The sequence below is a fragment of the Saccharopolyspora ipomoeae genome, assembly GCF_029952525.1.
Taxonomy (GTDB): domain Bacteria; phylum Actinomycetota; class Actinomycetes; order Mycobacteriales; family Pseudonocardiaceae; genus Saccharopolyspora; species Saccharopolyspora ipomoeae.
The window spans coordinates 1-56,307 of record NZ_JASAOF010000005.1 but is presented as its reverse complement, the minus strand read 5'-3'; the positions used below and the strand labels follow the sequence as shown (position 1 = coordinate 56,307).

At 71.3% G+C, this 56,307-nt stretch carries 52 protein-coding genes and 1 riboswitch; of the genes, 24 read left to right on the top strand and 28 right to left on the bottom strand.

Annotation, left to right across the window (positions count from 1 at the left end):
* Positions 1-48: 48 nt before the first annotated feature.
* Complete coding sequence (locus QFW96_RS11285; RefSeq protein WP_281455527.1) at positions 49-2,232, top strand: beta-glucosidase; 2,184 nt, start codon at positions 49-51, stop codon at positions 2,230-2,232.
* Position 2,233: 1 nt separating this feature from the next.
* On the opposite strand, the gene QFW96_RS11280 is transcribed toward QFW96_RS11285, so the two are convergent.
* From QFW96_RS11280 to QFW96_RS11270, 3 genes are all read right to left on the bottom strand, one after another.
* On the bottom strand, positions 2,234-3,115 hold the full coding sequence (locus QFW96_RS11280; protein WP_343231372.1) for an NAD(P)-dependent oxidoreductase: 882 nt from the start codon (positions 3,113-3,115) through the stop codon (positions 2,234-2,236).
* A gap of 155 nt (positions 3,116-3,270) precedes the next feature.
* Positions 3,271-3,537 carry a DUF3040 domain-containing protein gene (locus tag QFW96_RS11275; protein WP_281455526.1) on the bottom strand — a complete coding sequence of 89 codons (267 nt, stop codon included), beginning with the start codon at positions 3,535-3,537 and terminating at the stop codon, positions 3,271-3,273.
* 202 nt (positions 3,538-3,739) lie between these two features.
* On the bottom strand, positions 3,740-6,226 hold the full coding sequence (locus tag QFW96_RS11270) for an ATP-dependent Clp protease ATP-binding subunit (RefSeq protein ID WP_281455747.1): 2,487 nt from the start codon (positions 6,224-6,226) through the stop codon (positions 3,740-3,742).
* Positions 6,227-6,445: 219 nt separating this feature from the next.
* Between QFW96_RS11270 and QFW96_RS11265 the strand changes: the two genes are divergently transcribed.
* From QFW96_RS11265 to QFW96_RS11240, 6 genes are all read left to right on the top strand, one after another.
* Positions 6,446-7,060, top strand: coding sequence for a class I SAM-dependent methyltransferase (locus QFW96_RS11265; RefSeq protein WP_343231371.1), 615 nt, complete (start codon positions 6,446-6,448; stop codon positions 7,058-7,060).
* A 33-nt stretch (positions 7,061-7,093) separates the two neighbouring features.
* Positions 7,094-7,582, top strand: coding sequence for an XdhC family protein (locus QFW96_RS11260; protein WP_281455524.1), 489 nt, complete (start codon positions 7,094-7,096; stop codon positions 7,580-7,582).
* Positions 7,583-7,799: 217 nt separating this feature from the next.
* Positions 7,800-8,255, top strand: coding sequence for a (2Fe-2S)-binding protein (locus QFW96_RS11255; protein WP_281455523.1), 456 nt, complete (start codon positions 7,800-7,802; stop codon positions 8,253-8,255).
* Between the two features lie 82 nt (positions 8,256-8,337).
* Positions 8,338-9,858, top strand: a complete 1,521-nt coding sequence (locus QFW96_RS11250; protein ID WP_425524744.1) for an acyl--CoA ligase family protein — start codon at positions 8,338-8,340, stop codon at positions 9,856-9,858.
* 114 nt (positions 9,859-9,972) lie between these two features.
* Positions 9,973-10,821 carry an Abi-alpha family protein gene (locus QFW96_RS11245; protein WP_281455521.1) on the top strand — a complete coding sequence of 283 codons (849 nt, stop codon included), beginning with the start codon at positions 9,973-9,975 and terminating at the stop codon, positions 10,819-10,821.
* A 91-nt stretch (positions 10,822-10,912) separates the two neighbouring features.
* Positions 10,913-12,145, top strand: a complete 1,233-nt coding sequence (locus QFW96_RS11240; RefSeq protein WP_281455520.1) for a DUF445 domain-containing protein — start codon at positions 10,913-10,915, stop codon at positions 12,143-12,145.
* On the opposite strand, the gene QFW96_RS11235 is transcribed toward QFW96_RS11240, so the two are convergent.
* Entirely contained in the window at positions 12,142-12,759 is a 618-nt protein-coding gene (locus QFW96_RS11235; RefSeq protein ID WP_281455519.1) for an acyltransferase, read from the bottom strand. The two genes, QFW96_RS11240 and QFW96_RS11235, sit on opposite strands and share 4 nt — an antisense overlap.
* A gap of 298 nt (positions 12,760-13,057) precedes the next feature.
* Positions 13,058-13,234 (bottom strand): hypothetical protein, encoded by a 177-nt coding sequence (locus tag QFW96_RS11230; protein WP_281455518.1) that lies wholly within the window; start codon positions 13,232-13,234, stop codon positions 13,058-13,060.
* Positions 13,235-13,339: 105 nt separating this feature from the next.
* Between QFW96_RS11230 and QFW96_RS11225 the strand changes: the two genes are divergently transcribed.
* The gene (locus QFW96_RS11225; RefSeq protein WP_281455517.1) at positions 13,340-13,522 is read left to right on the top strand and encodes a DUF4236 domain-containing protein; all 183 of its coding nucleotides are present in this window, start codon (positions 13,340-13,342) and stop codon (positions 13,520-13,522) included.
* Between the two features lie 63 nt (positions 13,523-13,585).
* Here QFW96_RS11225 and QFW96_RS11220 read toward each other — a convergent pair whose 3' ends face one another.
* Positions 13,586-13,795 (bottom strand): hypothetical protein, encoded by a 210-nt coding sequence (locus tag QFW96_RS11220; protein WP_281455516.1) that lies wholly within the window; start codon positions 13,793-13,795, stop codon positions 13,586-13,588.
* Positions 13,796-14,175: 380 nt separating this feature from the next.
* A complete protein-coding gene (locus QFW96_RS11215; protein WP_281455515.1) occupies positions 14,176-15,021 on the bottom strand; it encodes a helix-turn-helix transcriptional regulator in 846 nt (281 codons plus the stop codon).
* A 102-nt stretch (positions 15,022-15,123) separates the two neighbouring features.
* Here QFW96_RS11215 and QFW96_RS11210 point away from each other — a divergent pair, with 102 nt between their 5' ends.
* Positions 15,124-16,119: an aldo/keto reductase gene (locus QFW96_RS11210; protein WP_281455514.1), complete on the top strand. Its 996-nt coding sequence runs from the start codon at positions 15,124-15,126 to the stop codon at positions 16,117-16,119.
* Between the two features lie 20 nt (positions 16,120-16,139).
* Here QFW96_RS11210 and QFW96_RS11205 read toward each other — a convergent pair whose 3' ends face one another.
* Complete coding sequence (locus QFW96_RS11205; protein ID WP_281455513.1) at positions 16,140-16,937, bottom strand: SAM-dependent methyltransferase; 798 nt, start codon at positions 16,935-16,937, stop codon at positions 16,140-16,142.
* A gap of 74 nt (positions 16,938-17,011) precedes the next feature.
* Positions 17,012-18,874 carry a DNA helicase RecQ gene (gene recQ / locus QFW96_RS11200; RefSeq protein WP_281455512.1) on the bottom strand — a complete coding sequence of 621 codons (1,863 nt, stop codon included), beginning with the start codon at positions 18,872-18,874 and terminating at the stop codon, positions 17,012-17,014.
* 208 nt (positions 18,875-19,082) lie between these two features.
* Between recQ and QFW96_RS11195 the strand changes: the two genes are divergently transcribed.
* The 4 genes from QFW96_RS11195 (at position 19,083) to QFW96_RS11180 (ending at position 23,013) form a co-directional block, all read left to right on the top strand.
* Positions 19,083-20,189, top strand: a complete 1,107-nt coding sequence (locus tag QFW96_RS11195; protein ID WP_281455511.1) for an LLM class flavin-dependent oxidoreductase — start codon at positions 19,083-19,085, stop codon at positions 20,187-20,189.
* Positions 20,186-20,788: an FMN reductase gene (locus QFW96_RS11190; RefSeq protein ID WP_281455510.1), complete on the top strand. Its 603-nt coding sequence runs from the start codon at positions 20,186-20,188 to the stop codon at positions 20,786-20,788. Before QFW96_RS11195 ends, QFW96_RS11190 begins: the two co-directional genes overlap by 4 nt.
* 102 nt (positions 20,789-20,890) lie before the next feature.
* A complete protein-coding gene (locus tag QFW96_RS11185; RefSeq protein WP_281455509.1) occupies positions 20,891-22,270 on the top strand; it encodes a type I glutamate--ammonia ligase in 1,380 nt (459 codons plus the stop codon).
* 65 nt (positions 22,271-22,335) lie between these two features.
* Positions 22,336-23,013, top strand: a complete 678-nt coding sequence (locus QFW96_RS11180) for a GNAT family N-acetyltransferase (RefSeq protein ID WP_281455508.1) — start codon at positions 22,336-22,338, stop codon at positions 23,011-23,013.
* Between the two features lie 37 nt (positions 23,014-23,050).
* Here QFW96_RS11180 and QFW96_RS11175 read toward each other — a convergent pair whose 3' ends face one another.
* On the bottom strand, positions 23,051-24,397 hold the full coding sequence (locus QFW96_RS11175; protein ID WP_281455507.1) for a DUF2252 domain-containing protein: 1,347 nt from the start codon (positions 24,395-24,397) through the stop codon (positions 23,051-23,053).
* 302 nt (positions 24,398-24,699) lie between these two features.
* Here QFW96_RS11175 and QFW96_RS11170 point away from each other — a divergent pair, with 302 nt between their 5' ends.
* The 4 genes from QFW96_RS11170 (at position 24,700) to QFW96_RS11155 (ending at position 29,880) form a co-directional block, all read left to right on the top strand.
* On the top strand, positions 24,700-25,899 hold the full coding sequence (locus QFW96_RS11170) for a TetR/AcrR family transcriptional regulator (RefSeq protein ID WP_281455506.1): 1,200 nt from the start codon (positions 24,700-24,702) through the stop codon (positions 25,897-25,899).
* 201 nt (positions 25,900-26,100) lie between these two features.
* Positions 26,101-27,741 (top strand): acyl-CoA carboxylase subunit beta, encoded by a 1,641-nt coding sequence (locus tag QFW96_RS11165; protein WP_281455505.1) that lies wholly within the window; start codon positions 26,101-26,103, stop codon positions 27,739-27,741.
* A 65-nt stretch (positions 27,742-27,806) separates the two neighbouring features.
* A complete protein-coding gene (locus QFW96_RS11160; protein ID WP_281455504.1) occupies positions 27,807-28,046 on the top strand; it encodes an acyl-CoA carboxylase subunit epsilon in 240 nt (79 codons plus the stop codon).
* A gap of 70 nt (positions 28,047-28,116) precedes the next feature.
* Entirely contained in the window at positions 28,117-29,880 is a 1,764-nt protein-coding gene (locus QFW96_RS11155) for an acetyl/propionyl/methylcrotonyl-CoA carboxylase subunit alpha (RefSeq protein WP_281455746.1), read from the top strand.
* Between the two features lie 57 nt (positions 29,881-29,937).
* Here QFW96_RS11155 and QFW96_RS11150 read toward each other — a convergent pair whose 3' ends face one another.
* The 5 genes from QFW96_RS11150 to QFW96_RS11130 form a co-directional block, all read right to left on the bottom strand.
* Positions 29,938-30,777, bottom strand: coding sequence for a class I SAM-dependent methyltransferase (locus QFW96_RS11150; RefSeq protein ID WP_281455503.1), 840 nt, complete (start codon positions 30,775-30,777; stop codon positions 29,938-29,940).
* The gene (locus QFW96_RS11145) at positions 30,774-32,528 is read right to left on the bottom strand and encodes a choline/carnitine O-acyltransferase (protein WP_281455502.1); all 1,755 of its coding nucleotides are present in this window, start codon (positions 32,526-32,528) and stop codon (positions 30,774-30,776) included. The genes QFW96_RS11150 and QFW96_RS11145 overlap by 4 nt, the downstream gene beginning before the upstream one ends.
* A 17-nt stretch (positions 32,529-32,545) precedes the next feature.
* A complete protein-coding gene (locus QFW96_RS11140; RefSeq protein WP_281455501.1) occupies positions 32,546-33,391 on the bottom strand; it encodes a HalD/BesD family halogenase in 846 nt (281 codons plus the stop codon).
* Positions 33,388-35,241, bottom strand: a complete 1,854-nt coding sequence (locus QFW96_RS11135; protein ID WP_281455500.1) for a CocE/NonD family hydrolase — start codon at positions 35,239-35,241, stop codon at positions 33,388-33,390. Before QFW96_RS11135 ends, QFW96_RS11140 begins: the two co-directional genes overlap by 4 nt.
* A gap of 63 nt (positions 35,242-35,304) precedes the next feature.
* A complete protein-coding gene (locus QFW96_RS11130) occupies positions 35,305-35,970 on the bottom strand; it encodes a FadR/GntR family transcriptional regulator (RefSeq protein WP_281455499.1) in 666 nt (221 codons plus the stop codon).
* A gap of 148 nt (positions 35,971-36,118) precedes the next feature.
* On the opposite strand from QFW96_RS11130, the gene QFW96_RS11125 reads away from it, so the two are divergent.
* Both QFW96_RS11125 and QFW96_RS11120 read left to right on the top strand, forming a co-directional pair.
* The gene (locus QFW96_RS11125; protein ID WP_281455498.1) at positions 36,119-37,135 is read left to right on the top strand and encodes an MBL fold metallo-hydrolase; all 1,017 of its coding nucleotides are present in this window, start codon (positions 36,119-36,121) and stop codon (positions 37,133-37,135) included.
* A gap of 204 nt (positions 37,136-37,339) precedes the next feature.
* Entirely contained in the window at positions 37,340-37,618 is a 279-nt protein-coding gene (locus tag QFW96_RS11120; RefSeq protein WP_281455497.1) for a DUF3040 domain-containing protein, read from the top strand.
* 17 nt (positions 37,619-37,635) lie between these two features.
* Here the strand turns inward: QFW96_RS11120 and QFW96_RS11115 are convergent, their stop codons facing one another.
* From QFW96_RS11115 to QFW96_RS11100, 4 genes are all read right to left on the bottom strand, one after another.
* Positions 37,636-37,836 carry a DUF2795 domain-containing protein gene (locus tag QFW96_RS11115; protein ID WP_281455496.1) on the bottom strand — a complete coding sequence of 67 codons (201 nt, stop codon included), beginning with the start codon at positions 37,834-37,836 and terminating at the stop codon, positions 37,636-37,638.
* Positions 37,837-37,877: 41 nt separating this feature from the next.
* Positions 37,878-39,698: a transketolase gene (locus tag QFW96_RS11110; RefSeq protein ID WP_281455495.1), complete on the bottom strand. Its 1,821-nt coding sequence runs from the start codon at positions 39,696-39,698 to the stop codon at positions 37,878-37,880.
* Positions 39,699-39,776: 78 nt separating this feature from the next.
* Positions 39,777-40,286, bottom strand: coding sequence for a histidine kinase (locus QFW96_RS11105; RefSeq protein ID WP_093423361.1), 510 nt, complete (start codon positions 40,284-40,286; stop codon positions 39,777-39,779).
* 381 nt (positions 40,287-40,667) lie between these two features.
* Positions 40,668-41,912, bottom strand: a complete 1,245-nt coding sequence (locus QFW96_RS11100; RefSeq protein ID WP_281455494.1) for an aminotransferase family protein — start codon at positions 41,910-41,912, stop codon at positions 40,668-40,670.
* A gap of 314 nt (positions 41,913-42,226) precedes the next feature.
* Between QFW96_RS11100 and ssuE the strand changes: the two genes are divergently transcribed.
* Complete coding sequence (gene ssuE / locus QFW96_RS11095) at positions 42,227-42,787, top strand: NADPH-dependent FMN reductase (RefSeq protein WP_281455493.1); 561 nt, start codon at positions 42,227-42,229, stop codon at positions 42,785-42,787.
* 46 nt (positions 42,788-42,833) lie between these two features.
* Here the strand turns inward: ssuE and QFW96_RS11090 are convergent, their stop codons facing one another.
* Entirely contained in the window at positions 42,834-43,409 is a 576-nt protein-coding gene (locus tag QFW96_RS11090; protein WP_281455492.1) for a TetR/AcrR family transcriptional regulator, read from the bottom strand.
* Positions 43,410-43,419: 10 nt separating this feature from the next.
* On the bottom strand, positions 43,420-44,871 hold the full coding sequence (locus QFW96_RS11085) for an MFS transporter (protein ID WP_281455491.1): 1,452 nt from the start codon (positions 44,869-44,871) through the stop codon (positions 43,420-43,422).
* Positions 44,872-45,097: 226 nt separating this feature from the next.
* On the opposite strand from QFW96_RS11085, the gene QFW96_RS11080 reads away from it, so the two are divergent.
* Entirely contained in the window at positions 45,098-45,757 is a 660-nt protein-coding gene (locus QFW96_RS11080) for a hypothetical protein (protein ID WP_281455490.1), read from the top strand.
* Here the strand turns inward: QFW96_RS11080 and QFW96_RS11075 are convergent.
* From QFW96_RS11075 to QFW96_RS11065, 3 genes are all read right to left on the bottom strand, one after another.
* Complete coding sequence (locus QFW96_RS11075) at positions 45,754-47,166, bottom strand: amidase (protein WP_281455489.1); 1,413 nt, start codon at positions 47,164-47,166, stop codon at positions 45,754-45,756. The two genes, QFW96_RS11080 and QFW96_RS11075, sit on opposite strands and share 4 nt — an antisense overlap.
* Positions 47,167-47,261: 95 nt before the next feature.
* On the bottom strand, positions 47,262-48,062 hold the full coding sequence (locus tag QFW96_RS11070; protein ID WP_281455745.1) for an exodeoxyribonuclease III: 801 nt from the start codon (positions 48,060-48,062) through the stop codon (positions 47,262-47,264).
* A gap of 126 nt (positions 48,063-48,188) precedes the next feature.
* Positions 48,189-48,413: a hypothetical protein gene (locus tag QFW96_RS11065; RefSeq protein ID WP_281455488.1), complete on the bottom strand. Its 225-nt coding sequence runs from the start codon at positions 48,411-48,413 to the stop codon at positions 48,189-48,191.
* Positions 48,414-48,577: 164 nt separating this feature from the next.
* On the opposite strand from QFW96_RS11065, the gene ligD reads away from it, so the two are divergent.
* The gene (gene ligD / locus QFW96_RS11060) at positions 48,578-49,420 is read left to right on the top strand and encodes a non-homologous end-joining DNA ligase (RefSeq protein ID WP_281455487.1); all 843 of its coding nucleotides are present in this window, start codon (positions 48,578-48,580) and stop codon (positions 49,418-49,420) included.
* A 4-nt stretch (positions 49,421-49,424) separates the two neighbouring features.
* Here ligD and QFW96_RS11055 read toward each other — a convergent pair whose 3' ends face one another.
* From QFW96_RS11055 to larE, 4 genes are read right to left on the bottom strand one after another with little or no spacing between them, the layout of a single operon-like run.
* The gene (locus QFW96_RS11055) at positions 49,425-50,408 is read right to left on the bottom strand and encodes an alpha/beta fold hydrolase (protein ID WP_281455486.1); all 984 of its coding nucleotides are present in this window, start codon (positions 50,406-50,408) and stop codon (positions 49,425-49,427) included.
* A gap of 46 nt (positions 50,409-50,454) precedes the next feature.
* On the bottom strand, positions 50,455-51,591 hold the full coding sequence (larC, locus tag QFW96_RS11050; RefSeq protein WP_281455485.1) for a nickel pincer cofactor biosynthesis protein LarC: 1,137 nt from the start codon (positions 51,589-51,591) through the stop codon (positions 50,455-50,457).
* Complete coding sequence (larB, locus tag QFW96_RS11045) at positions 51,588-52,250, bottom strand: nickel pincer cofactor biosynthesis protein LarB (protein ID WP_281455484.1); 663 nt, start codon at positions 52,248-52,250, stop codon at positions 51,588-51,590. The genes larC and larB overlap by 4 nt, the downstream gene beginning before the upstream one ends.
* On the bottom strand, positions 52,247-53,065 hold the full coding sequence (gene larE, locus QFW96_RS11040; protein ID WP_281455483.1) for an ATP-dependent sacrificial sulfur transferase LarE: 819 nt from the start codon (positions 53,063-53,065) through the stop codon (positions 52,247-52,249). Before larE ends, larB begins: the two co-directional genes overlap by 4 nt.
* A gap of 239 nt (positions 53,066-53,304) precedes the next feature.
* Here larE and QFW96_RS11035 point away from each other — a divergent pair, with 239 nt between their 5' ends.
* Both QFW96_RS11035 and QFW96_RS11030 read left to right on the top strand, forming a co-directional pair.
* A complete protein-coding gene (locus QFW96_RS11035) occupies positions 53,305-54,846 on the top strand; it encodes a helicase HerA-like domain-containing protein (protein ID WP_281455482.1) in 1,542 nt (513 codons plus the stop codon).
* 37 nt (positions 54,847-54,883) lie between these two features.
* A riboswitch (TPP riboswitch) is annotated at positions 54,884-54,997 on the top strand.
* Positions 54,988-56,307: purine-cytosine permease family protein (locus QFW96_RS11030; RefSeq protein WP_281455481.1), on the top strand; the 1,320-nt coding region annotated here is incomplete at its 3' end. It overlaps the preceding riboswitch by 10 nt.

The following is a 56,307-nucleotide window of genomic DNA, read 5'->3' as shown; positions in this document are numbered from 1 at the left end:
AATCGTACGTCGTACAGAGTGATCGGAGCCCTGCGCCAGATGCAGCACGTGAACCGTCGGACCCTGATGACCGCCGCGGGACTGGCCGGGATGGCCGCGGTCCTGCCCACCGGAGCGGCGGCCGCGGCCGTACCGGGACGCTGCGGCGACCACGCCTGGTGCGACCCCGGCCTCTCGCCCGACGAACGAGCGGCGCTGGTGCTGCGCGAGATGACCCTGGACGAGAAGATCTCGCTGCTCGGCGGCGACGACCTGGCGGGCGCCGCCGGGTTCGGGCACACCGGAACCGGGCACGGCGTCGAGCGGCTCGGGATCCCGCCCGTGTACTACGGCGACGGCCCAGTCGGATCGCGCCAGGGCAACGGCACCTCGATGCCCTCCGGCGTGTCGCTGGCGGCCTCGTTCGACCCGGAGCTGGCCGAGACCTACGGCGCCACCGTCGCCAACGAGGTGCGCTGCAAGGGCAACGACGTGGTGTTCGGCCCGACCGTCGACGTGCTGCGGATCCCCACCTCCGGCCGCGCCTTCGAGGGCTTCGGCGAGGACCCGTACCTGTCCTCGCGGATCGGCGTCGGCTGGGCCGCCGGGGCGCACTCCGAGGGCGTCATGGTGTGCGTCAAGCACTTCGCCGCCTACACCCAGGAAGGCCAGCTGGGCGTGGTCGGGTCCCGGATGCTCTACAACGCCGTCGTCGACGAGCGCACGCTGCGCGAGGTCTACCTGCCGCCGTTCGAGGCCGCGGTCCGCGAAGCCGGGGTCGGCGCGGTGATGGGCTCCTACAACCGGGTCGGCGGCCAGTACGCCTGCGAGCACCAGTGGCTGCTCAACGACCTGCTCAAGCACGAGTGGGGCTTCACCGGCTACACCATCGCCGACTACGCCGCCATGCACTCCACCGGGAACTCGCTGGCCAACGGCATGGACTTCGAGCCGTGGCCCGCTCTGGTGTACTCGCCCGCGGCGATCCGCACCGCGCTGGCGATGGGGCAGGCCGCGACGTCCGACGTGGACGAACACGCCCGCCGCATCCTGCGAACCATGTTCTCGCACGGCATCTTCGACCGCCCGGAGTACCCGAACGACGACAGCCGGATCGACAAGCCGGCCAACCTCGCCACCGCCGGGCGCGTCGCCGAAGCGGGCATGACGCTGCTGCGCAACGACGGCCTGCTGCCGCTGGACCCGGGCGCGCTGCGCGGCAAGACGATCGCCGTCATCGGCGAGGCCGCCGAGAAGTTCGTGCAGGGCGGCGGTTCCTCCTCGACCACCCCGTACAGCTTCGTCTCACCGCTGCAGGGCATCCAGCAGCGCGGCGCCGAGGCCGGCATCACCGTCGTCCACGAACCGGGCAAGACCCCCGACGCCGCGGCCGAGGCCGCCCGCAACGCCGACATCGCCGTGGTCGTCGTCTCCGACATGATGTCGGAGTTCCTGGACAAGCCGAACATGGACCTGGACTCGGGCATCGGCCAGTTCCCGCCGCCCGCGGTGGGCAACCCGTTCGCCGACCAGGACGCGATCATCGAGGCCGCGCTGGAGGCCAACGCCGACACCGTGGTCGTGCTGGAGACCGGAGGCCCGGTCAACACCCCGTGGCGCTACCGCACGCGCGCGCTGCTGGAGGCCTGGTACCCGGGCGCGAACGCGGGCACCGCGATCGCCAGGGTGCTCTTCGGCGACGTCGACCCGGGTGGCCGGCTGCCGCTGACCTTCCCCAACAGCGAGGACGACGTGCCCACCGCCGGTGACACCGCCCGCTACCCGGGCAAGGGCCTGGACGTGCACTTCACCGAAGGCGTGCTCGTCGGCTACCGGCACTACGACGCCCACGAGATCGAACCGGCCTTCCCGTTCGGGCACGGCCTGTCCTACACCACCTTCGCCTACTCCGACCCGCAGATCTCGGCGGACCAGGTGAGCGTGGTGGTCACCAACACCGGTGCGCGCACCGGCCACGCGGTGCCGCAGCTGTACCTGGGCCTGCCCTCGCCGCGCGAGGACGTGCCGCAGCCACCGCGCCAGCTCAAGGGTTTCGCCAAGCTCACCCTGGAACCGGGGCAGGCCGCGTCGGTGCAGTTCACCCTCACCGACCGCAGCCTGGCCTACTGGGACGAGCTGTCCGGCGGCTGGACCGTCGCCGCGGGCGACTACCGGGTCGAGGTCGGCGAGTCCTCCCGCGACATCCGCGCCGAAGGAGCCTTCACCATCGCCGCGGAACGCCGCGTGGAATGAGTCAGCGCTTCGACGCGTAGTAGACGGCTGCCATGTCCTCGTCGGCGTGGCCTGCGGTCAGGGCTCGGGCGAACCGAGCCCTGACCGCCTCGGCCAGGTCCAACCGGACCGCGTCGCTGGCCGCCTGCGAGACCAGACCGGCGTCCTTGGCCGCGGCGCTGAGGGTGAACGCGGGTGGGAACTCGCCGCGGATGATCGCCGCGCCCTTCATGTGCGCGTAAGGCGAGTCGGTGGCGGTTCCCGCGATGGCGGCCAGGAAGTCCTCGGGGTTCACGCCCAGGTCCTCGGCGAGGGCGATGGACTCGCCGACCGCGTTGGTCAGCGTCAGCACCCAGTTGTTGGCCACCAGCTTCAGCCGGGAACCGGCCGCCTTCGACGGGTCCTCGCCGACCCACTGGGTGCGGGTGCCCACGGCGTCGAACAGCGGCTGCACGCGCTCGCGCACCTCGGGCGCACCGGCGGCCAGCACCACCAGCTCGCCCTTCTCGGCCGGGAGCTTCGTGCCCAGCACCGGCGCGTCGACCACGGTGACCCCGCCGACCTCGGCTGCCGCCGCGCACACCGACTCGGTCCCCGGCAGGCCGATGGTGCCCATCTGCACCCACACCCCGCCTGAGTTCAGCGCCGCGGCGGCCTCACGACCTGCGGTGATGGTCGAATCGGCGTCGAGCAGCATGGTGATCAGCACGTCGGCGCCCCGCGCGGCCTCGGCGGGGGAGTCCACGACGGTCGCCCCGGCCTCGGCCAGCGGCTCGGCCCGGCTGCGCGTGCGGTTCCACACCCGCAGGTCCACTCCGGCGGCGGCGAGGTTGCGCGCCATCGGCGCCCCCATCGTTCCGGTGCCCAGGAATGCGACGGTCGTCATCACGAACTCCCCTTGCAGATACGTCGAGATCCGCCGCCGATTCTCCCCGCGAGCGAGGCGGCGCACCAAACCAGCACACCACCGGTGTGTTGGGCGGGAACCGCTTTCGGGCACGCGGGACCCACGGGCCGAAACGGGAGGAACCGGCCACAGTGGACGAAATCAGCCGAGGATCAGAGGAACTCGAACCGCCAGGTGCGCGACAGCAGCAGGGCGCCCGCCAGAGCCGCCGACGTCAGCGCCGCCGCGCCCTCGTTGAGGAACAGGCACATGACGGCGAGCACACCCGCGCAGGCGGCCGCGAACATCCGCACCGAGACGCGGGCCCGCAGATAACCGAGCGTGGTCGTCTGGCTCAGCCTGCGCGCGAGTCGCGGGTCCTCATCGACGAGCCGCTGCTCGATCTCTTGCAGGCGGCGCCGCTCGTCCCTGGGAAGCATGGCCCACCTCCACCGGGTAGTACCGCCTGGTTGAACAAGTATCGCAACGTTGGAACCTGCTGTGAAGGGTCAATCCAGGCGATCCCTTCGGCAACTCGCAACCCGCTGACCAGCGCACACGAAACGGGGCGCACACGAAACGGGGCGCACACGAAACGGGGCGGGCACCCCGGAGGATGCCCGCCCCGTCTCACTCGCGGTCTCACGCGGCGACCGGCGCCTCCACCTGGAAGTCCAGCGCGCCGTCGCGGGCACCGACCCGCAGCCGGGTGCCCTCGGTCAGCTCACCGTCCAGCAGCAGGTCGCTGATCCGGTCGTCGACCTCCCGCTCGATGGCCCGGCGCAACGGCCGAGCACCGAACTCGGGCTGGTAGCCGCGGTCGGCGACCCAGGACACCGCGTCGTCGTCGAAGACGACCTCGACGCCCATGTCGGCCAGCCGCTTCGTGGTGGTCGCCAGCAGCGCCCGCGTGATGGTGTGCAGCTGCTCGCCGTCGAGGCGCTTGAACACCACGATCTCGTTGATGCGGTTGAGGAACTCCGGCCGGAAGGCGTCCTTGAGCTTGGGCATGACCCGCTCCTCCAGGTCCTGGGTCGGGCTGCCGGCCGTGAAGCCGATCTTGCCGCCCGCGCTGGAGACGACCTCCGAGGCCAGGTTGCTGGTCATGATCAGCACGGTGTTGCTGAAGTCCACCGTGCGGCCCTGACCGTCGGTCAGCCGCCCGTCGTCGAGGACCTGCAGCAGCGTGTTGAACACGTCCGGGTGCGCCTTCTCGACCTCGTCGAGCAGCACCACCGAGTACGGGTTGCGCCGCACGGCCTCGGTCAGCTCACCGGCCTCGCCGTGCCCGACGTAGCCGGGCGGGGCGCCGACGAGGCGGCTGGCCGTGTGCCGCTCCTGGAACTCGCTCATGTCCAGCCGGATCATCCGCTGCTCGTCGCCGAACAGCGACTCCGCCAGGGCCTTGGCCAGCTCGGTCTTGCCGACGCCGGTCGGGCCCAGGAACAGGAAGCTGCCCACCGGACGGGTCGGGTCGCCCAGCCCGCTGCGCGAGCGGCGGACCGCGCGGGCCAGCGCCCGCACCGCGTCGTCCTGGCCGACGACCCGCTTGTGCAGCTCCGATTCCAGGCCGCGCAGCCGCACCTTCTCCTCCGCCGTCAGCCGCGACACCGGCACCCCGGTGGCTCGCGAGACGACCTCGGCGATGTCGGCCGGGCCGATCTCCAGCACGCCCGTGCCGCCCTCGTCGAGCCGGGCCTGCGCGGCGGTGATCTCGTCGCGCAGCGCCGAGGCCCGCTCGTAGTCCTCGGACGCCACCGCCTCGCTCTTGAGCTGCTCCAGCCGCTCGACCTTGGCCCGCAGCTCGCCGTCGTCGGCGACGCCGGAGTTCAGGCGCTTGCGGGCACCCGACTGGTCGATCAGGTCGATCGCCTTGTCCGGCAGGAACCGGTCGTTGATGTACTGGTCGGACAGCTTCGCGGCGGCCTCGACGGCCTCCTCGGTGTAGCTCACCTTGTGGTGCTTCTCGTACTGCTCCTGCAGGCCCCGCAGGATCGTGATCGTGTCGGCCACGCTCGGCTCGGGCACCTGGACCGGCTGGAAGCGGCGCTCCAGGGCCGGGTCCTTCTCGATGCTCTTGCGGTACTCGTCGAGCGTGGTGGCACCGACGACGTGCAGCTCACCGCGAGCCAGCCGCGGCTTGAGCATGTTGCCCGCGTCCATCGCGCCCTCGGCGCCACCGGCGCCGACGACGGTGTGCAGCTCGTCGATGAACACGATCAGCTCGCCGCTGTGCTCCGAGATCTCGTCGATGACCTTGGTCATCCGCTCCTCGAAGTCACCGCGGTAGCGGGTGCCCGACAGCATCGCCGACAGGTCCAGCTGCACGACCCGCTTGCCGGTGAGCACTTCGGGCACGTCACCGGAAGCGATGCGCTGGGCCAGGCCCTCGACGATCGCGGTCTTGCCGACACCGGCCTCGCCGACCAGCACGGGGTTGTTCTTGGTGCGGCGGGACAGGATCTCGATGGTCTGCTCGATCTCGTCGGCGCGGCCGATCACCGGGTCCAGCCCGCCTTCGCGGGCGGTCTCGGTGAGGTCGCGGCCGTACTCGTCCAGCGTCGGGGTCTCGCCCCCGCTGGGACCGGACTTCGGCGCCTGCTGCGGTGCGGGGCGCTGGCTCGCGTCGCGCAGGGCCTCCGGTCCCGCACCGGCGCCGCTCAGCAGGCGGCCGGCCTCGGTCTCGGGGTTGGCCGACAGCGCCAGCAGCACGTGCTGCGGGCCGATGTAGGTCGAACCCAGCGCGCGGGCAACGCGGTGGGCGTCGGCCAGCGCGGTGCGCGCGGCCAGGGTCAGCGAGACGGATTCGTCGTCGACCGGAGCTCCCGAGGCGGGCAGGTGTCCCTCGACCTCCTTGGCGAAGGCCTCGGTGTCCACGCCCAGCCGGCTCAGCTGCGCCCGGGTCGGGTCCTGCTTGGCGGCCGACCACAGCAGGTGCAGCGCGTCGAGGCTGCCCTGCCCGCGGTCGCGGGCGAACTTCGCGGCCTCGCCGACCAGCTGCTGCGCCTGCTCGGTCATCAGCTCGGTGATGTCGACTCGGCGCGAGCCGGCCGTGGAGTCGTCGGCCCCGAAGAAGCGAGCGAAGTACTCGTCGAACGGGCCGCCGACCGGTCCGAAGAACGTCGCCATGTCCAACCTCCTCGTGGCGGTCTTGCTCAGCATCGCCGCCATCTAGTTGAGTCTGTCGCTATCAACCAACGTAAGCGAGCGCGCCGTAATTCCAAGTTGATCGCGGTGTGGTTCGCGTCACCCGGCGAATGTGGTCCGGATCCGTTGACCTCCACCTAAGTGGAGGTTCCAGGCTGGGGTGACCAGCTCGAACGAAGGGGACACGTCATGGGAACGTCTGTGGATCGCGCAGTATTCGACGAGGCGTATGTGGCGGGCACCGCACCCTGGGTGATCGGTGAGCCGCAGCAGGCGATCGTCGAGCTCGAACGCGGCGGGGAGATCTCCGGCGCGGTGCTCGACCCGGGCTGCGGAGCCGGTGAGCACACCATCCTGCTCGCCGGGCTCGGCTACGACGTGCTGGGTGTGGACGCCGCCCCGCACGCGATCGAGCTCGCTCAGGCCAACGCCGCCGCCCGCGACGTGCCGGCCCGCTTCGCGGTCGCCGACGCCCTGGCCCTGACCGGCGGCCCCTACGACACGGTCGTCGACAGCGCCCTGTTCCACGTCTTCGGCGAGCAGGACCAGCACCGGTACGCCCGCAGCCTGCACGCGGTGTGCAAGCCGGGTGCGACGGTGCACGTGCTGGCGCTGGCCGACGTCGAACCCGCCCTCGGCCCGGTCGTGGCCGAGTCGGTGTTCCCGCGCGTGTTCACCGGCGGCTGGCGGCTGGAGCGGGTCCGCCCGAGCACCTACCGGGGCATCGCGCGCGGCGAGCACGCGCAGCTCTTCGGCGTCGCGGACGGCCGGCGGGTCGACGTCCCCGCGTGGCTGGCCACGGCGACGCGGTTGTAGAGCGAGGAGGTCCCGGCCTGGCATGCTGGCGGCATGACGTCCGACGATGCCGCGTGCGCGGTCGCGCACGGTGAAGTACCGACCGAATCCGGGCAGCGAGTGCTGGTGGCGGTCTTCGCCTCGCCGGTCGCCGAACACCTGCTGCGCTACGGCCGGGACCTCGGCTACACCGCTGTTCTCGTCGATCCCGCGGGCGCCGAAGGAGCCCTGACCGCGGTGCCGGAGCTGGGGCCCGACACCGACGTGGTCGTCACCGACCACCACCGCGAGGAGCTGGGCCCGGTCCTGCGCGACGCGTTGCAGCACGACGCCCGCTGGATCGGGATCATGGGCAACCCCCGTCACGAGGGACCGCACGTCCAGGCGCTGCGCGACCTCGGCGTCGACGAGGACCGGATCAAGCGCGTGCACCGCCCCATCGGCCTCAACATCGGCTCCCGCACGCCCCCGGAGATCGCCATCGCCACGCTGGCGGGCCTCATCGCCGACCGCAACGACAAACCCGGCGGCTTCCACTTCTGACGGCACCGGGCAGTTGTTGCCATAACGAGACCAGCACCGACAAGGCATCTGCAGCAAGCCTGCTGGTTCATTCAGCGCACGACTGCGAGCGTCCGGTTGGGCCGATCGGCTCAACAGGACGCTTTTTCGTGCCTGGCGGGACCGCTGCGAGGGGCGTGCGGCGGCCGGGTTAGCTTTCGCTGCCCGCCCGCACGTTCAGCTGGGAGTTCGCAGTCCGATGCCGAAGTTCGAGTTCACCGTCAACGGCGACCAGGTCGCGGTCGACGCCCCGTCCGAGGCGCCGCTGCTGTGGGTGCTGCGCGAGCAGCTGGAGATCACCGGCCCGAAGTACGGCTGCGGCATCGGGGTGTGCCGGGCCTGCACCTCGTTGATGAACGACGAGGCGGTCCAGCTCTGCACGATCCCGGTCGAGCAGGCGGCGGGCACGAGCATCACCACGATCGAAGGCCTCGCCGACGGCGACGACCTGCACCCGGTCCAGCAGGCCTGGCTCGACCAGGACGTCGCGCAGTGCGGCTTCTGCCAACCCGGCCAGATCATGGCCGCCGTCGCGCTGCTCAACGAGACGGCCGACCCCTCCGACGACGACATCGACGCGATCGAGAACGTCTGCCGCTGCGGCACCTACTGCCGCATCCGCTCCGCGATCAAGGAAGCCGCCCAGAACATGTGAGCCGTCGCGACCCCTCGCCCGGAGCGTTTCGGGTGGTTATGCTCCGCGCGCCCGACGTCGGGTGTGAGAGGGAGGCTTCGCGTTGTCCGGGATCGCTTTTCGGGAACTGAGTCCGGTGTCCTTCCTGGAGCGCGCCGCGGCGGTGTTCGCCGACCGCCCCGCGGTCGTCGACGGCGCCCGCCGCGACACCTACGCGCAGCTCTGGGACCGGGCGCAGCGGCTTGCCGGGCTGCTCGCGGCGCGCGGGATCGGGCCTGGCGATCGGGTCGCGGTGCTCTCGCCCAACACCCACCTGCTGCTGGAGGCCCACTACGGCGTCCCGCTGGCCGGGGGTGTGCTGGTCGCGCTCAACACCCGCCTCGCGCCGTCGGAGATCGCTTACATCCTGGAGCACAGCGGCGCGAGCCTCGTCCTGGTCGACGCCGATTACCGCGAGGTGCTGGGCGCACCGTCGATCCCGGTGATCGACTCCGGCGACTACGACGCCCTGGTCGATGCAGCCGAACCGCACCGCGTCGAGGTCGCCGACGAGCGATCGCTGCTGTCGATCAACTACACCAGCGGCACCACCGGACGCCCCAAGGGCGTCATGTACCACCACCGCGGCGCCTACCTGCAGGCCCTCGCGATGGCCTACCACGCCAAGCTCGACACCTCGTCCCAGTACCTGTGGACGCTCCCCATGTTCCACACCAACGGTTGGTGCTTCCCGTGGGCGGTGACCGCGGCCGGTGGGGTGCACCACTGCCTGCGCAAGGTCGACCCGGGTGCGATCTGGGCGGCGATCGGGCGGGAGGGCATCACGCACTTCTGCGCCGCCCCGACCGTGCTGGCGATGCTCGCCGAGCACCCCGAGGCCCACCACCTCGACCACGTGCTGCGGGTCTTCGCCGGTGGGGCGCCGCCGTGGCCGTCGCTGCTGGCGCGGATGGGGGAGCTCGGCTTCGACATCCGCCACCTCTACGGCCTCACCGAGACCTTCGGGCCCGCCGTGGTCTGCGAGTGGCAGCCCGAGTGGGACGACGCCGATCCGGAGCGTCGGGCGCGACTGATCGCGCGGCAGGGCATCGCCAACGTCATCGCCGAACCGGTGCGCGTCACCGACCCCGAGGGCCGCGAGGTGCCCGCCGACGGGCAGACGCCCGGCGAGATCCTGCTGCGCGGCAACGACGTCATGCTCGGCTACTACCGCGACCCCGAGGCCACCGGAAACGCCACCCTCGACGGCTGGTTCCGCAGCGGTGACCTGGGCGTTCGCCACCCCGACGGGTACGTGGAGCTGCGCGACCGGATCAAGGACGTGATCATCTCCGGCGGCGAGAACATCACCTCCATCGAGGTCGAGAACGCCCTCACCGCCCACCCCGACGTCGTGGAGGCCGCGGTCGTCGCCGCGCCGCACGACAAGTGGGGCGAGGTCCCGGTCGCCTTCGTCAGCCTCCGGGAGAGCGCCGCGGCGGGGGAGGCCGAGCTGATCGAGTTCGTCCGCTCCCGCATCGCCGCGTTCAAAGCCCCGAAGAAGATCGTCTTCGGGGAGCTGCCGAAGACCTCCACCGGCAAGCTGCAGAAGAACGTGCTGCGTGCCAAGGCCGTATCCGAATAGAACTGTGACACCCCCGGTCTGGTCCGCGCCGGGTCGCGCAGGCCATACTCGCCCTCATCGCTGATCCATCCGGAGCAAGCGGATCGCGATTCGGGGTAAGACGTAGGGGGCCGCGTGACAGGGGAGATCGAGCTCAGCCGCAGAGACGACGAGGAGTTCGGCGCCGAGGAGGAGTTCGGCGCTGAGGAGGACCGCGGCGAGCAGCGATCGGCGGGTTCGAAGGTGCTGGGCGGTCTGCTGGGGTTGGCCGGCCGCGTCGGTCGCGACGTCGCGCGCACCGGCATGGGCCTGATGCGGGAGCTGCCCGGCGGCGTCGAGGTGGAACGCCAGGTGCAGGCCATCGAGAAGGCCGTGTCGACCGGCGTGCGGGTCTGGATCGAGTCCGTCGACGACCCGGTGGCCGGTGCGGAGGGCGCCGACCCCGAGGACGACGAGGACGGCGGGGTCGAACCGGTTCAGGACGGGCTGCGCGAGGCCATGTCCGAGCTGCTCTTCCGGTCGGCCACGTCGAGCAAGGGCGAGGCCCGCGAGTACCTCTACGCCGGGATCCTGCGGATGATCACGCCCGACGAGGCCCGCGTCCTCGCCGGTCTCGGCGACGGCGCGGCATACCCGGTGGTGCACGTGACCGAGCGCTCCGGCATCGGCGGGGCGAGCCGGTTCGTGCTGCGCAACGGCTCCACCGTCGGCCGTGCGGTGGGGGTGGCGCTGCCCGACGAGGTTCCGCACTACCTGACCCGCCTGCACGCGCTGGGGCTCGTCGAGATCGGCGCCGAGCTGGACGCCATGGACGACCAGTACGAGATCCTGCAGACCGAGTCGCGGATCCGGGAGGCGCTGCGCTCGGGGAAGTCCACCAAGGTCGTGCGCCGCAGCGTCCGGATGTCCGAACTCGGCACGCGGTTCTGGCGCCGCTGCGATCCCACCCCGATATCCGGCGCCGACGAGGCGTCGAAAGCGTAATCGCGCGGGGTAAGGTCAATCCCGCTGTGTCGTCGAGCACAGGTTCGTCGGACGCAGGTGGGGCCGGGGCTTTTTCGGGGAAGGGCGTGAGATGGGAGCGATCCTCCAGGATTTCCACGAGCACTGGATGCTCTACCTCTCCATCCCGCTGGTGGCCGCCTTGATCGGTTACGTCACCAAGATCCTGGCGATCAAGATGATGTTCTACCCGGTTGAATTCCGGGGGAAGCGGCCGTTCCTGGGCTGGCAGGGCATCGTCCCCAAGCACGCCGCGAAGATGGCGGGCATCGCCTGCGACACGCTCACCGAGCAGCTGCTGCGCCCGCAGGACGTCGTGGCGCGGCTCGATCCCGACCGCATCGTCGCCGAGGTCGAGGAACCGCTGCGGCAGACGATCGAGGAGATCGTCAACGAGGTCGCCTCCACCTACCAGCCGGGTATGTGGGAGGCGATGCCGAAGGCCGTGCGGCGGGCCATGATCCAGCGCGTCCAGAACGACGCGCCGCGGATGCTCGCGGAGATCATGGACGAGATCAAGTCCGATGTGGACAACGTCTTCGATCTCAAGGACATGGTCGTCAACGCGCTGGTGCGCGACAAGGAGCTGCTCAACCGGATCTTCCTGGAGGCCGGCGACAAGGAGTTCCAGTTCATCCGGCGCTCCGGTGCGGTGTTCGGCTTCGTCATCGGCCTGGTGCAGATGTCGGCGTGGGTGCTGTTCAAGGCGCCGATCCTGATGCCGATGTTCGGTCTGTTCACGGGGTGGTTCACCGACTGGCTCGCGCTGAAGATGATCTTCCGGCCGCAGCAGCCGACCACCTACCTGGGCCTCTTCGAGTGGCAGGGCTTGTTCCTCAAGCGCCGCAAGGAGGTCTCCGAGGCCTACGGCGAGCTCATCGCCAAGGAGATCGTCACGCCGCGCAACGTCATCGAGGCGGTGCTGCGCGGTCCGCTGTCGGACAAGGTGCTGGCGCTGGTGACCCGCAAGGTCGACGAGGAGCTCAACCGGCGCACCAGCATCGCCAAGCCGCTGGTGGTCTTCGCCGTCGGCGGGCGCCGCTACCAGGACCTCAAGGGCCGCATCGCCGAGATGGTGATGGGCAAGCTGCCCGAGACGATGAGCTACATCGAGGACTACGCGGCCGACGCGATGGACATCCGCAACACCCTGGTCAGCAAGATGCAGGAGCTCGACGCCGAGGAGTTCGAGGAGCTGCTCCGCCCGGCGTTCCGCGAGGAGGAGTGGATGCTCATCGCGACCGGCGCGCTGCTCGGTTTCGCGGTCGGCGAGGTCCAGGTACTCGCTCTGGAGTTCCTGACCTAGACCGCGTCGGCCTCGACCGAGGTGTGCGTCCGGATGACGCGCGCGGGCACGCCCGCGAGCACGCTGTTGGGCGGGTAGACCCCGGCGGTCACCTGCGCCCCGGAGGCGACGATGGAGTTCTCGCCGATCTGAGCCCCGGCGAGGATCACCGATCCGGTGCTGATCACGGTCCCGGACCCGATCACCACCGGCCGGACCGGCAGCGGCCACTGCACGGCGACGGGCACGTCGGTGAGGTCGTGGCGGTGGTGGTGGTCGACGATCGTCACGCGGCTGGAAGTCCACACGTCGTCGCCGAGCACGACCGAGGACATCGCCAGGATCTCGGAGTTGCGCCCGAGGACGCAGCGATCACCCATGACGATCATCGGCTCGCCTTCGCCGAGCGCCGCCCCGGGCAGTCCGGCGGAGAGCACGGTGTGCTCGTTGATGATGCAGCCGGCTCCGATGCGGATGCGCTCGATCCCGGTCAGCGCCCCCTGCGGGAACGCCAGGTGGGTGCGGGCCCCCAGCGCCCCGAAACGACGCCCCTCCGCTGTCCGCGCGGTGATCGCGGCACCGTTGCGCGCCCACTGCCACCACGCCCGCGTCAACCGGCCCAACCAACGACTCATCAGAAGACCTCGAAAAGCGCCGCCACCAGAACTCCCACCTGAACCGGACGAACCGGCCTACCCATCAGTAGGGAGAAGTACTGTAACCCGACGCACCTCCGCACTTCGATCCTGCGGGGGCCTGAACGAACCCGACGGGAGATTCCCCGCGGCGTTGATCGGTGACCGGGTCGAGGGTGGTGGGCAGGGGACAGTTTTAGCCATAATCACCCATGATCAATGTCCGAAATGTCGGGACAATTATGGCTAAAACTGCCCCCTGCCCTGGAACTCCCCACCGCACTCGGACTCCCGAAGCTCACAGCTGCTCGGCTTTGAGGGTGTCGTAGCAGTCGTAGCAGTCGTAGCAGTCGTAGCAGTCGTGGCAGGTGGGGCAGGTGGGGTGGCAGATCCGGTCCATCTCCGAGGGCTTGGCCATCGCGACTTCCCGGTCGCAGACCGTGGTGCTGGAGGGGTGCCCGGAGATGAAGATCATCGTGGTGGCCCGGGGTGTCCGTTGTGTGATTTCGTGGGGTTCGTGTCCGGCGGGCGCGGGTTCGGCTCGGGTGCGCTGAAGCGACGTTCTGCGGAGGGGCGAGATATGGGATTTCACCTGCACCGGCGGATTCGGTTGGGCCCGATCTACCTGAACATCCACAACACGCGCGTCACGTCGTGGGGGTTCAAGCTGGGGCGCTTCAGCCGGAACATGACGCACGGGAAGACGACGATCGACACGCCCGGGCCGGGGCACTACACCTTCGGCGGCAAGCGGCGGCGCTGAATGGGAAAGCCGAGTTGGAAAGAGGTGGACCGGACGGCGGGGGACAGTCCGGTCCACCTCGGCTCAGGGTTGCTCCGACGGGAGGAGCGGTGACGCTGCCGCGGGGGCGACGGCGGGCGTCGGTGCTTCGGGGTTGGGGGCTGCGAGCGCCTGGGCGGTCGGGGCTATCGCGGCCATGACCAGGACCGCGGTCGCGGCCAGGCCGTGGGTCAGGCGGCTGGGGTCCTCGCGGGTGGACTCCGGCAGCAGCTTCAGGAGACGCTGGCGGAACACGGCTTCCTTTCGGGGTTGCAACGGCTACCGGGAGGGGCGAGTGCGGGAGCGGTCGCAACCGACCGGGGGTGTCGACTGCGTCGGGGGCGACTGGCTGCCGTGACCGTTCCGTAACTCGCCTAACTGAAGGTAACCACGGGTAGTCGTGCCTTCAAGGACCGTTCACGCGAACAGGGGATGCGCAGGGCTGATAACCATGATCGGTCGCGGAGGGTGACCGATGGTGTTCATGTGCGACCAGGGAAAACGTCCCGGTCCGCGACCTGTCGTGACGTCCGCCACTGATTGCGAAAACACCAGGTCAGAGCGCGATTTCCGCTCGATGCCGTGTTCGACGGCACCGCGTCCCGGCGACGGATGTTGCGGTTTTCGACGCGGGGTCAGGGGCTGGGGTGGAGGTCCTGGGTGCCGATGACCCGGAGGAGGTCGAGCTTGTCCTTGGCGTCCGTGCCCTCGGTGGGGAAGTAGGCGAGGAGCTTGAGGTCGGCGTCGGGGGTGAGGAGGGTTTCGCAGCTGACGTCGACCTCGCCGACCTCGGGGTGCAGGAAGCGCTTGCGGTCCTTGTGGCGGACGGCTACCTCGTGGCGCTCCCAGAGGTCGCGGAACTCGGCGCTGCGGGCCAGCAGGTCCTCGACCAGGCCGGTGATGTCGGGTTCGCCCGCGCGGCGCGCGTAGGTGGCGCGCAGGTCGCTGACGTGGGCCGCGGAGTGGTGCGCCCAGTCCTCCTCGGGCATCCCGCGTCGGACCTCGGGATCGGTGAACCAGCGCCAGACGACGCTGCGGTGCTTCTCGCCCGGCCGCCGCTGATCGCCCATGAGCGCCACCGCCAGCGCGTTCTGCCAGACGATCTCGTTGACGTCGGTGCAGAGGCAGACCGGTACGTCGGTGAGCCGGTCGGCGAGGCTGATCAGGCCCGGCCGGACGTGCCCGCCCGCGCGGCGCGGCGGCGGGGTGAGGCCGGCGAGGTGGAACAGGTGGTCCCGCTCGTCGAGGGTGGAGCGCAGCGCGCGGGCCAGCCCCGCCACGACGGGCTCGGACGGGTGCGAGCCGCGCTGCTGCTCCAGTCGCGCGTAGTAGTCGGTGGAGATCCCGGCGAGCTGGGCGACCTCGTCGCGGCGCAGACCCGGTGTGCGGCGGCGGACGCCCTCGGGCAGGCCGACGTCGGCCGGGCGCAGCAGCGCGCGGCGTCGGCGCAGGAAGTCGGCGAGCCCCGGTCGGTCGATCACGCCTCCCATCATCGACCCGCCGGAGCCCTTCAGCCAGGGAGAGCCCGTCCCCGGATGAACCGGGCCTGGGCGGCGCCCCCGGAGCCGGACGACAGTGGTGGCATGACAGCTCGAACCCAGCTCCGCACCCGCCGCCTCGGCAGCACCGGCCCCACCGTCACCTCGCCCGGTCTCGGCTGCATGGGCCTGTCCGGCGCCTACGGGCGCACCGACGACGCCGAGAGCGTCCGGGTCATCCACTCCTACCTCGACGCGGGCGGCACCCTGCTCGACACCGGCGACTTCTACGGTCACGGGCACAACGAGATGCTCATCGGCCGCGCACTGGCCGACCGCGACCGCGACGAGGTCGTGCTCTCGGTGAAGTTCGGCGCCCTGCGGGGACCCGACGGCACCCCGGTCGGCTACGACGCGCGGCCCGAGGCGGTGCAGAACTTCCTGACCTACTCGCTCAACCGGCTCGGCGTCGACCACCTCGACGTCTACCGCCCGGCCAGGCTCGACCCGGACGTGCCCATCGAGGACACCATCGGGGCGATCGCCGAGATGGTCGACAAGGGCCACGTCCGCCACATCGGGCTCAGCGAGGTCGGCGCCGAGACCATCCGCCGCGCCGCAGCGGTCGCCCCGATCAGCGATCTGCAGATCGAGTACTCGCTGCTGACCCGCGGGATCGAGGACGAGATCCTGCCGACCTGCCGCGAGCTCGGCATCGGCATCACCGCCTACGGCGTGCTCTCCCGCGGGCTCATCGGCGGCAGCGGCGCGGTCGACGGCGGACTGCGCGCCATGCCGCGCTTCCAGGACGGCAACCGCGAGCACAACGAGGCGCTGGTGGCGCGGGTGCGCGAGATCGCGGCCGAGAAGGACGCGACCGTCGCGCAGCTGGCCATCGCCTGGGTCGCCGCGCAGGGCGAGGACGTGCTGCCCGTCATCGGCGCGCGCCGCCCGGGCCAGATCGATTCGATGATCGCGAGCAACGCCGTGCGGCTCGACGCCGACGACCTCGCCCGCCTCGGCGAGCTCATCCCGCGCGACGCGGTGCGCGGCGACCGCTACCCGAGCGCGCACATGGCCGAGCTCGACAGCGAGCGGTGACCGTCAGGGCTCGCGGGCGATCAGGGCTTGCGGGCGATGAGCCCGTACTGCGGGACGCTCGGCTCCGACGGGTCCGGGTTGTGCCAGCGGGCGCAGGAGACGATGCCCGGCTCGACGAGCTCCAGGCCCTCGACGAACCCGGCGATGTCGTCGTGGCCGCGGGCGGTGATCGGGGGAGTGGCGTTCTTGTTCCAGAACGCCATCGCCTCCCGGTTGGCCTCCCCGTCGAGCTCGGTCGTCGGGTGGCTGATCACCACGTAGCTGCCGGAGGGGATCGCCCCGACCAACCGGCGGACGATGTCGCGGGCCTGACCGGTGTCCTGGATGAAGTTGAGGATGCCGAGCAGCATCACCGCCATCGGCTGCTGGAAGTTCAGCGTGCGCGAGGCCGCCTGCAGGATCTCCTCGGTGTGCCGCGCGTCGGCTTCGACGTAGTCGGTGCGGCCGGTCGCCGAGCTGGTCAGCAGCGCGCGGGCGTGGGTGAGCACCAGCGGGTCGTTGTCGACGTAGACCACGTGCGATTCCGGGGCGATCTGCTGCGCCACCTGGTGGGTGTTGTCGGCGCTGGGCAGGCCGGTGCCGATGTCGAGGTACTGGCGGATGCCGACCTCGCCCGCCAGGTGCGCGACCGCGCGCTTGAGGAAACCCCGGTCGGCGCGGGCGACGTCGGCGATCAGCGGGAACATGCTGTGGATGTGCTCACCGACCTGGCGGTCGACCTCGTAGTGGTCCTTGCCGCCCAGCCAGTAGTTCCACACCCGCGCGTTGTGCGCGACCGTGGTGTTCACACCCCGCAGCGGGGTCGACCATTCGCTCATCGACTCGCTCTCCTCGACGCCACCTGTCCGGCCCACTCGCTCTCGGCGGAGTGTAAACGCCCGGCCACCCCGGCTCATTCCTCCGGAACGGGCGCCGCGAGAGCCTCCAGCACGCCCTGACCGTAGCGGTTGAGCTTGCCCTCGCCGATGCCGCTGATCGTCGCGAGATCGTCCAACGTGGACGGTTGCACGGTGGCGATCTGCTTGAGCGTCGAGTCGTGGAAGATGATGAACGGCGCCTTGCCCTCCTCACGGGCCACCTCCATGCGCCACGCCCGCAACTTCTGGAACACCGGCTCGACCTCGGGCGGCATGTCCACCGGGGCGCGCTTGGAATCGCGCGCCTTGGCCTTGGCGGCCGGGGTCTTCTTCGGCTCGGTGCGCAGCCACACCTGCCGCGGGTCCTCCCGGCGCAGCACCTCGGAGCTGGTGTCGGTGAGCACCAGCGTGCCGTAGTCGCCCTCCACCGCCAGCAGGCTCTGGGCCAGCAGCTGCCGGATCACGCCGCGCCACTCGTTGTCGCTGAGGTCGGAGCCGACGCCGAACACGCTGAGCTCGTCGTGCCGGAACTGCTCGACCTTCTGGGTCTTCTTGCCGCGCAGGATGTCGATGATCTGCCCGGCGCCGAACTTCTGGTTGCGCTCGCGCTGCAGGCGCACCACGGTCGACAGCAGCTTCTGCGCGGCGACCGTGCCGTCCCAGGACTCCGGCGGGCTCAGGCACGTGTCGCAGTTGCCGCACGGCTCGGCGTCGGGCTGGCCGAAGTAGTCGAGCAGCCGGGCGCGCCGGCACTGCACGGTCTCGCACAGCGCGAGCATCGAGTCCAGGTGCCTGCTCTGGGTGCGGCGGTGCGCCTCGTCGCCCTCGGAGTTGTCGATGAGCTTGCGCTGCTGCACCACGTCCTGGAGCCCGTAGGCCATCCACGCGGTGGAGGGCAGTCCGTCGCGGCCCGCGCGGCCCGTCTCCTGGTAGTAGCCCTCGATCGACTTCGGCAGGTCCAGGTGCGCCACGAACCGCACGTCGGGCTTGTCGATGCCCATGCCGAAGGCGATGGTGGCGACCATGACCAGCCCGTCCTCGCGCAGGAACCGGGACTGGTGCGCGGCGCGGATCTCCTTGTCCAGCCCGGCGTGGTACGGCAGGGCGGTGACGCCGTTGGCGGTGAGGAACTCGGCGGTGCGCTCGACCTCGGCGCGGGAGAGCCGGTAGACGATGCCGGACTCGCCCAGGTGCTCGGTCTGCAGCAGCTGCAGCAGCTGCCTGCGCGCGTCGGTCTTGGGCGCGATCCGGTACTGGATGTTGGGGCGGTCGAAGTCGGAGACGAAGTGCCGCGCCTCGGTCAGCTGCAGCCGGTTCGCGATCTCGTCGCGGGTGGCCGGGGTGGCGGTGGCGGTCAGCGCGATGCGCGGCACGTCGGGCCAGCGCTCGTGCAGCACCGACAGCGCGAGGTAGTCGGGCCGGAAGTCGTGGCCCCACTGGGCGACGCAGTGGGCCTCGTCGATGGCGAAGACGCCGACCTCGCCGCGCGCCAGCAGGTCCAGCGTGGAGTCCAGCCGCAGCCGCTCGGGGGCGAGGTAGAGCAGGTCGAGCTCACCGGAGAGGAACGCGTCCTCGGTCTCGCGGCGCTGCTGGTAGCTCTGCGTGGAGTTGAGGAATCCCGCGCGCACGCCGAGCGCGCCGAGCGCGTCGACCTGGTCCTGCATCAGGGCGATCAGCGGCGAGACCACGATGCCGACACCGGGTCTGACCAGCGCCGGGATCTGGTAGCACAGCGACTTGCCGCCGCCGGTGGGCATCAGCACCAACGCGTCGCCACCCCCGACGACGTGGTCGATGATCTCCTGCTGCGTGCCCCGGAAGGAGTCGTAGCCGAAGACCCGCTGCAGGACCTTCAGGGGTTCGGTGGACAGGTCGGTCGCGGTTTCGGGAGACGCCACGGCGGGAATCTTACGCGGGGCGCCGGACGTTCCCGGGTGCCCACACGCCACCGGTGAGTCGGGCCGGAACGCGACCGATCTGTGAGCTGCGCCACCTTCGGGGAGTGCGGCGGTTCCCCAGGAATACTTCGTAAGGAAGACTCGTTCCCGGAAGTAGTTGAAGCTCGTACAAAATGACTGCGGGCTCGGGCTCAGTTAGGGAGTTCACATGCAGTTCGGGATCTTCTCGGTCAGTGACGTGACGACTGACCCGACCAACGGCCGGACCCCGACCGAGGCCGAGCGCATTCAGGCGATGGTCCGGATCGCGCTCAAGGCCGAAGAGGTCGGACTCGACGTCTTCGCCACCGGCGAGCACCACAACCCGCCGTTCGTGGCCTCCTCGCCCACGACGATGCTCGGCTACATCGCGGCGCAGACCGAGGACCTCATCCTGTCCACCTCCACCACGCTGATCACCACGAACGACCCGGTGAAGATCGCCGAGGACTTCGCGATGCTGCAGCACCTGGCGGGTGGTCGCGTCGACGTGATGATGGGCCGCGGCAACACCGGCCCGGTCTACCCGTGGTTCGGTCAGGACATCCGCCAGGGCATCCCGCTGGCGATCGAGAACTACGCGCTGCTGCGCCGGTTGTGGCGTGAGGACGTGGTCGACTGGGAGGGCAAGTTCCGCACTCCGCTGCAGTCGTTCACCGCGACCCCGCGCCCGCTCGACGGCGTCGCGCCGTTCGTCTGGCACGGCTCGATCCGCTCGCCCGAGATCGCCGAGCAGGCCGCCTACTACGGCGACGGGTTCTTCCACAACAACATCTTCTGGCCCGCCGAGCACACCGCGCGCATGGTGCGGCTGTACCGCCAGCGCTTCGAGCACTACGGCCACGGCAAGGCCGATCAGGCCATCGTCGGCCTCGGCGGCCAGGTGTTCATGCGCAAGAACTCCCAGGACGCCGTCCGCGAGTTCCGGCCCTACTTCGACAACGCCCCGGTCTACGGCGGCGGACCGTCGCTGGAGGACTTCAGCACCGCCACCCCGCTGACCGTCGGCAGCCCGCAGCAGGTCATCGACCGCACGCTGGGCTTCCGCGAGACCGTCGGCGACTACCAGCGCCAGCTGTTCCTGATGGACCACGCCGGCCTGCCGCTCAAGACGGTCCTGGAGCAGCTCGACATCCTCGGCGAGGAGGTCGTGCCGGTGCTGCGCGAGGAGTTCGCCAAGCTCAAGCCGGCGCACGTCCCGGACGCCCCCACCCACCAGTCCCTGCTCGCCGCCCAACAGCAGCAGGAAGAGCAGAAGCAGGAGGTCGCACGATGAGCGAGCGCGAGATCGTCGTGATCTCGGCCGGGCTGAGCAACCCGTCCTCGACGCGGATGCTGGCCGACCGCCTGGCCGCGGCCACCGCGCGGCTGAGCCCGGTCGACGTCCGGGTCGTGGAGCTGCGGGATCACGCCAAGGACATCGCCAACAACTTCGTCACCGGCTTCCCCAGCCCGGAGCTGGAGGAGGTGCTGGAGGCGGTGCGCGAGGCCGACGGGCTGATCGCCATCACCCCGATCTTCCAGGCGTCCTACAGCGGGCTGTTCAAGTCGTTCTTCGACGTGCTCGACAAGGACGCGCTGGCGGGCAAGCCGGTGGTCATCGGCGCCACCGGCGGCTCGGCCCGGCACTCGCTGGCGCTGGAGCACGCGATGCGACCGATGTTCGCCTACCTCCACGCCGTGGTCGCTCCGACCTCCGTCTACGCGGCCTCGGAGGACTGGGCGACCGGGGGCGACAGCACGCTGGCCGACCGCGTCGAGCGCGCGGCGGGCGAGCTGGCCGCGCTCATCGACCAGCGCCCGGCGGTGCGGGCACCGGACCCGTTCGAGGAGCCGGTCCCGTTCGAACAGCTGCTGGCCCAGCAGAGCAACTGACGAGGACCCCGGAACTCCCGTCGCGATCCGCGGCGGGAGTTCCGGGCTTCCCGCGCCTCCGATTCGCTGCGCGAGGGGTGGCCGCCCGACTACCGTGGGTGGATGAGCGGCGATCGGATCCCGGCGGCGGAGCCTGCCGAGCTGGTGCCCGCCTCGGCGCGACTGCGGGCCGAGGGCGTGGAACTGGTTGAACTGTCCTTCGTGGACAACGCGGGCATCGTGCGGGTCAAGACCGCCCCGCTGGACCGGCTGCCCGAACTCGCCCGCTACGGGCTCGGCGCCTCGCCGTGCTTCGAGACCTTCACCTTCGACGACGTGATGTTGCGCGGCACCCACCTCGGCGGCCCCGACGGCGACCTGCGGCTGGTCCCCGACATCGCGCGGCTGACCCGGCTGGTGGCCATGCCCGGCTGGGCGTGGGCGCCCGCCGACAAGTTCACCCAGGACGGGCCGCGCTTCGTCGCCTGCCAGCGCGCCTTCGCCGCGCGGCAGGTCGCCGCGGCGGCCGCGGCGGGACTGACGATCTCCGCGGCCTTCGAGCACGAGTGGGTCCTGGCCGAACCCGGGCTCGACGAGTTCGTGCCCGCGATCAGCGGGTCCGGTTATGGCCAGGTCCGGTTGGAGGCGCTGGCCGACTACGGCCTGACGCTGGTGCGCACGATGCGCGAGCAGGGCCTGGACGTGCTGCAGTTCCACCCCGAGTACGCGCTGGGGCAGGCCGAGCTGTCGGTGGCCGCCAAGGACCCCGTCGGCGCGGCCGACGACGCCGTGCTCACCCGGCACACCGTCCGCGCGGTCACCCGCCGCCACGGCTGGCGGGCCAGCTTCGCCCCCTGCCTTGTCCCGGACGGCGCTGGGTCCGGTGCCCACCTGCACCTGTCGGTGCACGACAGCCGCGGGAACCTGTTCGCGAGCGGGGCCGGGCGCCACGGCCTGCAACCGGCCGGCGAGGCGTTCCTCGCCGGGGTGCTGCGCGAACTGCCCGCGCTGGTGGCCGTCGGGGCGGGCAACCCCGCGAGCTTCCTGCGGCTGGGGCCGTCCCGCTGGGCCGGCATCTGGCACGCGTGGGGCCACGAGACGCGCGAGGCCGCGCTGCGGCTGATCACCGGGACCGAGGGCACGCGCTCCTGGGCCGCCAACGCCGAGATCAAGTGCTTCGACGCCACCGCCAACCCGTACCTGGTGGTGGGCGCGGTGATCGCCGCCGGGCTCGCCGGGGTGCGCGAGGAGCTGAGCCTGCCGGACGAGATCACCGGCGATCCCGCGCTGCTCGGCGAGGACGCCCGCACCGAGGCCGGGATCGAACGCCTGCCCGCCGGTCCCGCCGAAGCCGCCGACGCGCTGGCCTCCTCGGAGGTGCTCGCCGAAGCGCTGGATCCCGAGCTGCACGACGCCCTGCTCACCGTGCGCAGGGGAGAGGCCGAGCGCTTCGCCGAGGCCACCCCCGACGAGATCGCCGCCGCCACCCGCTGGACCTGGTAGGGAACAACCCGGGCGCCCGAGCGGTTGGTGCTCAGCGGAACGACAGATCGTCCCGGGGGAGAACCGTGTTCGAAGAACTGCGCAACCCGGTGTGGCACTCGCTCAACGGTGCTCACGCCCGGTTCGCCGAACGCGTCGGCGAGGCGGTGCGCTACCCGTCCGAGGTGTCGCCCTTCGCGGCGCTGCCGCTCGAACCCGACGAGGCGGCCTGGGCGGACGCGGCCAAGCTCGTCGGGCCCGGCGGGATCGTGCTCGTCACCGGGCCGCCGCGCACCGCGCCCCCGGACTGGGAGCGCTTCGAGGTCGCGCCCGGCGTCCAGATGATCGACGACGGCGTGGCCGGTGAAACCGACCCGGAAGCCGTCCGGCTCACCGCTGCCGACGTGCCGGAGATGCGCGAGCTGGCCGCGCGCACCAAGCCCGGACCGTTCGAGCAGCGCACCATCGAACTCGGCACCTACCTGGGGGTTCGTCGCGGCGGGAAGCTGATCGCGATGGCGGGGGAGCGGATGCACCCGCCTGGTTGGACCGAGATCAGCGCCGTGTGCACCGACCCGGGCTTCCAGGGGCAGGGGCTGGCGTCCCGGCTGATCAGGACGCTGGTCGTCGACATCCGGGCGCGCGGTGAGCGGCCGTTCCTGCACGCCGTGGACACCAACACCGGCGCCATCGCGCTCTACGGGCGGATGGGCTTCCGGATCCACCGCCGCCCGGTGTTCCAGGCGGTGCGCGCACCCGCCTGAGCGGTGGCCCCGGGCTGAACCGGGGCCACCATCGTGCTCAGCTCGCAGTGGCGGCGACCCCGCCGATCTCGCCGTTGCGGAACGCGTCGACGAACAACCGGTGGTCGTCGCGGACGACTTCGGCGTAGCCGAGGGCGAATTCGACGAGCCAGTCGACGAACTCCTTCTCCCGGTCGCCGACCACGCCGAGGATCGCCTCCTCCACCTGGAAGTCGACCAGCTGGGTGTCCGACTGCGCGTCGGACACGCAGTGGATCTTCGCGATCGCCCTGCCCAGGTAGTCCAGCACCGGCACGATGTCGCTCGGCTCGGTCAGGTCGTCCCACTCCAGGTCCGACTCGTACGGCGAGAGCTCGTCGACCAGGTAGCCGACCCCGCCGATCTCGGTGTGGCCCAGCATCGGGTCCGCGTGGGCCTGCAGCGCCCGCTGCGACAGCGCCGTCCGGTGGCCGTGGTGCTTGAAGTGGGCGCGGATGCGCTCGTCGGTGACCACCCGCGACGGAGCCGCCACGTTGCCCTGCTTCATCGACAGCACGATGTCGTTCTCCAGGGCCTCGGTCGCGCCCTCGATGAGGATGTTGTAGGCCGGGAGGCCCGCGCTGCCGATGCCGAAACCGCTGGACCCGACGACGTCCTTGATCGTGTAGGCCACGTCCCGCATCCGGTTCTCCTGCGGGATGGACTCCAGGTAGCGCCCGAACGCCTCCTCGACCCGGCCGCGCTCGGCGTCGTCGAGCCGGCGGATGTTCGGCCCGCGCCGCATCCGCCGGTCGTAGCCCTCGGCCTCGGTGAGCCGGTGGAGCAGCTCGGTGCGGCTGCGCAGCCGGGTCTGCTGCAGCAGCTCGTGCACGGTGCCGTCGGTGGTCGACAGCCGCAGCGAGTACTCGGAGTCGCGGTCGCTGGAGGCGAAGGTGCGCACCTGGTCCAGGTAGGACGTGGCCGCGTGGCGCACGAACGCGACGATGTCGCCGTCCGGCAGCGCCTTGCTCCAGGCCAGCAGCGCCAGGCTCGCGGCGAAGCGCTGCAGGTCCCAGGTGAAGTGCCCGAGGTAGGCCTCGTCGAAGTCGTTGACGTCGAAGACCAGCACGCCCGAGGCGTTCATGTAGGTGCCGAAGTTCTGCGCGTGCAGGTCGCCCTGGATCCACACCCGGCTGGTGCGCTCGTCGGCCCACGGGTCGGTCAGCCGGTTGACGTCGGCGTAGAACAGGCACGCGCTGCCCCGGTAGAAGGCGAACGGGTCGGCGGCCATCTTGCGGAACTTGGTGCGGAACGCCGCCGGGTTGCGCTCCATGAGTTCGGAGAACGCGTCGACGAGGATGTCGGCGATCTCCCCGCGGCGGGCGTCGGTGTCGGTGACGTCGAGGCTTCGAGCGAGCTCGGACATGATTTCCGTCCACTGTGAACAGTAGTGACAACGAGGTGGACGCAGTTTATCGGAGAATCACACGCCTTTCGAAGGCGCCAAGTCGTCCACATAGAACAAAATGGACTCCCGGTGCGATACCGGGAGACCCGCGCGCCCCGACGAGTATCCGCCCGCGGTCCCACCCCCGCAACGAGACGCGTCTCCGCCTGGCGCCGAGAACCGCGGCACTCGTCGCCGCGAGAACCGGGGCTCTTGACGCGAGGTGAGGTGAGGTTGTTCCGGTTGGGGTGGGGAAATAGCCTCTGGCCGGTGGTGGCACGGTGCGAGCGGAGGTGGTGATGGCCGAGGTGGGGAGTCCTCCTGCGCGCAACACGCGGCCCCGGAACCGGCGGGCGATGATCACCGCCGCAGCGGCGGAGCTGTTCTTCCGCGACGGTTTCGACCAGGTCGGGATGAGCGACATCGCCGAGGCCGTGGGCGTCGGGTCCTCCGCGCTGTACCGGCACTTCGCGGGCAAGCAGCAGCTGCTGACCCACGTCGTGCTCGACGAGCTGCGCCCGTTCGTCGAGATCACCGCCGAGGCGGGTGACGTCGACGAGGTCGTCGGGAAGCTGGCGGCGACCGCGCTCGACCACCGCCAGCTCGGCGTGCTCTGGCAGCGGGAGTCCCGGCGGCTGCCCGAGGAGCGCCGCGACGTGCTGCGCGGCGAGCTGCGCGAGGTCGCACGCGGGCTCACCCGGCTGGCCCGGGCCTTCCGGCCCGAGCTGACCGACGCCGACGCGCGGTTCCGCGCCTGGTGCATGTTCAGCGTCCTGACCAGCCCGTCCTACCACCAGGTGCAGCTCTCGCGGCGGGACTTCGAACAGCTGCTGCGCGCGATGGTGATGATCATCGGCAACCGCCCGCCGCAGGAGCTCGCGGCCCGGCCCGACGCCCAGCCCGAGCAGGTGGAGCGCTTCGCCGGGCGGGCGTCCCGGCGCCGGTTGCTGCTGGTCGCGGCCAGTCGGCTGTTCGCCGAAGCCGGCTACGGCAAGGTCACCACCGAGGACGTCGGCGCGGCCGCCGGGATCGCCGGTCCCAGCCTCTACAACTACTTCGCCAGCAAGCAGGAGCTGCTCAGCGCCGTGATCACCCGCGGCAACGCCTGGCTGGAGGTGGACCTGGAGCGCACCCTGGCCACCAAGTCCGACCCGGCCGAGGCGCTGCGCGCGCTGCTGCGCTCCTACATCCGCTTCGCCTTCGACCACGGCGGCTTCATCGACATCCTGGTCAGCGAGGTCGGGCACCTGCCCGCCGAGGAGCGGCACCGGGCGCGCCAGACCCAGCACTCCTACGTCGCCGAGTGGGTCGGGCTGCTCTGCGAGGCGCGTCCCGAGCTGGATCCGGTCCGGTCCAGGATCCTGGTGCAGGCGGCGCTGACCGCCGCCAACGACATGGCGCGCACCGGCCCGATCCGGGACGCCAGGGCGGTGCTGCGGCTGGGGACCGCGCTGATGCTCGACACCCCGGTCGACGGCTGAGCCGGCGCGCTACCGGCCGTTCACTTAGCGAGGGAAAGGGCAGGAGAACCAGCTCGCAGGACGTCGATCTGCCTAATGGCGGCTCACTTGTCGGTTGACTCGATCATCATCGGCGAATTAATCTCCGGCGAGAGCAGATCCGCGCGGACGCGGACCCGCGCAGGTAGTCCCGAACACGTGCCACGAGGACAGGTTGGTTGCATGAGCAGCGCGACGGAGCCGGTCGGTCAGCCGCCGGTTGACGTGCCGGACATCCACACGACCGCGGGCAAGCTCGCGGATCTGTACCGGCGGAACGACGAGGCGGTGCACGCCGGCTCGGCGCGCGCGGTGGCCAAGCAGCACGAGAAGGGCAAGAAGACCGCCCGCGAGCGGATCGACATGCTGCTGGACGAGGGCTCGTTCGTCGAGCTCGACGAGCACGCGCGGCACCGCTCCACCAACTTCGGCATGGACGAGAACCGCCCGTACGGCGACGGCGTGGTGACCGGCTACGGCACCGTCGACGGCCGCAAGGTGTGCGTGTTCTCCCAGGACTTCACGGTCTTCGGCGGCTCGCTGGGCGAGGTCTTCGGCGAGAAGATCGTCAAGGTCATGGACCTGGCGCTCAAGACCGGCTGCCCGCTGATCGGCATCAACGACTCCGGCGGCGCCCGCATCCAGGAGGGCGTGGCCGCGCTGGGCCTCTACGCCGAGATCTTCAAGCGCAACACCCACGCCTCCGGCGTCATCCCGCAGATCTCGCTGATCATGGGCCCGTGCGCGGGCGGCGCGGTCTACTCGCCGGCGATCACCGACTTCACGGTGATGGTCGACAAGACCTCGCACATGTTCATCACCGGCCCCGACGTCATCAAGACCGTCACCGGCGAGGACGTCACCTTCGAGGAGCTCGGCGGCGCGCACACCCACAACTCGCGTTCGGGCAACGCGCACTACCTCGCCTCCGACGAGGACGACGCGATCGGCTACGTCAAGGAACTGCTGTCGTTCCTGCCGAGCAACAACCTCTCCGAGGCGCCGGTCTTCGAGGGCGCCGACACCGGCGCCGGGGCGATCGCCGACGCGATCACCGACGCCGACCGCGAGCTGGACACGCTGATCCCGGACTCGCCGAACCAGCCCTACGACATGCACAAGGTCATCCAGACCGTGGTCGACGACGAGGAGTTCCTGGAGGTCTCCTCGCTGTTCGCGCCGAACATCGTCACCGGCTACGGGCGCGTCGAGGGCCAGCCGGTCGGCATCGTGGCCAACCAGCCGTCCCAGTTCGCCGGCACGCTCGACATCGGCGCCAGCGAGAAGGCCGCCCGGTTCGTGCGGACCTGCGACGCCTTCAACATCCCGGTGCTGACCTTCGTCGACGTGCCCGGTTTCCTGCCGGGAACCGACCAGGAGTGGAACGGCATCATCCGGCGCGGCGCGAAGCTGCTCTACGCCTACGCCGAGGCCACCGTCCCGCTGATCACCGTGATCACCCGCAAGGCCTACGGCGGCGCCTACGACGTGATGGGCTCCAAGCACCTCGGCGCCGACATCAACCTGGCCTGGCCGACCGCTCAGATCGCGGTGATGGGCGCTCAGGGCGCGGCCAACATCCTCTACCGGCGCCAGCTGGCCGACGCCGCCGCCAACGGCGAGGACGTCGAGGCGCTGCGCGCGGACCTGCAGCAGGAGTACGAGGACACCCTCTGCAACCCCTACACCGCCGCCGAGCGCGGGTACGTGGACTCGGTCATCCCGCCGTCGTTCACCCGCGGCTACGTCGCCCGCTCGCTGCGGATGCTGCGGGACAAGCGGGCCAACCTGCCCGCCAAGAAGCACGGCAACATCCCCCTGTGACCGGATCGCCCGTGACCGGGTACACCCGTGACCGGTCGGAGAGCGTCGAGGTGAAGGAGCGATCGATGAGCGAGCAGACGCCGCAGCGGCCGGTGCTGCGCATCGTGCGCGGCGATCCCGACGACGTCGAGGTCGCCGCGCTGACCGCGGCGCTGGCCGGTGCGGCCGCCGCCCAAGTGCCCGACGAGGGGCAGGAGCCGATGTCGCTGTGGGCCGATCCGGCCTCGGGGCTGCGCCACCCGGCGGGCCGCCGCCCGCTGCGGCCGGGCCCGCACGCGTGGCGCGCGTCCGGTCTGCCGGGCTGAACGCCCTTGCCAGTCTTGAACTTTTCCGCCTGCTCCGGCGTCGCGCCGGGAAAATGAGGAGTTGACCACTGTGGACGTGACGCCGATCAGCAAGGTCCTGATCGCCAACCGCGGTGAGATCGCGGTGCGGGTCATCCGCGCCTGCCAGGACGAGGGCATCGCCTCCGTCGCGGTCTACGCCGAGCCGGACGCCGACGCGCAGCACGTGCGGCTGGCCGACGAGGCCTTCGCGCTGGGCGGTTCCACGCCCGGCGAGTCCTACCTGAACATCGAGAAGATCGTCGACGTCGCGAAGCGCTCCGGCGCCGACGCGGTGCACCCCGGCTACGGGTTCCTGTCGGAGAACGCCGAGTTCGCCCAGGCCGTGCTCGACGCGGACCTGATCTGGATCGGCCCGTCGCCGCAGGCCATCCGCGACCTCGGTGACAAGGTCACCGCGCGGCACATCGCCACCCGCGCCGGTGCGCCGCTGGTCCCCGGCACCAAGGACCCGGTCCCGGGCGCCGACGAGGTCGTCGCCTTCGCCCAGGAGCACGGGCTGCCGGTGGCCATCAAGGCCGCCTTCGGCGGTGGCGGCCGCGGTCTGAAGGTCGCGCGCAGCATCGAGGAGATCCCGGAGCTGTTCGCCTCCGCGGTCCGCGAGGCCGAGACCGCGTTCGGCCGCGGCGAGTGCTTCGTGGAGCGCTACCTCGACCGCCCGCGGCACGTCGAGGCGCAGGTGCTGGCCGACAAGCACGGCAACGTCGTCGTCGTGGGCACCCGCGACTGCTCGCTGCAGCGCCGCCACCAGAAGCTCGTCGAGGAGGCCCCGGCGCCGTTCCTCAGCGCCGAGCAGCACAGCCGGATCCACGAGGCCGCCCGGTCGATCTGCGCCGAGGCCGGTTACTACGGCGCGGGCACCGTGGAGTTCCTGGTCGGTCAGGACGGCACCATCTCGTTCCTGGAGGTCAACACCCGGTTGCAGGTCGAGCACCCGGTCTCGGAGGAGACCACCGGCATCGACCTGGTCCGCGAGCAGTTCCGCATCGCGGCGGGGGAGAAGCTGCACCTGGGCGCCGACCCGGAGCCGCGCGGGCACGCCATCGAGTTCCGCATCAACGGTGAGGACGCCGGCCGCAACTTCCTGCCGGCACCGGGCACGGTCACCAAGTTCGTCGCCCCGCAGGGGCCGGGCGTGCGCGTGGACGCGGGCGTGGAGAGCGGCAGCGTGATCGGCGGGCAGTTCGACTCGCTGCTGGCCAAGGTCATCGTCACCGGTGCCGACCGGCAGCAGGCGCTGCAGCGCGCCCGCCGCGTCCTCGACGAGATGCAGGTGGAGGGCATGGCCACGGTCCTGCCGTTCCACCGCGCGATCGTGCGCGACCCGGCGTTCGTCGGAACCGACGGGTTCACCGTGCACACCCGCTGGATCGAGACCGAGTTCGACAACACCATCGAGCCCCACACCGGTGGCGCCGAGCCCGCCGAGGAGGCCGAGGAGCGGCAGACGATCCTGGTCGAGGTCGGCGGCCGTCGCCTGGAGGTCTCGCTGCCCGCCGCGTTCGCGGCGACCTCGGCCGCCCCGGCAGCCAAGGCCAAGCCGCGCAAGCGCAGCGGCGGCAAGGCCGGTGCCGCGGCCTCCGGCGACGCGGTGGCCGCACCGATGCAGGGCACCATCGTCAAGGTCGCGGTCGAGGACGGTCAGGAGGTCGCCGAGGGCGACCAGATCGCGGTCCTGGAGGCCATGAAGATGGAGAACCCGGTCAACGCCCACAAGGCGGGCACGGTCACCGGCCTCACCGCCAAGCCCGGCGACTCCGTCACCCAGGGCACCACCATCTGCGAGATCAAGTAGCCCGAACCTGGTGGAGGGGTGGAGGTTTCCGGCGGAACCTCCACCCCTCCAGCTGCGTCAGCCCGCGTTCCGGGGGCGGGTGAGGTAGCAGTGGGCGTGGTACCAGCCGTCGGCTTCCAGGCCCTCGGGGTCGAGTCCTCGGCGCTGGACGTCGTGGATCGCGGCCTGCTGCTCGGTGTCGTCGGCGAAGCGGCGCTGCGGGTAGGTGCCGGGTAATCGCTCGGTGGTCAGGCCGTGGTCCGCGAGGAGTTCGGTGATGGCGGAGTAGTCGAAGACGCGGAGCACGAAGATCGCGAGCCAGAGCTCGTCGGGACGGTTGATCGCCGCGAGGAGGCGCTCGAAGGTCGGCAGGCCGACGTAGCCGACCCCGCCGGTGGAGATGATCAAGCCCGTGTCGGCGATGCCCTTGGCGAGTTCCGGTGAGGGATCGGTGGTTTCGAGGTTCTCGGCCCAGCCGTCGGTGAGCAGCCCGGCGCGGCGGCCGTAGGCGATCGCGGGTTCGGAGACGTCCAGGCCGACGATGTCGAGGTCGTCGGCGAAGTCGTGCCGGTCCGCCGCCGCCAGTTCCGCGGTCGACGACCGCTCGGCCGACGGACCGGTGTAGCGGTCGAGGACCTCGCGCGGATCGCCGGAGGACTTCAGCAGGGCCGAGTTGATGCCGTAGGAGCAGCACACGTCCAGGACGCGCGCGGGGCGCGCCGCCCCGATCACCTCGCGGAAGATCGGGGTGGCGCGCTGCGGGATCTGGTACTCGAACCGCTTCAGCGTCGAGACGTACGCCCGGGGATCCGGCTGGGCGTAGATGTCGCTGAAGTCGGCCTTGTGCTCACCAGGACGACCGTGGTCACCAGGACGACCGGGCTCTCCAGACCGACCGTGTTCTCCGGGTCGGCTCATGACACCAGGTCGGAGAGCTCGTCGATGGCTCGGCCCAGCTGCTCGGCGAAGCCCGTCATCTGCTCGCCGACCGTGCGCGGCGTGCTCAGGTGCACGTTGAAGCTCTGCGGCAGCAGCACGTAGGCCACCCCGATGCAGTGCTCGCTGGTCGCGCCGAACCCGAAGTACTGGATGTTCACCGACGGCGCGGCGCTGGTGCTCAGGTAGTCGTCGCGCATCGTCAGCCAGCCCGGCGAGGAGTACAGCGCGGGCGAGAACTCCTGCCCGCGCCGGGCCGCGATGAGCTGCAGCTCCCACAGGTGCTGCTCGGGCGCGTCCCCGGCCTGGCACTCCTTGGCGCGGGTGACGTGCGCGTCGGCAGCCCGCCGGAACGCCTCCGCGCGGTCCGACCGCGAGGACTCGGCGTCCTCCATCGCGGCCACGAACTCCAGCACCTCCGGGGTCACCACGCGCATCGCCTCGGTGCGCCCGTGGTGGAAGTGCCGGGTGGCGATCGACTCGTAGGTCGCGCCGGTGAAGCCCTTGGACCGCCGGTGCGCGAGCTGGAAGGCCATCTGCACGAACGCGTCCGGTGAGATGCCGAGCGCCTTGGCGCGCTCCGAGCCGAAGTCGTCGAAGCGCACCGTGCGGGTCGCGGTGGCCTCGCCGTAGGCCACGTAGTCCTTCGCAGCGGCGTCCACCTCGCCCGAGAGCTCCGGCGACAGGCGGAATTCCAGCGCCTGGGGCTCCGGCACGCCCTGCGCGGTGGCGCCGGCGGCCTGCGCGTGCGACTCGGCGGTCCCGGACATCAGCGAGTCGACGAACTCGACGATCGTGGTGCCGTCGAGCAGGCAGTGCTCGCCGTTGATGCCGGCCGCGCCGTCGGGGAAGACGATGAGCGTGACGCCCTTGTCGAACCAGCGGTCGGTCGGGTCCCCGGCCAGCAGCTGCTTGCACTTGCCGTCCAGGTCACCGGGCAGCTCGTGCTCCAGGGCCAGGCAGAACAGCGCCGTCTCGATGACGTCCACCGACGCGGTGTTGTCGACCAGCAGCGCCTCCCGGTTCGCCGCCCAGCGAACTCGGTCGTGGCTGGTCAGCGCCCCGACGCCGGGGCCGCGGTCGGTGGTGGCGGCGATCCGGCGCAGCGCCTCGGCGAGCTCGTCGAGGGAGTGCGGCGCGCCGTCGGCGCCGATCACGTCGAGCCGGAAGGCGTTGCCGCGGAAGAACACCACGATGTGCCGCGCCGGGCTCGGGCCGGGGTGCTCGGGCGTGTTGGGCGCCCGCACGCCGTCCCGCTCCGGGCGCGGGATGCGGGTGGTGGAGAAGAGGTACCGGTGCTGCTGCATCGACAGCGGCTGACCGCGCCGCGTCGTGGGCGGCACCGTCTCGGCGTCCAACGCCAGCTTGTGGTCCACCGCCGCCGCGATCAGCCGCACCGCGCGGGAGATCTGGTCGTCGTCGGTGTCGTTGAACAGGAAGAAGAAGTTCGCGTTGAGGGCGATGCGGTCCCGGCGGCCCAGGTAGCGGTCCCGCCAGAACTCGTCGAGCCAGCTGTGCACGTCGTCCTGACCGGCGTAGGCGGTCAGCGAGTCGTGCAGCTCCGCGGCCTCGTCGGAGGCGAGGAACTCGGCCACCGCCTGCCGGGTGGTGGCCAGCTCCTCCTCGGTCAGCAGCGGTGAGCACCACTGCAGGAACCGCTCGCCGCTGTCGGCGAGCGTGGGCAGCGGTATCCGGGGGAGGGAATCCTCGTTGCCGAAAGTGCTGGTGCGCAAAGCAACCTCGTCGTTCACTAGTCGAGCAGGTCGTCGGTGCGGGCGGTGGTGCCGTGCGCGTCGGTGACCCGGCCGAACAGCTGCCGGGTGCGCTCCGCGGTGCCCACCACCCCAGGGCGATCACTGTAGGCGAAGATCGCCGAGTGCCGGGCCACGTCACCCTCCACGGCGCTGACCCGGTGCAGCGCGTAGCGGCCGTGGAACAGCTGCAGGTCGCCGGGCCGCAGCGGCAGCGCGCGCACCCGGTCGCCGCCGTCGCCGCTGATCACGGCGCCGACGTCGGCGAAGTTCTCCGACTCGGCCGAGCGGATGTGCGGGCAGTACTCGAACACGCCGCCGCCCCGCGGCTGCTGGGTGAGCATGCTGACGGCGAACTCGTTGGTGTCGAAGTGCCACGGGTGCTCTTTGCCCGGGTTGACGATGTTGACCACCAGCCCGGCCAGCGGATCCTCCAGCGGGTGGATCCGCTCCAGGCCCAGGCATTCGGCCAGGAACCGCTGGAACAGCTCGTCGGTGTAGAGCCGGTGGATCAGGTGCTCGGCGGGGATGTCCTCGCGGGCGACGAAGGCGTTGCCGCGCACCGTCGTCCGCCTGCCCGGGTGCCAGTCGGGCAGGTCGGCGTCGGGCGCGGTGTTGTAGACGTTGACCGTCTGCTCCTCGTAGTAGGCGCGGTCGGCCAGGCCCGCGCACTCGGTGCGCAGCGCCTCCCGGTGCTCGGCCGCGACGAAGTCGCGCAGCACGCTGCACCCGTCGACGGCCAGTTCGGCGCGCACCGACTCGACGGCGGCGACCCAGCCGGGGCCGCCGGGGTCGGTGAGCGGGTAGCGGTCGGTGTCGACGATGTCGGTCACCGCAGCGGTCATCGGGTTCCCTCCGAGGCCGGGACGACGGGCAACGTGATCTTCGAAGGATGCTCCGCGGACGTGTGGATGGCAACGGGCGACAGCGCCGCGGGCAGGTCGCGCACGGTGGGCAGCAGGTGCGGCACGTCGAATGCCTGCACCGAGATGCGGAGCTTGTGGCCGGGCGGGATGACCGCGCCGGTCGGGAAGACCTCGACGTCGACCGGTTCGACCTCGCCGGGCCGCATGGTGCTCTGCGCGTCCTCGGTGAACGGGTGGAACGGCTGGATCAGCTCGCCGTCGAGGTAGCGGGAGCGCTCCGGGTCGAGGGCGCGGTGCGAGAGCACCTGCCAGCCGCCGGTGAGCCGTTCGACGCTGCCGTCGGGCGCCACCGAGGACACCGACACCGACAGCATCCCGTTTCCGGTCGGCGTGGAGGTCTGCAGGTGGGCGTTGATCGGCCCGCGCATCCGCATCGCCTCGGTCATCGGTTCGGTCTCGAACACCGCGCCGGACAGGTCGTTCCAGCGGTTGTCCTCGCAGAGGCGGGAGATCCCGACGGCGTTGGGCAGCCCGGCGGTCCACTGGTTGGTCGAGCGGGTGCACAGGCCCGACACCGGCAGCGGAGCGATCGTGGTCCGCCCCGGCTCCGGGTCGGCGTCGACGAGACCGCCTGGGGCACCGGGCAGCGAGGTGCCGGAGAGCTCGAAGCTGCGGGCGCGCTGCTCGCCGATCCACCGGTCGGCCCGGTACCACTGCCCGGAGCCGATCTCGTGGTAGGTCAGCGGCGGGATGTCGGTGTCCAGCGCCGGGTCGGCCTGGCCGCGCACGTAGTGGTCGAACCAGCGCAGCTGCAGCTCCTGCAGCGTGCCGTACCCGGCGGCGGGGACCTCGTCGCCGGAACCCTGGAGGTGGTCCCACGGGCCGAAGATCATCTTCACCGGGACGCCGCGCTGCCGCAGCGCGTCGAAGACCATCGGCGTGCCGCGCTGGAACAGGTCGTACTCGCCGCCGATGAGGAAGGTCGGCACGTCGATGCGGTCCACGACGCTCGCGGGGGAGCGCTCGGCGTAGAACGGGCCGTCGAAGGCGGCGTTGAGCCCGAGGGTGGCCTCCAGCAGCGTCGGCGCGGTGAAGCTCGTCGCCCCCTGGACGCGGTCGAGGTACATCTGCAGCGCGTTGTCGGGCTCGGCGGGACCGTAAGCCGGTGGGATCAGCCCGGTTCCGGTCACCAGCCCCATCCACAGCGGGATGAACCCGACGTCGAGCGCGCCGCCGGAGGCGACCACGTCGCGGTAGGTGTCCATCGCGGGAACCTGCGGGAAGATCGCCTTGAGACCCGGTGGCCGGTTGCCCGCGGCGAAGAGCTGGTTGATGCCCATGTAGGAGGCGCCGTGCATGCCGACGGCGCCGTTGCTCCAGGGACGTTCGGGTGAGGAGGCCCAGTTCACGATCTCGCCCGAGTCGGTGTTCTCCCGCGCGCTGAACGCCTGCCAGTCGCCGCCGGAGGAGCCGGTGCCGCGCGCGTCGACCGAGACGTGCACGTAGCCGCGCTGGACGAAGTAGTCGGGATCGCCGCCGACCGCACCGGCGGCGGGACCGCTGATGATGTTCTTGTTGTAGGCGATGATCGTCAGCAGCACCGGGAACCGGCCCTCGACCGGCCTGCCCTCGGCGTCGGCGGGGCGCCGGACGTCGCCGCGCAGCACCGTGCCGTCGGACATCGGCACCGGCACGTCGGTCTCGACGACCGAACCGGGGTAGTCCGCGTCCCGGGCGCTCCATCCGGAGGCGGGGGTGGCGTCGGCGGCGGTCAGGCCGGCGAGAGCGGTCAGCAACGCGAGCAGCAAGGCCGGTAAGGAGCGGCGCATTCAGACCTCCCAGGATGTCCGGGAGATCAACGACGACCGCTCTCAGAGGTTACGGGACCGCACCTAGGACGCGTGGAAGTGCAGGTGTGCGGCCATGAATCGGCGTGCGGCGACCGGGTCGCGGGCCTCGATGGCCGCCAGCAGTCGCTCGTGACGGGTGATCGCCTCGCGGTCGGTCTCCACCGGAAGGCCGGACAGCACGCGGGTGAACGGCTCGAACAGCAGCGGCACGAACGCGTTGCCGGTCGCGCGAACGATCGTCTGGTGGAACGCGAGGTGGGCGGCGCCGCGCGAGCCGGCGTCGTCGCTCGCGCGCATCGCGCGCACCTGCTCGCGCAGCTCCCGCAGGTCGGACTCGGTGCGGTTGAGCGCGGCGAGCTCGGCGATCCCGGCCTCCAGCATCCGCCGGGCCTCGTGGACGCCGCCGACGACGTCGGGATCGGCGCCGGGGGAGGTGGCGGCGCGGATCATCGGGTGCAACGAGGTCCACTCCGCCGGTGGATTGACGTAGGTGCCGCGACCACGCTCGACGCGGACGACGTTCTGCACCCGCAGTGCCTTGACGGCCTCGCGCACGGTCAGCCTGCTCATCGAGAACAGCTCGGCGAGTTCGGGTTCCGACGGCAGCGCGCCGCCGGGCGGGTAGGTCCCGTCGATGATCGACCCCAGGAGCTGCTCGGCGAGCTCTTCCGGCAACGACACGCGGACCCCGCCCGTTCTCGATCCCACGACGACTCGGCAACCGGGGGAATTGGCGTCCACAATGGACTCCAAAGATCCGGATCGGACGAGTCTACTGCATGAGTGAGCGCGGACACACACCAACCGGTTGGTATGTGTGGTAGAGCTGATGGATCGGGTGTCTGGAGGTCTGACCATGGGTGATTCGCGGTACGAGTGGATGGAACCGGGCGCGTTCGAGGTGGCGCCGGGCGTGCACCGCATCCCGCTGCCCCTGCCCAACGACGGGCTCCGCGCGGTCAACGTCTACGCCATCGCCGACGGCGACTCGCTGACCCTGGTCGACGGAGGCTGGGCGCTGGAGGAATCCCGGGAGCAGCTGGTCGCCGCGCTCGCCCAGATCGGCGCCGGACCGGGCGACATCACCCGCTTCCTGGTCACCCACGCTCACCGCGACCACTACACGCAAGCGCTGGCCCTGCGACGCGAGTACGGCTCCGAGGTGCTGCTCGGCGAGGAGGAGCGGCACACCCTCGACCGGCTGATGTCGCCCGAGCACCGCTCGATGGACAGCCAGCTGGAGCTGCTGGCCGAGCACGGCGCCAAACCCGTCCGCGACACGCTGCTGAGCCTGCGCGAGGACGGGCCGCGCAACCACATCTGGGAGAAGCCCGACGCGTGGATCAACGCCGCCAGCGACCTCGGGCTCACCGACCGGTCGCTGCGCGCGCTGCCCACCCCCGGCCACACCCGCGGTCACCTGGTGTTCCTGGAGGAGCAGGCCGGGCTGATGTTCGCCGGTGACCACGTGCTGCCGCACATCACCCCGTCCATCGGTTTCGAGCAGGCCCCGACCGCGAGCCCGCTGCGCGACTACCTGGCGTCGCTGCGGCTGGTCCGCGGCCTGCCGGACATGCGGCTGCTGCCCGCGCACGGCCCGGTGACCGACAGCGTCCACGACCGCGTGGACGAGCTGCTGGCCCACCACGACGCCCGGCTGACGGCCACCGCCGCGGTCGTGGCGGCCGGGGCGAGCACCGCCTACGAGGCCGCCCGCGCGCTGACCTGGACCCGCCGCGAGCGCGCCTTCGACGACCTCGACGTGTTCAACCAGATGATGGCGGTCCTCGAAACCGCCGCCCACCTGGACGTTCTCGTGCTCCAGGACGAGCTGGGGGCCCAGCGGGTCGAAGGAGTCGTGCACTACTCCTGAGAGCCGGTTCGTGGTCGCTGCGCTGGGCCGCGGCGGCAACGGTCCGTAACCGGACGGAGGGTCTCCTGCGGGCCGAAAATCACCCGACTGCAGCGCAGAGGCGACCGGTGATCACGTGCGAGCCTGAATGAGCTCTCAGGCCGGTGCGCGGCCGGGGAGCGCGAACCTCGTTGGGGTCAAAGGCGACGTCACTAGGAGCTCGTCATGTTGAGCAAGCACGAGCGGGACAGGCTCGCCGAGATCGAATCGGCGCTGGCCTCCGCGGACCCTGAGCTCGCGGAGAAGTTCGAGCGGTTCGAGGGCGGGCCGGGCGCGGGCGCGCTGAGCCGCGCGCTGATCTGCACCGCGCTCGCGCTGACCGCGATGCTGTCGCTGCTCTCCCTGGCCAGCGGCCTGGTGTGGACCTCGGCCGCGCTGGGCGCGATCACCGCGGCAGGCGTCATCGCGGCGGGTGTCACCTCCCGCCGGCGTCGCGAGACCTGACGTCCCGCCGCGGACGCTCAGTCGTGCATCGGGTGCGGCAGGGACTGCAGCGCGGTGTCGGCCTCGACGTAGGTGCCCTCGGGCAACCCGTCGAGCCGGTCCAGCTGCTCCGGGCTCGCGCCCAACTCCTCGCACTGCTGCACGATCTCGCGCTTGGTCGCCGGGAACCGCACGTGGCAGAGCACCTGCAGCATCTCCGCGCGATCGGCCAGCACCATGACTCCTCCTCCGTCCACCCGCCTCGTGCGGGCGGAAACCCTCACGACACCAGCTCGCGGGCCATGTCGGCGATGGCGGTCGCGTCGATGCGCGCCTGGCCGAGCAGCTCGGCCGGTTGACCCGAGCCCGGCATCTCGTGGACGGCGAGCAGCCGCACCGGCACCGGGTCGTCGGCCAGCGCGTGCAGCACCGCCTCGCCGAGACCGCCCTCGGGCCAGTGGTCCTCGGCGGTGACCAGCCCCGCGGTCTCGCTCGCGGCCCGGCGCAGCGTCGCGGTGTCCACGGGCTTGACCGAGTACAGGTCGATCACCCGGGCCCCGATTCCCTCGTGCGCCAGCAGATCGGCGGCCTTGAGCGCTTCGTGCAGCGTGACCCCCGCGCCCACCAGCGTCACGTCCGCGCCGTCGCGGACCACCTTCGCGCCACCGATCGGGAACTCCTCGTCGGGCGGGTAGATCACCGGCATCGCGCCCCGGCTGGTGCGCAGGTAGCTGATGCCCGGCAGGTCGGCCATCGCCGCCACCAGGTGCGCGGTCTGGTTGGCGTCGCACGGGTACAGCACCGTGCTGCCGTGCACCGCGCGGAACGCCGCGAGATCCTCCAGCGCCATCTGCGACGGTCCGTCCTCACCGATGGCGACCCCGGCGTGCGACCCCATCAGCCGCAGGTCAGCCCGGCTGACCGCGGCCATCCGGACGAAGTCGTAGGCGCGGGACAGGAACGCGGCGAAGGTCGAGGCGAACGCGCACCAGCCGCGCACCTGCATGCCCACCGCGGCGGCGATCAGCTGCTGCTCGGCGATGTACATCTCGAAGTAGCGGTCCGGGTGGGCGTCGCGGAACAGCTCGGCGAACGTCGAGTTCGACACCTCGCCGTCCAGCGCCACCACGTCACCGCGCCGGTCGCCCAGCGCCGCCAGCGCCTGGCCGTAGGCCTTGCGGGTGGCCAGCTCGGTGCCCTCCTCGTAAGCGGGCATCCCGGCGGTGCCGGTGTCGAAGACGTGCGGCGTGGCGTCGCCCTCGGGCGAGGCCGGTTTGACTCGCAGGTCGCGCAGCCCGCCGAGCTCGGCGATCGCCTCCTCGGCGTGCGCCAGGGGTTTGCCGTGGAAACCGGGCTTGTCGGCGACCTCGGCGACGCCCTTGCCCTTCTGGGTGGCCGCCAGGATCATCACCGGCCTGCCGTCGCCCCGCTCGGCCTCGGTCAGCGCGGACTCGATCTCGTCGAGGTCGTGCCCGTCGATCTCCAGCACGCGCCACCCGGCGGCCTGCGCGCGAGCGGAGTAGGACGACAGGTCCCAGCCGTGCATGGTGGGCCCGGTCTGGCCGAGCCTGTTGACGTCGATCAGCGCGATCAGGTTGTCGAGCCGCTCGTGCCCGGCGTGCTCCAGGGCCTCCCACACCGAGCCCTCGGCCATCTCGCTGTCGCCGCACAGCACCCACACCCGGTAGGGGAGCCGGTCGAGGCGCTTGCCGGCCAGCGCCAGGCCGACGCCGACCGGCAGGCCCTGGCCGAGGGAGCCGGTGGCCACGTCCACCCAGGGCAGCACCGGGATGGGATGGCCTTCGAGTCGGCTGCCGAACTCGCGGAAGGTCAGCAGCTCGTCGTCCTCGACGGCGCCGACGGCCTTGAACGCGGCGTACTGCAGCGGCGAGGCGTGGCCCTTGGAGAAGATCAGGTGATCGTTGGCTGGGTGATCGGGACGGGAGAAGTCCAGCCGCAGGTGGCCGTCGAGCAGCACGGCCAGGAGGTCGGCCGCCGACATCGACGAGGTGGGGTGGCCGGACCCGGCGGCGGTGCTGGCCCGGACGGAGTCCACCCGCAGCTGCTGTGCCAGTTCGGCGCGGAACAATGCCTGGTCCATGCCCCGGAAGGTGCCCGGCGCGCGGCCGCGCGAAACACGCCGCAGGTCACCCCGCCCGGGTCGGCGGGGTGGAGCGGATCAGTCCAGGCCGCCGTTGCTGAGGCCGGAGAGCAGCCGCTTGATGACCTCGGGGTCGACCTCGGCGGTCTCCTCGGTCGTCTGCGGAGCCATCGCGTTCTTCTTGCGGGAGCGGCGGGGCAGCGGAACCGAGTCGGCCTTGACGCCGCTGGGCAGCGGCATCTCGCACCACACCAGGGTTCCGCCGGTGCGCAGCGCCGTGGCACCGCAGCGGCCGTCGGCGAAGCCGGGGGCGAGCTGCGGGGGAACGGTGGCCTGCTCGTCCTGCACCTCGGCGACGAGGCTCTCACCGCTCAGGCGCAGGCGGACGGTGATGAAGCCGGGGTTCTTCTGGTCGGCGGCGTCGACGGCCGCGGTCACCAGGGCTCCGGTGAGCTGCGTGGCGATGTCGGTCATCTCGCGCAGGCTCCACTCGGCCAGGGAGAACCGCACGAACATCTCGGTGCAGTTCACCGCGCTGGGCAGCGCGATCAGTCGCAGGTCGTCGACTTGTGCGGTCTGAGTGTTCACCTGGTTGAGATCCTCCGTCCGCCCCCGCTGCGCTTTCGATCACCCGGAAGTCGTATTTTGCCAACTCTACTGGGTGGCTTGTGCGCAGGGGCCCCTTTTGCTTTCGGCCTCGTACTTCGCTCCTCGACCCGGGACTCCGCAGGTCGCCGCGACCACCGCCGCCGCCGTCAACAGCCTTCTCCAGCTGCGACGACGCACGATCTGGTGAAAAACGTACGTGACGAAAGCCGGTCGCGACCACCTCCGGACGTATCGGTTCCACAACGGGGGAGTTCCAGGCCGGTGGCCCCTCTGATAACCGAGGAGGTGAACGACGATCGGGCTCCGGGAGTGTCGGGGCGGTCACGGCGTGTCGCGACCGCCCCGAGCGGCTCGCACGGCTCACACGAGGGTGTCGAGTCCCTCGGCGAAGGCCTTGCCGATGAGGCCGATCTCCTCCTCGGTGATGATCAGCGGCGGCGAGACCGCCAGCGCCTTGCCCAGCGGGCGCACGATCACGCCGAGCTCGCGGATCTTCTTCTGCAGCGCGCCGAGCCCACCGGCCTGCAGCTGCTCGGCGGTGAGCTCGACCGCCCCGAGCAGACCGGTCCCGCCCCGCACCTCGGCCACCGCCGGGTGGTCGGTGACCTGCGCGAGGGCGTCGTGCAGCGGCCGCTCCAGCTCGTCGGAGCGGGCGATGAGCTTCTCGCGCTCCAGGATGTCGAGGTTGGCCAGCGCCGCGGCCGCCACCGTGGGGTGACCGGAGTAGGTGGCGCCGTGGCGGAACACCCGGCCCGGCTCGTCCCAGAACGGCTCGGCCACCTGCTCGGCGACCACCACGCCGCCCAGCGGCAGGTAGCCGCTGGTCACGCCCTTGGCGAAGGTGATCATGTCGGGTCGCAGGCCCCAGCGCTCGACGCCGAACCAGGTGCCCACCCGGCCGAAGCCGCAGATCACCGAGTCGGCCACGAACAGGATGCCGTTCTCGGAGCAGATCTTCGCGACGGCTTCCAGGTAGCCCGGTTCCGGCGGGTGCAGCCCGCCGGCGCCGATCACCGGTTCGGCGAAGAACGCCGCGATCTTCTCCGCGCCGATGCGCTCGATGGCCTCGCGCAGGCTCTCGGCGTCGTCGTGGGCGACCCGGCCCGTCTCGGGGACCAGCTGGCCGAACCCGGCCTGGTTGGCGTCGATGCCGCCGATGCTGGTGCCCATGCCGTTGGTGCCGTGGTACGCGTTGCCGCGGCTGAGGATGTGGGTGCGCTGCGGCTGCCCGCGCTGGGCCCAGTACTGCCGCGCCAGCTTCGCCGCCGTGTCGATCGCCTCGCCGCCACCGGTGGTCAGGAAGATCTTGGAGTTGGGCATCGGCGCGAGGTCGGCCAGCCGCGAGGCCAGCTCCTCGGCGGGCGGGTTGGTGTAGTCGTTGAAGACGAAGTAGGACTCCAGCTCGCGCATCTGCGCCGCGGCGGCCTCGACGATCTCGGTGCGACCGTGGCCGGCGTTGGCGTACCAGAGGCTCGCGGTCCCGTCGAGGTAGCGACGCCCGGAATCGTCGTAGATCCAGACCCCTTCGGCCTTGGTGACGCAGAAGCTGCTGCTCTTGACCTCGAACATGTCCGCGAACGGGTGCCACAGCGCGGTTGATGACATGGTTTCCTGCCTCCTTCGTGGTGCCCCGACAGCTTCGTCGCCCGCACCCCGGAAGGCCAGCGGCGCGGCCGGGAAGCCCGAATCCCGACGTCCGCTTGGTGAGAAGGCACGTCCGCTCGTTGACACCGCAACGGGACCGGCCGGACGATGAGGTTCGTGACCACTTCGAACCTCAGCAGGCGGAGGCACGTCGACTTCCAGCGGGTGACGACCCAGGCCTGTCGCTCCTGACGGAACCGCAACGTCAGCGGGAACGCCGTCACCAGGCGGAACCCGGTAACGGTCCACAGAGGACCAGGAGCAGGGAGAAGTCCGTGTCCACCGTTTTGGTCATCTCCGGAAGCCCGTCGCGCACCTCGAAGACGGAGAAGGTCGGCGAGCACCTCGCCCAGCGGCTCACCGCGAGCGGCCGCAGCGCCGAGCACCTGCGGGTGCGCACCCTTCCCGCCGAGGCGCTGCTCGGCGCCGACGTCAGCGACCCGGCCATCGCCGCGGCGGTGGAGCAGGTCGCCGCGGCCGACGGCATCGTGCTGGCCACGCCGACCTACAAGGCCGCCTACTCCGGCCTGCTGAAGTCGTTCCTGGACCTGCTGCCGCAGTTCGGGTTCGCGGGCAAGGCCGTGCTGCCGCTGGCCACCGGCGGCAGCGTCGCCCACGTGCTCGCCATCGACTACGCCCTGCGCCCCGTCGTGCACTCCCTCGGCGCCCGCCACGCGGTCCAGAGCTTCTTCCTCCTCGACAAGCACCTCACCCTCGCCGACGACCACCTCACCATCCACGAGGACAGCGCGAACCCGCTCACCGACGTCCTGGAGCAGTTCACCAAGGCCCTCGACGGGATCCCCCACACCACGGTCCTCGGCCGCTCCGCCTGACTCGGTCCCCGGAAGGTCGAATCCTGCGGTTCTCGATTTCGCAGGTCTACAGGGGGTTGTCGATCCAGTTCTGGATGAGGGGGGCCGTGAGGGCGACGAGGTCTTCCGTGGGTTCCGCGGTGATGGCCCGGGTGCGCAGGACGAGGCGGGAGGCGCCGAGGCCCATGAGGTGGCTGCAGACCAGTTCCGCGCGCAGGCGGGCGCGAGGGCCGGTCAGGCGCTCGGCGAGGCGGGTGACCAGCTGGGACTCGAAGTTGTCCCGGAAGCTCGCGCCCGCCGGGCGGGACGAGGTGAACACCGCGCGCACCAGCGGGTCGCCCTGGGTGCGGTCGTGGTAGTCCAGCAGCGTGCGCACCAGGTGCTCGCCGAGGTGCTCCAGCTCGCAGTCCAGCAGCTTCTCGGCGTCGTTCTCGAAGCCCGAGGCTTGGGCGAAGAGGTCTTCCTTGCTGCCGAAGTACTTGACCACCAGCGCCGCGCTGACGTCGGCATCGGCGGCGATGTCGCGCAGCGTCACGTCCGCGTAGCCGCAGGACGAGAACCGGCGCCTGGCCACCTTCAGGATGGCTTCCCGCGTCGCGCACGCTGCGCGGCGCTGCTCCTCGATCGACCCCGTGGTGGGCATGCGTTTCAGGCTAGCGCGAGCCTCCCACCGCTACGGGCATCCGGGGCGTAACGGACTCGTACCGAGCCGGTCCCGGGGTCGCCGCCGCGATCAGCGCGGCCACCAGAGCGGCACCGCCGGCCACCACGAAGACCCAGGAGTAGGCGTTGATCGACGGGTAGGTCGCCCCGGCGACCCGCACCAGCGATCCGGTGGTCAGCGCCACCACGATCGCGCTGCAGCTGGAGGTGCCGATCGAGCGGGCGAGGCTGTTGAGCGCGTTGGCGGCGGCGGTCTCGGTCTCCGGTACCGAGCGCATGATCAACTGGGGCAGCGCGCCGTAGGCCAGGGCGCCGCCGATCGAGCTGATGGTCAGGTTCAGCACCACCAGCGACAGCGGCCCGTGCAGCAGCGAGGCGCCGACGTTGCCGAGCATGAGGACGCAGGCGCCGAGGATGAGGGTGGTGCGCGGGCCGAAGCGCCGCGAGATCCGGGCCGAGACCGGCGAGAACAACCCCATCGCCGCACCGATCGGCAGCAGCACCAAACCGGCCGTCACCAGCGACATGCCGTAGCCGTAGCCGGTCTCCGGCGGTGCCTGCAGCAGTTGCGAGCCGACCAGGAAACCGGTGAACATCGCGATGCCCACCAGCACCGAGGCGATGTTGGTCAGCAGCACCGTGGGTCGTGCCGACACGCGCAGATCCACCAGCGGTGCGGTGGTGCGGAGCTCGTAGGCGCCCCACAGCAGCAGCATCGCCACGGCCCCGGCGATCAGGCCCAGCACCAGCGCGCTCGACCAGCCCCACTCGTTGCCCTTGGAGATCGCCAGCAGCAGGCAGGTCAGGGCCACCGACAGGCCGAGCGCGCCGACGAGGTCGAACTTGCCGCCGGTGCGCAGCGAGGACTCCGGCACCACCTTGAGGATCAGCGCGATCTCTACGAGCGCGAAGACCATCGCCCCGGCGAACAGCCAGTGCCAGTCCAGCTCCTGGGCGACCACGCCGGTGATGGGCAGCCCGACCGCGCCGCCGATGCCCAGCGTCGCGCTCATCAGCGCCACCCCGGAGCCCACCTGCTCCTCGGGGAGCTCGTCGCGCATGATGCTGATGCCCAGCGGCACCACGCCGACCGCCGCGCCCTGCAGCACGCGGCCGACGAGCACGGCGGTGAAGTCGGTGCTGACCGCGCCGATCGCGCTGCCCACCGCCATCGTGGCCAGGGATAACAGCAGCATCCGGCGCTTGCCGTACATGTCGCCGAGCCGTCCGGTGACCGGCGCGCACACCGCACCCGCCACCAGCGGGGCGGTGACCAGCCAGCCGGCGTTGGCGGCGGTGGTGTGCAGCAGCCGCGGGAAGTCGGGCAGCAGCGGGACGACGAGGGTCTGCATCAGCGACACCGCGATGCCGCACGAGGCGAGCACGAGGATGACCCATTTCGAACTGCGCGTTGCGGACGAAGCGGACCCGGCGGTGCTCATCAGACTCCTCACTCATGGGGTGAACCGGTGTTCACCACGTGAGTAAACCTGTGTTCACCCCCGGAATCAAGACGTCGCCCGTCCGATTCCACCCAGCAGTCACGCGAATTCACCTCAATTTTGTCCACAGTGGACGATGAGTGCGCCGTTCGCGGTGGCCGCGCTGTTGTCAACCTGCGGTTCACACTGTTACTGTGAACCGCAGGTTTACAGCGAGGAGGTAGTGGTGTCGAAGGAGGAAACCGCTCGGCTCGTGGAGCGGCTGGCGGGGGAGCTGACCCCGGAAGTCGCCGACCCGGGCGCGAAGCTCTCGGACTTCGGGGACGAGCGGCGTCGCCGGGTGGACTCGCTGGCGCGGCTGCGGGCGGCGCTGGACGTGGAGGAGCTCGTGGCCGGCGCCGCGGCGCAGCAGGCCGAATCGGCGGCGGTCGAGACCGTGTGGCTCGGCGCGAGCCTGGCCGACCTCAGCGCGGTGACCGGCCGAACCCGGCAGGCCGCGCGCAAGCGGTGGCCCGGGCTCGGCTCGATCCACCGCCGCCGCAAGTGGCTCGGCGACCACGTCGAGGAGATCACCCACGCCGCCGGACAGCTCGCCGCTCACGCCGGCGACCTCGCGCCGAAGAGCGGCGGCGAGGCGTTCGACGAGCGGCTCCGGCTGCTGCGCGAGGGCCTGGACCGCTGCGCCCGCGACTTCGCCGACGAGGCCGAGGCCCCCGGCGACCCGGCGGGCCGCTGGCGCGCACTCGACGAGCTCGTCGGCACCACGATGCGTGGCCTCATCGGTGCCGCGGGCGAACCGGCCACCGGCGAGGCGGGATTCGCCCTGCACCTGGCCACCGGCGTTGTGGGCTACTACGACCACGCCACGGCCGACCGCCGGGGCTAGAGAGGCGGGAGGACTTCGGCGTGGCGGGTGGCCTGCTCGAAGGCGTGGGCGATGCGGAGCAGGCGCTGCTCGGACCGGTGCGGGCCCACCAGCTGGATCCCCACCGGCAGGCCCTCCGGGGTGAACCCGGCCGGAACGGAGATCGCCGGGCAACCGGTGGCCGAGATCCAGTACGCCGAGCGCATCCAGTCCAGGTACGACGGCATGGCCACGCCGCCGATCTCGCTCGGGAACTCCAGGTCGATGTCGAACGGCGGCACCTGGCTGACCGGCAGCGCGAGCACGTCGTAGCGGGTGAAGAACTCCCGTACCCGGTGGTACAGCTCGGTGTGCTGCCGTTCGGCGCGCCCCACGTCGGCGCCGGTCAGCGCCCGGCCGGCGTCGATGTTGTCGCGCAGGCTCGGCTTGATCCGGTCCGGGTGGGCGTCGCGGAGCTCGCCCAGCATCAGCTCGAACTGCCAGGCGCGCAGCGTCCGGAACACCTCGTCGGCGCCGGTCAGGTCCGGCCACGCCTCGTCGACCGCGCCGCCGATCTCGGTCAGCACCCGCGCCGCCGGTTCCAGCACCGACCGGACCTGCGCGTCGACCACGAGGTCACCGCCCAGGTCCAGCGAGAACGCCACCCGCAGGCCGCGGAGATCGGCCTCCAGCGGCTCCCGGAAGACCGAGCCGGGCTCGTCGATCGAGATCGGGCTGCGGTCGTCGGGTCCGGCGATCGCGGACAGCATCAGGGCGACGTCGGCGACGGTGCGCGCCATCGGCCCCTGCACGGACAGCGTCGACCAGGCCGCGGCGTCCGGCCACGTCGGCACCCGGCCCGGCGCGGGCCGCAGGCCCACGACGTTGTTGAACGACGCCGGGTTGCGCAGCGAACCGCCCATGTCGCTGCCGTCGGCCAGCGGCTGCATCCGGCAGGCCAGCGACGCCGCCGCGCCGCCGCTGCTGCCGCCCGCCGAGCGGTCCGGGGCGTAGGGGTTGGCGGTCGTGCCGAACACCGGGTTGAAGGTGTGCGACCCGGCCGCGAACTCCGGGACGTTGGTCTTGCCCATCGTCACCGCGCCCGCGGCCTTGAGCCGCTCCACGACGAGCTCGTCCTGCGCGGGCACGTTGTCGGCCAGCAGCGGCGAGCCGTAGGTGGTGCGCAGGCCCGCCGTGTCGTGGGTGTCCTTGTGCGCCATCGGCAGCCCGTGCAGCGGACCGACCGCCGCGCCCGAGGCCAGCCGCTCGTCGGCCGCTGCGGCGCCGGCCAGCGCGCCCTCCGGGTCGAGCGAGACCACGGCGTTGACCTTCGGGTTGAGCCGCTCGATCCGGTCCAGGTGGGCGCGCATCACCTCGCGCGCCGAGACCTCCCGCGCGCGGAGCAGCGCGGCCAGCTCGGTCGCCGTGCGCTGGCAGAGCGAATCGGACACGTCGTGGCTCCTCCCGCCGGGGTGCTTCGACCCGCAACATAGCGCCCCGGACGCCCGAGCTGAGCGCCGTGCGAGGTGGTCGCGATGGTCGGGGGTCAGCCCAGGTCGAGGTCGACGACCACCGGGGCGTGGTCGGAGGTGCCCTTGCCCTTGCGGGCCTCCCGATCGACGTAGGAGTCGGTGACTGCGCCGGTGAAGGGCTCGTTGCCGTAGACGAGGTCGATGCGCATGCCCTGGTTCTTCGGGAACCGCAGCGCCCGGTAGTCCCAGTAGGTGAACGGCACGTCGTACTTCAGGGCTCGCGGGTAGACCTCGGCCAGGCCCGTCTCGGTGAGCGACGTCAGCGCCTTGCGCTCCTCGGGGGTGATGTGGGTGCAGCCCTCGAACGCGGCGATGTCCCACACGTCCTCGTCGTTGGGGGCGATGTTGAAGTCGCCCAGCACGGCCCACGGGGTCCCGGCGGTGAGCTCCTCGGCGGCGGTGGCGCGCAGCGCGTCCAGCCAGCGCAGCTTGTAGTCGTAGTGCGGGTGGCCGACCTCGCGGCCGTTGGGCACGTAGACCGACCAGACTCGAACCCCGCCGCAGGTCGCGGCGACCGCGCGGGGCTCGGCGGTCTCGAACATGGAGCCGTCGGCCTGGAAGCCGGGTTGGTCGAGCAGGCCCTCGCGCACGTCGGTCAGGCCCACCCGGGAGAGCACGGCGACGCCGTTCCAGCGGCCGGTGCCGTGCGCGGCGGCCTCGTAGCCGAGCTCACCGACCTCGTCGTAGGGGAACGCGTCCTCGGCGCACTTGAGCTCCTGGAGGCACAGCACGTCCGGCTCGGCCGTGCCCAGCCAGTCCAGCAGCTTGGGCAGCCGCGCCCCGACCGAGTTCACGTTCCAGGTGGCGATCCGCATGGCCGCAGCTTGGCACACGCCGCCGACGATCCGACCGACCAGGGGCTGTTGATGTGGCGGAGTCGCATTCCCCTCCGCCACCTGGGGCGCCGGCTCCGCTACCGGCGAAGTGATCACTCACGGTTCTCAGGGGGCAACGCTCTGCTCGCCGGCGTACTGGTAGCGCCACACGCCGTCCGGGCGTTGGTCGCGGCGGTTGTAGCAGGCGTAGGGCGAGCACGGGTCCTCCCCGTCGCGGGGCGAGGGGAAGGCGAACTCGCCCAGCGGTAAGTCCGCGTCGACGGCCGGGATGATGAACGATCGCCCGTCCTCCGGGCCGCCGATGAGTTCTGCGTGCACGTGCTGCTGCATCGAGGTTCTCCCTGTTCGGCGTTCGCCGTAATCCGCTTACAGCCAATAGGAACAAATGCAGCGGCCGTTGGTTCCCGTTGTCACCCGAATGTTTTAACGATGTGCTGCGAACGCTGCTCACGACCAGGTGATTGGGGATCGGCGCGGCCGGGTAGGACGAGGTCATGCCGCGTCACGACGAGGCACCGTCCAACCCGGACAAGGTGCTCTACCCGCAAGACTCTTTCCGGAAACAAGACGTGTTCGATCACTTCCGCTCCGTGTCCGGTCCGCTGGTCGCGCACGCGCGCGGCAAACCGGCGACGCTGCGGCGGTTCCCGGACGGCATCGACGCCGACGGGTTCTTCCAGAAAGAAGCGTCGAGTCATTTCCCGGACTGGATCGCGCGGGCGGAGGTCCCGCAGCGCGGTGGTGGACCTCCCGTGCACCACGTGCTCGTCGACGACGAGGCGACGCTGCTCCACCTCGCCGATCAGGCCGCCCTGGAAATCCACATCGCACTGTCCACTGCGGACGATCTGGAGCATCCGGTGCTGGCGGTGCTCGACATCGACCCGCCGCCGGACGGCGTCGAGATCGCGACGCTGCGCCGCGTCGTGCGCTCGGCGTGCGCGCTGTTCACCGACGACGGGCTCGATCCGCACGTGCAGACCACCGGGGGCAAGGGATTTCACGTCGCGGCACCCCTGGACGGCTCGCGCGACTTCGAGGAGGTGCGCGGGTGGATCCGCGAGATCGCCGACCGCGCGGCCCGTGACGATCCGGACCGGCTCACCACCGAGCAGCGCAAGAACAAGCGCGGCGACCGCATCTTCCTCGACGTCAACCGGAACGCCTACGGCCAGACCATGATCGCTCCCTACTCGCTGCGCGCCCGCCCCGGAGCCCCGGCGGCCACGCCGATCGACCTCGACGAGCTCAGCCGGGTGCACCCGCAGTCCTACGGCCTGACCAACCTGGCCCGCAGGCTCGCCCGCAAGTCCGACCCGTGGCGCGACCTCCACTGATCGGTCAGCGCTGTTCGGCGAGGAACCGGCCGATCTCGGCGGCGATCGCCTCCGCCTCCTCCGAACCCACCGCGTGCGAGGCCTCCGGGTAGACCACGACGCGCCCGCGTCGCAGCGTTCGTTCCGCGACCTCGGCGGCGGCAGCGGTGTCGTGCATGACGGACCGCCCGGCCAGCACCGCCAGCACGGGCGCGTCCAGGGCGGCGAGGTCTCGCTCCGGGAACAGCGACGGCTGCGGGAGCCTGATCGTGTAGGCGCGCATCGCGGTCTCGGTCATGCGGGCGATCGGCTCGTCCCCGACTGGAGCTCCACCCGCGGTGTAGGAGGCGAACGAGTCCCGCCACGCCTTGGGCAGCCACGGCACCGAGGCGGGGATGGCGCGGATCGCGGTGCCGAGCGGAATGCCGCCGAAGGTGTGGGCGGGGTCGATCAGCACCAGGCTCGCCACCCGCTGCGGGAAGTGCAGGGCCAGGTTGGTCGCCGTCCACCCGCCGATGGACAGGCCGAGCAGGCTGAACCGCTCTTCGGGCAGCGCTGCCAGGGTCTGGTCGAGCCAGGCGGCGTTGTCCGCGGCGTCCTCGATCGGAACCTCCTGCACGCTCAGGCCCGGCTCACCGAGCAGGTCGACCACGTAGACGTCGCCGAGCCCGAGCAGCGAGGGCATGTTGTCCGCCCAGGCGGGACTGGGGGAGGACCGGCCGGGCAGCAGCACGAACGGGTGCTGCGCGCGGGTGGGCCCGGTGCCGTCGAACCGGTAGACCCGCACGACGCCGAAACCCGTGCGCACGTCCAGGACCCGGGCGGGCGGTGGCATGGCCTGCCACGCCAGGCCGTAGTCGGCCATGAAGGCCGAGTGCCCCTCCCGGGAGTTCCAGTGCCCGACCGGAGACGGTGCGCGCAGCAGGACGGCGGCCGCCACCAGCACCGCGACCGCGGTGACCCCGATCGCGGCCCAGATCCGGCGGGCGCGTCCACTCTTCCCGGACATGGCTCCCCCAGTCGTCGACCGACGGGACCACGGTAGTGGCCGGGGTTCAGTCGCGGGTGGCTTCGAGGGCCATCGCGGCGACCTCGCGGAGGGGGAGGTCGAGGGCTCGGGCGGCCGCGGCGACGTCGTCGTGCTCGGGCTTGCTGCGGTGCGGGCCGTGCTTGACGCGGATGGCATGCCCCTGCACGACAACGGTCGTGGTGCTGCGGGGCAGCGCGGTGCGCCGGACCTCGTGGCGACGTGCGCCCAGCGAACCGGTCTCGGCGAGGACCAGGGCGGTCAGCGCCTCCTCCAGTCCCGGGGCGCACAGGACGTGCAGGACGTGGGCCGGTCGGGACTTCTTCATCGTCGCCGGGCTCGTCCACGCGTCGGCCGCACCGGCCTCCAGCAGCCGCTCCACCAGGTGGCCCAGGGTCTCGCCGGTGACGTCGTCGACCGTGCACTCCACCACGACCATCGTGCGCGACTCGGCCGGCGGCGAGCCCAGCGACGCCGCCAGGACGTTCGGGCGCTGCGGGAACCGCTTGCTGCCCGCGCCGTAGGCCGTCGCGCCCAGCGTCATCGCCGGGGGAGGGGTGAATCGCGCGCCCATCGCCGAGATCAGCGCGGCCCCGGTCGGGGTCACCGTCTCCCCGGCGAGATCGGCGCCGACCACCGACGCGCCCTCCAGCAGGCGCAGCGTCGCCGGGGCCGGGGCGGGCAGCACGCCGTGCGCGCAGCGGACCGTTCCCGAGCCCAGGGCGATCGGGGCCGAGTGCACCGCGGTGATCGACAGGGCGTGCAGCGCGGCCGCGACCCCGACGGTGTCGACGACGGTGTCCAGGCCGCCGACCTCGTGCAGGTGCACCTCTGCCGGGTCCCGGTCGTGCAGCGCGCCCTCCACCCGCGCGATCGCCTCGATCGCTGAAACCGCCATCTCCGCAACGGGTTCCGGTCGAGCGCGGGAGGCGAGCCGGATCAGTTCGGCGGCGTGGCGCTCCGGGGCGTCGTCGTCGACCTCCACCGCGGCGCGGGTCGCCGAGATCCCGTCGACCTGGACCTGCTCGGAGTTCAGCGACCAGCCGGTCAGGCCGGTCGACTCGATCGCGGTGCGCACCCGGGGCAGCGGCGCGCCGAGGCCGAGCAGCGCGCCCAGCAGCATGTCCCCGGACACGCCGGTCGCCGGGTTGATCCAGAGGATCATCGCCGCGCCACCGCGGCCAGTCGGTGCGCGGCCATCGCGGCGGAGAAGCCCGAATCGATGTTGACCACCGTCAGCCCGGCGGCGCAGGAGGTCAGCATCGCCAGCAGCGCCGTCACGCCCTCCAGCGAGGCGCCGTAGCCGGTCGAGGTCGGCACCGCGATCACCGGGCAGGCCACCAGCCCGCCCACGGCGCTGGCCAGCGCGCCCTCCATGCCCGCGACCACGATGACCGCATCGGCCGCCTGCAGGTCCTCGCTCGCCGCCAGCAGCCGGTGGATGCCGGCCACGCCCACGTCGCGGATCACGTGCGTGCGCAGGCCGATCGCCGACGCGACCGCCTCGGCCTCGGCCGCGACCGGCCAGTCCGAGGTGCCCGCGGTGGCCACGCACACCCGGAAACCCCGGTCCGCGGCGGGCCGCCAGACCAGCAGCCGGGCCGTCTCGTCGTAGTCGCCGCCGGGAACCCGCACCTGCTCGGCGACCTCCGGGTCGACCCGGGTGACCAGGACCGGGCCGGTGCCGCGCGACAGCAGTTCGGTGACGATGCCGGTGATCTCCTCCGGGCGCTTGCCCGGGCCGTAGACGACCTCGGGCAGGCCCTGGCGGGACTCGCGGTCGGTGTCGACGCGGGCGTAGCCGAGATCGGTGAAGCCCGTCATGACGCGGTCCGGGTGGGAAGCAGCGGCAGCAGCACGTTCATCCGGCCGCTGGTGAAGCCCGCCATGTCCAGCGCGCAGAAGTCGAAACCCGCGTCCCGGCCGGCGGCGTCGAGCTCGGCGTGCAGCGCGGCAGCGCGGTCGATGTCCTCGGACGGCACCTCCAGGCGCGCCACCGTGCCCTGCCCGTGCGCCCGGACCCGGCACACCGGGAACCCGAGGTCGTGGACGGCGGCCTCGGCGCGCTCGATCCGGGCCAGCACCTCCGGTGTCACCGGATCGCCGTAGGCGACGCGGGAGGCCAGGCACGCCGCCGCTGGTTTGTCCGCAGTGGACAGTCCGAGCGCGGCGCTGGCCTCGCGCACCTCGTCCTTGGTCAACCCCGCGTCGACCATCGGCGCGACCGCGCCCCGGTGCGCCGCCGCCCGCTGGCCCGGCCGGTGATCGCCCAGGTCGTCCACATTGGTGCCCAGCGCGATGCGCGCGCCCATCGTCGCCGCCAGCGGTTCCAGTGCGTCGAAGAGCGCGGACTTGCAGTGGTAGCAGCGGTTTCCGTCGTTGGCCGCGTACTCCGGGCGGTCGGCTTCGTCGGTGCAGACCTCGACGTGGGCGAAGCCGTGCTCGCGCGCGAAGCGCTTCGCCTGCCTGCGCTCCTCGGCGGCCAGGCTCGGCGACACGGCGGTGACCGCGAGCATCCGCGAGCCCAGCACCTGGTGCGCCACCACGGCCAGCAGCGCCGAGTCCACGCCACCGGAGAACGCCACGACCAGGGCTTCCTCGGTGCCGACACGAGCCCGCAGGCGGTCCAAACCGGTCACGACCTCACTCCTCACGCACGGCGGTACCCAGGTGGTCTGACCAGACCTTAACTCGTGCGGGCGACGCGTCCCATGCCCGCGAACGAGATCTTTCCGGTGGTCAACGAGCCTGTTGGGGCCCCGTTCGGAGTGCTAGTGCCGGACTCGCCGACGTGTCCCCCGACCGAGTGGCTCTCCCGGGGGAGGCGGCGTTATCGACCTACCTTCCGGGAGGAACGTGCCGACGGGAGGAGACTGCGGTGACCGACAACAGCGCTGCCCAGCAGATCGCGTCCGGATACGACACCGGGGGCGCCGCCGTCGACCTCGGCGCGGTCGTCATCGACAACGAGGCCGATGCCCAGGCCGCCGTGCGGATCCCGCTGGCGACCCTCAACCGGCACGGCCTGGTCGCCGGGGCCACCGGCACGGGCAAGACCAAGACGCTGCAGCTGCTGGCCGAGCAGCTCTCCGAAGCCGGGGTCCCGGTGGTGCTCGCCGACATCAAGGGCGACCTGTCGGGCCTGGCCCGGCCGGGGGAGGGCGGGGAGAAGCTGGCCGCCCGCGCCCAGGACGTCGGAGACGACTGGCAGGCCTCGTCCTACCCGGCGCAGTTCCTGTCGCTGGGCACCGGCGGGCGCGGCGTGCCGATCCGGGCGTCGATCACCAGCTTCGGGCCGCTGCTGCTGTCGAAGGTGCTCGGGCTCAACGCCACCCAGGAATCCACCCTCGGTCTGATCTTCCACTGGGCCGACCAGCGCGGCCTGGCGCTGCTGGACACCAAGGACCTGCGCTCGGTCATCCAGTACCTCACCAGCGACGAGGGCAAGGAGGACCTCAAGGGCATCGGCGGTGTCTCGGCGGCCAGCGCCGGGGTGATCCTGCGCGCGCTGGCGAACCTGGAGGCCCAGGGCGGTGACGAGTTCTTCGGCGAACCGGAGCTCGACGTCTCCGACCTGCTGCGGCAGGTCGAGGGCAAGGGCGTGGTCAACCTGCTCGAACTCGACGACGTGCAGGCCAACCCGGTGCTGTTCTCCACCTTCCTGATGTGGCTGCTGGCCGAGCTGTTCGAGGAGCTGCCCGAGGCCGGAGACCTGGACCGGCCCAAGCTCGTGTTCTTCTTCGACGAGGCGCACCTGCTGTTCAACGACGCCTCCAAGGCGTTCCTGGACCGCATCGAGCAGACCGTGAAGCTCATCCGCTCCAAGGGCGTCGGCGTCTTCTTCTGCACCCAGCTGCCCACCGACCTGCCCAACCCGGTGCTGTCCCAGCTCGGCGCGCGCATCCAGCACGCCATCCGCGCCTTCACCCCCGAGGACCAGAAGGCGCTCGCCCGCACCGTCAAGACCTACCCGACCACCGAGCACTACCGGCTCGACCAGGCGCTCACCACCCTCGGCATCGGCGAGGCCATCGTGACCGTGCTCTCCGAGACCGGTGCGCCGACGCCGGTGGCCTGGACGCGGCTGCGGCCACCGCGCTCGCTGATGGGCAGCATCGGCGAGGACGCCGTGCGGGAGGCCGCGCAGTCCTCGGACCTGCACGCCAAGTACGCCGAGACGATCGATCGCGAGTCGGCCTACGAGAAGCTCGCCGAGAAGGTCGCCGAACCCACCGCCGGGCGGACCGGAGAGCCGGCCTCCGCACCCGACGGGGAGGTGCCGGAGCAGCGGGAGCGCGAGGAGGCCGGGATGTTCCAGAAGGCGATGGAGAACCCCGCCGTGCGCTCGTTCTTCCGCTCCGCCGCCAGCGCCGTGGGCCGCGAGGTCACCCGGGGGTTGTTCGGGAACCGGAGGCACTGACGGACAACGCGTCACCCGATCAGGTAGGGTCTGCTCGACTTATCCACGCGGGAGCTCGGGCGCACCGGGCTGAGAGGGTGGCAGATCGCGCGCCACCGACCGCAGAACCTGTCCGGATAATGCCGGCGTAGGGAGCTGTCGATGACGCATGACGTCGAGCTGTCCGAAGTTCCGAACACCCTGGACGAACCGGCGCCGAAAACCCTGGGAGTGCTAGACCAGGGCGCGTTCTGGGGCAACCTCGGCGTGAGCCTGCTGGGCTTCAGCGGCGCGCTGGCGGTGCTCGCACCGGCCGGAGTGCCGCAGCTGTCGTTCGCCGCGGCGGTCACCGCGACCGTCGTCGGCACCGTGCTCGGCAGCATCATGGTCGGCATCGCCGCCATCCCGGGCGCGCGCACCGGCGCTCCCGCGATGATGCTGCTGCGCGGCCTGTTCGGCACCCGCCTGTCCTACGTGCCGACCGCGCTCAACATCCTGCAGCTGGTCGGCTGGGGCACCTTCGAACTGCTGGTGATCGCCCAGGGGGCCGAGGCGCTGTTCGGCGGCGGCCCGCAGTGGCTGTACGTGCTCATCGCCGGGGTGATCACCACCGCGTTGACGCTGCGCCCGCTCGGCGCGCTGCGACTGCTGCGCCGCTACGTCAGCGTCGCCGTGCTCATCGCGATGGTCTACTTCTTCGTGCAGCTGCTGATGAAACCGCTGCCGCCGATGCACGAGGGCTCGTGGGAGGGCTTCTGGCCGGGCGCCGACGCGGCGCTGGCCGTGGCGGTGTCCTGGTTGCCGGTCGCCTCGGACTACTCGCGGCACTCCCGCTCCGCGGGCGGCGCGTTCACCGCCGCGACCGTCGGTTACTCGATCACCCAGATCGCCTGCTACCTGCTGGGCCTGCTCGGCCTGGCGCTGGTCGGCTTCGACGGCGACAAGGCGTTCGACCCGCTGCTGGCCGCGCCGCTGGGCGTGCTGTTCTTCGCGGTGCTGGTGCTGCGCGAGGTCGACCAGTCCTTCGCCGACACCTACTCCACCGCGGTGTCCATCCAGAACCTCCGCCCCAGCACCGATCGCCGCGTGCTGAGCCTGATCGTCGGCGCGATCAGCACGCTGGCGGCGCTGACGATGGACATCGAGCAGTTCTCCAACTTCCTGCTGCTGATCGGTTCGGTGTTCGTGCCGATGTTCGGCGTGCTGGCCGTGGACTACTTCCACAACGCCCGCAACCGCGAGTGGGACGTCTCCGCCGAAGCGCCCTCGCGCTGGGGAATGCTCGTGGCCTGGCTGCTGGGCTTCGCGACGTTCCAGCTGATCAACCCGGGTGAGCTCGGCTGGTGGACCCAGCTGTGGACCAGCGCCCGCGAGGCCGTCGGGTTCACCGTGCCGACCTGGATGAGCGCCGCGCTGACCTCGTTCGTGATCTCCGCGGTGGCGGCGGGCGTCATCGGCCTGTTCGCCCGCCCCCACCCCGAC

Bases quoted from the DNA above. Each gene is read 5' to 3' on its own strand.
- QFW96_RS11275 (WP_281455526.1), bottom strand. From the start codon at position 3,537: ATGCTTCCCAGGGACGAGCGGCGCCGCCTGCAAGAGATCGAGCAGCGG.
- QFW96_RS11270 (WP_281455747.1), bottom strand. From the start codon at position 6,226: ATGGCGACGTTCTTCGGACCGGTCGGCGGCCCGTTCGACGAGTACTTC.
- QFW96_RS11260 (WP_281455524.1), top strand. From the start codon at position 7,094: ATGACGTCCGACGATGCCGCGTGCGCGGTCGCGCACGGTGAAGTACCG.
- QFW96_RS11255 (WP_281455523.1), top strand. From the start codon at position 7,800: ATGCCGAAGTTCGAGTTCACCGTCAACGGCGACCAGGTCGCGGTCGAC.
- QFW96_RS11240 (WP_281455520.1), top strand. From the start codon at position 10,913: ATGGGAGCGATCCTCCAGGATTTCCACGAGCACTGGATGCTCTACCTC.
- QFW96_RS11235 (WP_281455519.1), bottom strand. From the start codon at position 12,759: ATGAGTCGTTGGTTGGGCCGGTTGACGCGGGCGTGGTGGCAGTGGGCG.
- QFW96_RS11230 (WP_281455518.1), bottom strand. From the start codon at position 13,234: ATGATCTTCATCTCCGGGCACCCCTCCAGCACCACGGTCTGCGACCGG.
- QFW96_RS11225 (WP_281455517.1), top strand. From the start codon at position 13,340: ATGGGATTTCACCTGCACCGGCGGATTCGGTTGGGCCCGATCTACCTG.
- QFW96_RS11210 (WP_281455514.1), top strand. From the start codon at position 15,124: ATGACAGCTCGAACCCAGCTCCGCACCCGCCGCCTCGGCAGCACCGGC.
- QFW96_RS11205 (WP_281455513.1), bottom strand. From the start codon at position 16,937: ATGAGCGAATGGTCGACCCCGCTGCGGGGTGTGAACACCACGGTCGCG.
- QFW96_RS11195 (WP_281455511.1), top strand. From the start codon at position 19,083: ATGCAGTTCGGGATCTTCTCGGTCAGTGACGTGACGACTGACCCGACC.
- QFW96_RS11190 (WP_281455510.1), top strand. From the start codon at position 20,186: ATGAGCGAGCGCGAGATCGTCGTGATCTCGGCCGGGCTGAGCAACCCG.
- QFW96_RS11185 (WP_281455509.1), top strand. From the start codon at position 20,891: ATGAGCGGCGATCGGATCCCGGCGGCGGAGCCTGCCGAGCTGGTGCCC.
- QFW96_RS11175 (WP_281455507.1), bottom strand. From the start codon at position 24,397: ATGTCCGAGCTCGCTCGAAGCCTCGACGTCACCGACACCGACGCCCGC.
- QFW96_RS11165 (WP_281455505.1), top strand. From the start codon at position 26,101: ATGAGCAGCGCGACGGAGCCGGTCGGTCAGCCGCCGGTTGACGTGCCG.
- QFW96_RS11160 (WP_281455504.1), top strand. From the start codon at position 27,807: ATGAGCGAGCAGACGCCGCAGCGGCCGGTGCTGCGCATCGTGCGCGGC.
- QFW96_RS11150 (WP_281455503.1), bottom strand. From the start codon at position 30,777: ATGAGCCGACCCGGAGAACACGGTCGGTCTGGAGAGCCCGGTCGTCCT.
- QFW96_RS11140 (WP_281455501.1), bottom strand. From the start codon at position 33,391: ATGACCGCTGCGGTGACCGACATCGTCGACACCGACCGCTACCCGCTC.
- QFW96_RS11135 (WP_281455500.1), bottom strand. From the start codon at position 35,241: ATGCGCCGCTCCTTACCGGCCTTGCTGCTCGCGTTGCTGACCGCTCTC.
- QFW96_RS11125 (WP_281455498.1), top strand. From the start codon at position 36,119: ATGGGTGATTCGCGGTACGAGTGGATGGAACCGGGCGCGTTCGAGGTG.
- QFW96_RS11120 (WP_281455497.1), top strand. From the start codon at position 37,340: ATGTTGAGCAAGCACGAGCGGGACAGGCTCGCCGAGATCGAATCGGCG.
- QFW96_RS11115 (WP_281455496.1), bottom strand. From the start codon at position 37,836: ATGGTGCTGGCCGATCGCGCGGAGATGCTGCAGGTGCTCTGCCACGTG.
- QFW96_RS11110 (WP_281455495.1), bottom strand. From the start codon at position 39,698: ATGGACCAGGCATTGTTCCGCGCCGAACTGGCACAGCAGCTGCGGGTG.
- QFW96_RS11100 (WP_281455494.1), bottom strand. From the start codon at position 41,912: ATGTCATCAACCGCGCTGTGGCACCCGTTCGCGGACATGTTCGAGGTC.
- QFW96_RS11090 (WP_281455492.1), bottom strand. From the start codon at position 43,409: ATGCCCACCACGGGGTCGATCGAGGAGCAGCGCCGCGCAGCGTGCGCG.
- QFW96_RS11085 (WP_281455491.1), bottom strand. From the start codon at position 44,871: ATGAGCACCGCCGGGTCCGCTTCGTCCGCAACGCGCAGTTCGAAATGG.
- QFW96_RS11070 (WP_281455745.1), bottom strand. From the start codon at position 48,062: ATGCGGATCGCCACCTGGAACGTGAACTCGGTCGGGGCGCGGCTGCCC.
- QFW96_RS11065 (WP_281455488.1), bottom strand. From the start codon at position 48,413: ATGCAGCAGCACGTGCACGCAGAACTCATCGGCGGCCCGGAGGACGGG.
- ligD (WP_281455487.1), top strand. From the start codon at position 48,578: ATGCCGCGTCACGACGAGGCACCGTCCAACCCGGACAAGGTGCTCTAC.
- QFW96_RS11055 (WP_281455486.1), bottom strand. From the start codon at position 50,408: ATGTCCGGGAAGAGTGGACGCGCCCGCCGGATCTGGGCCGCGATCGGG.
- larC (WP_281455485.1), bottom strand. From the start codon at position 51,591: ATGATCCTCTGGATCAACCCGGCGACCGGCGTGTCCGGGGACATGCTG.
- larB (WP_281455484.1), bottom strand. From the start codon at position 52,250: ATGACGGGCTTCACCGATCTCGGCTACGCCCGCGTCGACACCGACCGC.